The sequence below is a fragment of the Apibacter sp. B3935 genome (assembly GCF_009827705.1).
GTDB lineage: Bacteria > Bacteroidota > Bacteroidia > Flavobacteriales > Weeksellaceae > Apibacter.
In genome coordinates, this window is sequence record NZ_WINL01000002.1 from 115344 (window position 1) to 173014 (window position 57671).

General features: G+C 29.8%; 42 protein-coding genes (2 of these 42 cut by a window edge). 16 read left to right on the top strand and 26 right to left on the bottom strand.

The annotated features are described in order from the left end of the window. A protein-coding gene (locus tag GFV00_RS03415; protein WP_160557213.1) for an NADP-dependent malic enzyme crosses the window boundary here: on the bottom strand, window positions 1-937 show its beginning. Its footprint begins 1343 nt before the window's first position; 937 of the gene's 2280 nt are visible here — the first part of the coding sequence; the start codon lies at window positions 935-937; its stop codon lies beyond the left edge, outside the window. A 359-nt stretch (window positions 938-1296) separates the two neighbouring features. On the opposite strand from GFV00_RS03415, the gene GFV00_RS03420 reads away from it, so the two are divergent. Both GFV00_RS03420 and GFV00_RS03425 read left to right on the top strand, forming a co-directional pair. Next, window positions 1297-2094 carry a hypothetical protein gene (locus GFV00_RS03420; RefSeq protein WP_160557212.1) on the top strand — a complete coding sequence of 266 codons (798 nt, stop codon included), beginning with the start codon at window positions 1297-1299 and terminating at the stop codon, window positions 2092-2094. Further along, window positions 2084-3913, top strand: coding sequence for a chloride channel protein (locus GFV00_RS03425; RefSeq protein WP_160557211.1), 1830 nt, complete (start codon window positions 2084-2086; stop codon window positions 3911-3913). Before GFV00_RS03420 ends, GFV00_RS03425 begins: the two co-directional genes overlap by 11 nt. A gap of 120 nt (window positions 3914-4033) precedes the next feature. Here the strand turns inward: GFV00_RS03425 and GFV00_RS03430 are convergent, their stop codons facing one another. The 4 genes from GFV00_RS03430 to rpsA form a co-directional block, all read right to left on the bottom strand. Next, complete coding sequence (locus GFV00_RS03430) at window positions 4034-5524, bottom strand: NAD(P)H-hydrate dehydratase (RefSeq protein ID WP_160542008.1); 1491 nt, start codon at window positions 5522-5524, stop codon at window positions 4034-4036. Between the two features lie 8 nt (window positions 5525-5532). Further along, a complete protein-coding gene (locus tag GFV00_RS03435; RefSeq protein WP_160557210.1) occupies window positions 5533-6045 on the bottom strand; it encodes a DNA-3-methyladenine glycosylase in 513 nt (170 codons plus the stop codon). Between the two features lie 302 nt (window positions 6046-6347). Beyond that, on the bottom strand, window positions 6348-7349 hold the full coding sequence (locus GFV00_RS03440; protein ID WP_160542006.1) for a 2-hydroxyacid dehydrogenase: 1002 nt from the start codon (window positions 7347-7349) through the stop codon (window positions 6348-6350). Between the two features lie 256 nt (window positions 7350-7605). Continuing rightward, on the bottom strand, window positions 7606-9399 hold the full coding sequence (gene rpsA / locus GFV00_RS03445) for a 30S ribosomal protein S1 (RefSeq protein WP_160557209.1): 1794 nt from the start codon (window positions 9397-9399) through the stop codon (window positions 7606-7608). Window positions 9400-10016: 617 nt separating this feature from the next. Between rpsA and GFV00_RS03450 the strand changes: the two genes are divergently transcribed. Continuing rightward, window positions 10017-10739 (top strand): bifunctional 2-polyprenyl-6-hydroxyphenol methylase/3-demethylubiquinol 3-O-methyltransferase UbiG, encoded by a 723-nt coding sequence (locus GFV00_RS03450; RefSeq protein ID WP_105297959.1) that lies wholly within the window; start codon window positions 10017-10019, stop codon window positions 10737-10739. Beyond that, the gene (locus GFV00_RS03455; protein WP_160557208.1) at window positions 10740-11456 is read left to right on the top strand and encodes a ZIP family metal transporter; all 717 of its coding nucleotides are present in this window, start codon (window positions 10740-10742) and stop codon (window positions 11454-11456) included. 72 nt (window positions 11457-11528) lie between these two features. On the opposite strand, the gene GFV00_RS03460 is transcribed toward GFV00_RS03455, so the two are convergent. From GFV00_RS03460 to GFV00_RS03485, 6 genes are all read right to left on the bottom strand, one after another. Continuing rightward, on the bottom strand, window positions 11529-12806 hold the full coding sequence (locus GFV00_RS03460) for an MFS transporter (RefSeq protein ID WP_160557207.1): 1278 nt from the start codon (window positions 12804-12806) through the stop codon (window positions 11529-11531). A 31-nt stretch (window positions 12807-12837) separates the two neighbouring features. Continuing rightward, window positions 12838-15093 carry a TonB-dependent receptor gene (locus GFV00_RS03465; RefSeq protein WP_221411014.1) on the bottom strand — a complete coding sequence of 752 codons (2256 nt, stop codon included), beginning with the start codon at window positions 15091-15093 and terminating at the stop codon, window positions 12838-12840. Window positions 15094-15359: 266 nt separating this feature from the next. Continuing rightward, window positions 15360-16175, bottom strand: coding sequence for a histidine phosphatase family protein (locus tag GFV00_RS03470; RefSeq protein ID WP_160557206.1), 816 nt, complete (start codon window positions 16173-16175; stop codon window positions 15360-15362). 19 nt (window positions 16176-16194) lie between these two features. Beyond that, complete coding sequence (locus GFV00_RS03475) at window positions 16195-17142, bottom strand: endonuclease/exonuclease/phosphatase family protein (RefSeq protein ID WP_160557205.1); 948 nt, start codon at window positions 17140-17142, stop codon at window positions 16195-16197. A 10-nt stretch (window positions 17143-17152) separates the two neighbouring features. Further along, window positions 17153-19414 (bottom strand): TonB-dependent receptor, encoded by a 2262-nt coding sequence (locus tag GFV00_RS03480; RefSeq protein WP_160557204.1) that lies wholly within the window; start codon window positions 19412-19414, stop codon window positions 17153-17155. A 107-nt stretch (window positions 19415-19521) separates the two neighbouring features. Continuing rightward, window positions 19522-21849 (bottom strand): glycoside hydrolase family 3 N-terminal domain-containing protein, encoded by a 2328-nt coding sequence (locus GFV00_RS03485; RefSeq protein ID WP_160557203.1) that lies wholly within the window; start codon window positions 21847-21849, stop codon window positions 19522-19524. 641 nt (window positions 21850-22490) lie between these two features. Between GFV00_RS03485 and GFV00_RS03490 the strand changes: the two genes are divergently transcribed. Next, window positions 22491-23351, top strand: a complete 861-nt coding sequence (locus tag GFV00_RS03490; RefSeq protein WP_160541998.1) for an N-acetylglucosamine kinase — start codon at window positions 22491-22493, stop codon at window positions 23349-23351. Window positions 23352-23461: 110 nt separating this feature from the next. Continuing rightward, the gene (locus GFV00_RS03495; RefSeq protein ID WP_160557202.1) at window positions 23462-24256 is read left to right on the top strand and encodes an SDR family NAD(P)-dependent oxidoreductase; all 795 of its coding nucleotides are present in this window, start codon (window positions 23462-23464) and stop codon (window positions 24254-24256) included. Between the two features lie 45 nt (window positions 24257-24301). On the opposite strand, the gene GFV00_RS03500 is transcribed toward GFV00_RS03495, so the two are convergent. The 9 genes from GFV00_RS03500 to GFV00_RS09835 form a co-directional block, all read right to left on the bottom strand. Next, entirely contained in the window at window positions 24302-24823 is a 522-nt protein-coding gene (locus GFV00_RS03500; RefSeq protein WP_185149979.1) for a Dps family protein, read from the bottom strand. Between the two features lie 49 nt (window positions 24824-24872). Further along, window positions 24873-25286, bottom strand: coding sequence for a hypothetical protein (locus GFV00_RS03505; protein WP_185149980.1), 414 nt, complete (start codon window positions 25284-25286; stop codon window positions 24873-24875). A gap of 213 nt (window positions 25287-25499) precedes the next feature. After that, on the bottom strand, window positions 25500-27149 hold the full coding sequence (pgi, locus tag GFV00_RS03510; protein ID WP_160557201.1) for a glucose-6-phosphate isomerase: 1650 nt from the start codon (window positions 27147-27149) through the stop codon (window positions 25500-25502). 111 nt (window positions 27150-27260) lie between these two features. After that, a complete protein-coding gene (locus GFV00_RS03515; RefSeq protein WP_160557200.1) occupies window positions 27261-27908 on the bottom strand; it encodes an outer membrane beta-barrel protein in 648 nt (215 codons plus the stop codon). A gap of 59 nt (window positions 27909-27967) precedes the next feature. Further along, a complete protein-coding gene (locus tag GFV00_RS03520) occupies window positions 27968-28579 on the bottom strand; it encodes an outer membrane beta-barrel protein (protein ID WP_160557199.1) in 612 nt (203 codons plus the stop codon). 1321 nt (window positions 28580-29900) lie between these two features. Further along, window positions 29901-31814: a molecular chaperone DnaK gene (gene dnaK / locus GFV00_RS03525; protein ID WP_160557198.1), complete on the bottom strand. Its 1914-nt coding sequence runs from the start codon at window positions 31812-31814 to the stop codon at window positions 29901-29903. 274 nt (window positions 31815-32088) lie between these two features. Further along, entirely contained in the window at window positions 32089-33324 is a 1236-nt protein-coding gene (locus tag GFV00_RS03530) for a M20 family metallo-hydrolase (RefSeq protein WP_160557197.1), read from the bottom strand. Beyond that, complete coding sequence (locus tag GFV00_RS03535) at window positions 33317-33817, bottom strand: L-2-amino-thiazoline-4-carboxylic acid hydrolase (RefSeq protein WP_160557196.1); 501 nt, start codon at window positions 33815-33817, stop codon at window positions 33317-33319. Before GFV00_RS03535 ends, GFV00_RS03530 begins: the two co-directional genes overlap by 8 nt. 23 nt (window positions 33818-33840) lie before the next feature. Beyond that, window positions 33841-36234: an ABC transporter permease subunit gene (locus GFV00_RS09835; protein ID WP_160557195.1), complete on the bottom strand. Its 2394-nt coding sequence runs from the start codon at window positions 36232-36234 to the stop codon at window positions 33841-33843. A 332-nt stretch (window positions 36235-36566) separates the two neighbouring features. Between GFV00_RS09835 and GFV00_RS03545 the strand changes: the two genes are divergently transcribed. Further along, on the top strand, window positions 36567-37379 hold the full coding sequence (locus GFV00_RS03545; RefSeq protein WP_160557194.1) for a M12 family metallopeptidase: 813 nt from the start codon (window positions 36567-36569) through the stop codon (window positions 37377-37379). 96 nt (window positions 37380-37475) lie between these two features. Further along, entirely contained in the window at window positions 37476-38756 is a 1281-nt protein-coding gene (locus GFV00_RS09680; RefSeq protein WP_185149981.1) for a matrixin family metalloprotease, read from the top strand. Between the two features lie 82 nt (window positions 38757-38838). On the opposite strand, the gene GFV00_RS03555 is transcribed toward GFV00_RS09680, so the two are convergent. Further along, on the bottom strand, window positions 38839-40431 hold the full coding sequence (locus GFV00_RS03555; RefSeq protein ID WP_105297977.1) for a peptide chain release factor 3: 1593 nt from the start codon (window positions 40429-40431) through the stop codon (window positions 38839-38841). 376 nt (window positions 40432-40807) lie between these two features. On the opposite strand from GFV00_RS03555, the gene GFV00_RS03560 reads away from it, so the two are divergent. From GFV00_RS03560 to GFV00_RS03575, 4 genes are all read left to right on the top strand, one after another. Next, window positions 40808-41866 (top strand): nucleoid-associated protein, encoded by a 1059-nt coding sequence (locus GFV00_RS03560; protein ID WP_160557193.1) that lies wholly within the window; start codon window positions 40808-40810, stop codon window positions 41864-41866. 54 nt (window positions 41867-41920) lie between these two features. Continuing rightward, window positions 41921-42550 carry a 4'-phosphopantetheinyl transferase superfamily protein gene (locus GFV00_RS03565; RefSeq protein ID WP_160557192.1) on the top strand — a complete coding sequence of 210 codons (630 nt, stop codon included), beginning with the start codon at window positions 41921-41923 and terminating at the stop codon, window positions 42548-42550. Window positions 42551-42599: 49 nt separating this feature from the next. Next, window positions 42600-44474 carry a glycosyltransferase family 9 protein gene (locus GFV00_RS03570; RefSeq protein WP_160557191.1) on the top strand — a complete coding sequence of 625 codons (1875 nt, stop codon included), beginning with the start codon at window positions 42600-42602 and terminating at the stop codon, window positions 44472-44474. 67 nt (window positions 44475-44541) lie between these two features. Next, window positions 44542-45018 carry a CYTH domain-containing protein gene (locus GFV00_RS03575; protein ID WP_160557190.1) on the top strand — a complete coding sequence of 159 codons (477 nt, stop codon included), beginning with the start codon at window positions 44542-44544 and terminating at the stop codon, window positions 45016-45018. A 2273-nt stretch (window positions 45019-47291) separates the two neighbouring features. On the opposite strand, the gene pncA is transcribed toward GFV00_RS03575, so the two are convergent. Then, a complete protein-coding gene (pncA, locus tag GFV00_RS03580; RefSeq protein ID WP_160557189.1) occupies window positions 47292-47891 on the bottom strand; it encodes a bifunctional nicotinamidase/pyrazinamidase in 600 nt (199 codons plus the stop codon). A gap of 162 nt (window positions 47892-48053) precedes the next feature. Between pncA and pncB the strand changes: the two genes are divergently transcribed. Further along, entirely contained in the window at window positions 48054-49223 is a 1170-nt protein-coding gene (gene pncB, locus GFV00_RS03585; protein WP_160557188.1) for a nicotinate phosphoribosyltransferase, read from the top strand. A gap of 135 nt (window positions 49224-49358) precedes the next feature. On the opposite strand, the gene GFV00_RS03590 is transcribed toward pncB, so the two are convergent. The 4 genes from GFV00_RS03590 to tcmP all read right to left on the bottom strand — a co-directional run bounded on the left by GFV00_RS03590 (window position 49359) and on the right by tcmP (window position 53647). Beyond that, window positions 49359-50243: a GRP family sugar transporter gene (locus GFV00_RS03590; RefSeq protein WP_160557187.1), complete on the bottom strand. Its 885-nt coding sequence runs from the start codon at window positions 50241-50243 to the stop codon at window positions 49359-49361. Window positions 50244-50269: 26 nt separating this feature from the next. Further along, window positions 50270-51049, bottom strand: coding sequence for an SDR family NAD(P)-dependent oxidoreductase (locus GFV00_RS03595; protein WP_105297987.1), 780 nt, complete (start codon window positions 51047-51049; stop codon window positions 50270-50272). A gap of 701 nt (window positions 51050-51750) precedes the next feature. Further along, window positions 51751-52506 (bottom strand): DUF5131 family protein, encoded by a 756-nt coding sequence (locus GFV00_RS03600; protein WP_160557186.1) that lies wholly within the window; start codon window positions 52504-52506, stop codon window positions 51751-51753. A 1-nt stretch (window position 52507) separates the two neighbouring features. After that, window positions 52508-53647, bottom strand: a complete 1140-nt coding sequence (gene tcmP, locus GFV00_RS03605; RefSeq protein ID WP_160557185.1) for a three-Cys-motif partner protein TcmP — start codon at window positions 53645-53647, stop codon at window positions 52508-52510. Between the two features lie 391 nt (window positions 53648-54038). On the opposite strand from tcmP, the gene GFV00_RS03610 reads away from it, so the two are divergent. The 3 genes from GFV00_RS03610 to GFV00_RS03620 form a co-directional block, all read left to right on the top strand. Beyond that, window positions 54039-55091, top strand: coding sequence for a lactonase family protein (locus tag GFV00_RS03610; RefSeq protein ID WP_160557184.1), 1053 nt, complete (start codon window positions 54039-54041; stop codon window positions 55089-55091). 117 nt (window positions 55092-55208) lie between these two features. After that, complete coding sequence (gene eno, locus GFV00_RS03615; protein ID WP_160557183.1) at window positions 55209-56501, top strand: phosphopyruvate hydratase; 1293 nt, start codon at window positions 55209-55211, stop codon at window positions 56499-56501. A gap of 334 nt (window positions 56502-56835) precedes the next feature. Further along, window positions 56836-57671, top strand: partial view of a citrate synthase gene (locus GFV00_RS03620; RefSeq protein ID WP_160557182.1) — the 5' portion only. It continues 448 nt past the right edge of the window; only the first 836 of its 1284 coding nucleotides appear in the window; it begins with the start codon at window positions 56836-56838; its stop codon lies beyond the right edge, outside the window.

The window sequence follows — 57671 nt, forward strand, 5'->3', positions numbered from 1 at the left end:
CACTTCTACCGGTAGCCATAATAACATCTTTTCTAGTTTCAACCGCCAAATTATAATCAATTTCGGGGGTTGGATTAGCCATAGCAAAAACAATCGGATTTTCATTCATAGACAAAAGCATTTCAGGAGAAACCAAGTTTCCTTTAGATAATCCAATAAATACATCGCTGTTTTTCATAGCATCTTCCAAAGTTCTATCCGGAGTATCTACAGCAAACTCAAGTTTTTCTTCATTCAATCCGGTTCGACCTTTATATATCACTCCTTTGCTGTCGCACATTAATATATTTTGCGGACTGGCTCCTAATGCTTTATATAATCGGGTACAAGAAATGGCCGCTGCACCCGCGCCACTGACTACAATTTTTACTTCTGCTATATTTTTTGTGGAAATTTCCAATGCATTTAATAAGGCAGCGGCTGATATAATTGCTGTTCCATGCTGGTCATCATGCATTACCGGAATATTTAATTCCGCTTTTAATCGTTTTTCGATTTCAAAAGCTTCAGGAGCTTTTATATCTTCTAAATTAATACCTCCAAAGGTTGGAGCTAACGATTTAACTATTTCAATAAATTTGTCCGGATTTTTTTCATTTACTTCAATATCAAAAACATTGATTCCGGCAAAAATTTTAAATAATAAACCTTTACCTTCCATAACAGGTTTAGAGGCATCTGCACCAATATCTCCCAATCCTAACACGGCGGTTCCGTTGGAAATTACTGCTACCAAATTTCCTTTTGAGGTGTATTTGTAACTTTCTGCACTATTTTTTTGTATTTCTAAACAGGGTTCCGCCACTCCCGGAGAATAGGCTAATGATAAATCTGTTTGGGTTGAATGTGGTTTGGTAGGTATAACTTCTATTTTACCTTCTGGTTTGGAACTATGATATTCTAAAGCAGCTTCTCTTAAATTTTTTTCTCGTGACATTGTTTTAATTATATTTTGACATACAAAAGTAAATATTTTTATTTTATAACATAGATACTATTTTTCACCTATTGTTTATATGATAAAAATATATAGGGTTGATAATTTATAAACTTATAGATAATCACTTAATTAGTATATTTTTAAATTAAATGTTACATATCCATGAATTTATATTTTTTTAAAATATATAATCCTATTAATTATATCTTAATAATATAATTATTTAGCATTTCCAATAGTTTTTATATTTTATTTTTCAGATATTTATTTTTTACAGAGTTATCTTTACGAAATGCGCCTTAATATATATTATTATAGGTAATATTTGTTTAATTTTGTAAGCTAATAAATTATTTATGAATAGTATTTTACAAAATAAATTTGAAAAATTAAAGGAAAACGGTTTTAATTTAACTGTGAATAAAGTAATTAAGGATGGGTTTACTGCTTGGAAAAATATTATTTTTTATGGAGTATTTTGTGTTTTGTTTACCTATCTTTTTACTAGCTTAATTAATAATTTATTGGGCAGTTATTTAGGAACTAATATAATTGATCTTGAATTTATTAAAGCGATTAATAAATTAAATAATTCGCAAGCGTTCAACAAAATTATCCCATTAGTTCAAAACTATTTATCAAATCCTTTAATAATTGTAAAAACTTTATTGTCTTCGGTTATTGGCATTCTTTTATATCCCTTAACTGCTGGCATTGTTTACTGTGCCTATCTAATCGATAGAAACGGTAAAGCAAATTTTAAAGAGCTTATAAGTGGCTATCAAGGCACTAAGTTTCTTAAACTTTATTTATTAGCTTTAATCGTACTAATTTTACATTGCATTAGTTTTTTCCTTTTGTTTATTCCTTCTCTTTATTTTATACCTGCTTTTATTTTAGCCGGAGCTTTTATAATTATTGATGATGCCCCCTTAATTCAAGCTATTACTTATAGTTTTAGAATCGTACATATGAAATTTGGAAAAGTATTTTTATTATTAGTAATTTCTTCATTTATTAGTAAAGTTTTAGGTATCTTTTTGTGTGTTGTAGGTATTTTTTTCACGTATTCTTTTTCTCATGCCATGGTTTATTCTCTGTATAAAAACACTGTTGGCTCAATAGATGTTGACGATGAAATAAATGAAAATTAATCAATCAATTTTAAAAAAATATTTTGAGTCCTATTGGGATTCAATTAAAAAATTACGAGTAAAATATAACATCGTAATACGAAAATTCAGGAATCAAAATCCTCAAGCATTTATTTACTTAGCAAGTACATTAATTGGAATAATTGGAGGAATAAGTGCGGTAATTTTAAAAAATTTAGTTAGTTTAACTGAAGAACTGATTTATCATAATAAAAATTTTAATTTCAATTATTGGACCATTTTTTTCCCTACCATCGGTATTATTTTGACCGTTATTTTTATTAAATATTGGGTTAAGATGGATATAAGTCATGGAGTCGAAAAAGTCTTATTTGCCATTTCCAAGAAACGTAGTATAATAGATAAAAAAAATACATACAGTTCGATTATAGCCAGTTGTTTAACCATCGGTTTTGGAGGATCTGTAGGTACCGAAGCTCCCATTGTATATACAGGAGCAGCCATTGGCTCTAATATAGCCCAGGAATTTAAACTTAACTTAAAATTAAGAACTTTATTCATTGCTTGTGGATGTTCCGCAGCCATTGCTGGTATTTTTAAGGCTCCGATAGCTGCCATTATTTTTTCGCTTGAAGTTATTATGATCGATTTAAGTATGTGGTCATTAATACCTATTTTAATTTCTTCAACTACCGGGGCTTTAATTTCCTATTTTTTATTAGGTGATAATATATCGTTTTATTTTGCGATTTTTGAACCATTCGATAAATCGAAAATTCCTTACTATATAATTTTAGGTGTTATTTGTGGTTTTTTTTCATTATATTTTATAAAAATCGGTCGTTTAATTGAGAAGAAATTTTCTACCAGTAAAAGCATCTATTTAAAAGCTATTTTGGGCGGTTTAGCAGTAGGTATCCTGATCTTTATTTTTCCTCCGCTTTTTGGTGAAGGATATATCGGGCTGCAACATTTAATGAGTTCTCACCCGGAAAGTATAGCAAAAAATTCTTTCTTTTATATATTGAGAGAAAATGATTATTTTCTTATTCTTTTTTTAGTAGGCATTTTGTTTATAAAAGTGGTTGCCAGTAGCTTTACTACTTCGTCTGGGGGTATTGGCGGGGTATTCGCTCCTGCTCTTTTTACCGGAGGAATTTTAGGTTTTGTATTTACAAAAATTATTAATCTTACTAGCTTCACCAAGCTTTCTGAACATAACTTTACTTTAGTGGGAATGGCAGGTGTAATGGCAGGTATCATGCATGCTCCCATGACCTCGATTTTCCTTATTGCTGAAATTACAGGAGGATATAGTTTATTATTTCCTTTAATTATTACTTCTACCATTGCTTATCTTGTGAAATATCATTTTGATAAACATTCTGTGTATACCTATAATTTAAAAAGAAATAATGAGATGATTACTCATAATAAAGACAAAGAGGCTATTCGTAGAATGAATATTAAAAATCTTATAGAAAAGAATTTCGTTAAAATTTCTTTATCTTTATCTTTTTCTGAGTTTATAAATGAGGTAATTCCTTCTTCAAGTAAAAAGTTTTTTATCGTTGAAGATTCGGATCAGAAATTTAAAGGATATATCATTTTGGATGATCTTATTAATATTTTGCTTCATAAGGAACGTTATGAAAGTTTACATATTGTTGATCTTATAACCCAACCATCTGAGTGTATTTCTTTACTTGATGATAATGAAACTATTTTTAGAGTTTTCGATAAATCAAAATCTTTATATCTACCGGTTGTTGAAAATGATCAATTTATTGGAATGCTTTCTAAATCTAAATTATTGGATAAATACCGAAAATTAATCGTAGATTTTTCAGAAGATTAAGTTATTTATTTAATAATACATTACCGGAATTAAAAACTATTGGAATAATAGATTTCTTATGTCGCTAAGTATTAAGTGTAATGCCGGTAATGTTTACTAAAAAATTATGTTTATTTGTGTTTACTTATTTAATTCCAAGAAAACATCGGAAAGACACTGTATTATACTTTGAGCTGTCATAGCTTCTTGAGAAAATTTCTCTGAGGCATAATCCCCTGCTTTACCATGAATGTAAACTCCTAAAATAGCTGCCAATTTCGAGTCATAACCTTGTGCCAATAATCCGGTGATAATACCTGTTAATACGTCTCCACTTCCCCCTTTTGCCATTCCGGCATTACCAGTAGCATTATAATAACAAAGACCATCCGGTAATAAAATTGCTGTGTTATGTCCTTTGATGACTATAACAATTTCATGCTCTTTTGCTTTTTTCCTGGCAAGTTCGCATTGCTCTAAAGTAGAGTTAGTTTTACCAAACAATCGCTCAAATTCTTTAGGGTGTGGAGTGATTATAGAATTTTTAGGAACTAAATTTAATAAATCTTTGCTTTCTGAAATTATATTGAGTGCGTCAGCATCCAAAACCATCGGATTTTTTTCATTTTGCAGCATTTTTTCAAATGCCATTTTTGTTAAAACCTCTGTACCTAGCCCCGGGCCTATACCTATGGTATAATTTTTAAATGGAATTTGTATGTCTTCTATGTATTTATCTCCGCATGAGAAAAACATAGCTTCGGGAGCAACGGTTTGAAGTACTAAACTGCCGTATTCAGGAGCTCCGGTAAATACTAATCCGGTACCCACGCGTAAGGCTGACAATGTAGAAAAGGTAATAGATCCCATTCTTCCGTAGCTTCCCCCTATTATTATGGCTTTTCCGAAAGTTCCTTTATTACTGAACGGACTTCTTCTTTTATAATTTTTTTCAAAAAAATCATTTTCTATAAGGTAATTATCGGTTTGTTCATTTTCAATGAATTTTTTATCCAAACCTATATCCAGTACATGTATTTTACCGGCATATTGTGCTGCTTCAGGATGTAAAAAAGATCTTTTATAAAATTCAAAAGTCAAGGTTTCATCTGCCCTAAACACCGTTTGGTTTTCTTCGGGAAGTGAATCTGTAAATAATCCTGAAGGTATATCAATTGAAATTTTTATAGCATTGATTTCATTTAATTTTGAGACTATTTTTTCAGCTTCTCCTTTCAATTTGTTATTTAATCCTATACCAAATAAAGCATCAATAATAATCGCTTTTTCTTCATTAACTTCGAAGTCATCACCTTCAATAAAATCTACTGATTTTGGAAATTTATCAAAATTGATCTGAGTATCTTCTGTAAAGTCAGAAGAGGATTGTATAATAAAAGCTTCGACATTATAATTTTCATTATTCAACAATCTAGCTAAAGCTAAACCATCTCCTCCATTATTTCCTTTTCCACAAAAAATGTAATAGGTATATTCGTTCGAGTATCTGCTTTTTAGCCATTCAAAACAAGCTAAAGCTGATTTTTCCATTAAATCTAAGGATGTTGTCATTTCACTTTCGATGAATTGACTTGCACATTCTTTTATTTGCGTTGATGTTAATATCTTCATAAGTATTGTTAGTTTCTAGTTATTATAAATCTCCAAAGTTTATTCTTCCAAATTTCTCCTGCATAGTCTATTCCTACTCGTACGGTGGTAATAAAATTTGGTTTAATTTGAGAATCTTCAACCCAAATTTTTTTAGAAGAAGCTAAATCTTCTCCATAAAAATCTTTATTTAACTGTAATAATTTGCCAACTCGTCCCGGACCGGAACAGTCCTCAACGCCTCTTATTAATACTGCTTGAGGTTCATTCTTTTTACCCGTAACAAAGTTTAGCATCCAATATATTCCATATATCAGATAAACATATACTTTTCCTCCTTCATGGTACATAATCTCTGTTCTTTTGGTTCTACCTTTACTTGCATGACAGGCTAAATCTTCTTCTCCTCCGTATGCTTCTGTTTCCGTAATAGTATATTTTACTATTTCTCCGGAATCATAAACTCTTACGATTTTTTTCCCTAATAATTCCTGCGCTACAAAAAATGCTTCTTTTTGAAAAAATTTAGTATCGATTCTCATTTTATCTTCACATCGGTAAAAATAAGTACTTTTTTTGAATTATAAGTTATTAAAATAAAATTTGATTAATAAAAATAACATTTTATTTTATTTATCTAAAATCACCTGATAAAATCACGTTTTTTTTATTTATATATCAAACATTTATCAAATTATTTATAATTTTAAAAAAAATACTTAAAATATATTTTATTTTATAAAGAAATATAATATATATTGAATTTATTTTTTACTCTTTAGGAAGTTGAAATTCGATTTTATTTTCTTTTAAGCTTTCAAAAATGAAAATAAAGTTTCGCTACCTATACTAATTCTGCCGCTTTATTTTCAATACTGTTGTTATTGCTTAACTGTCTTAAGTTATCTAATGTTACTAATGCTATTTGTGTTAATGCTTCTTCTGTGAAAAATGCCTGATGCGCCGTTACTAAAACGTTAGGGAACGAAAGTAATAATTGTATTTTGTCATCTTCAATGATGGTTTCAGATAAATCCCTAAAGAATAATTTATCTTCTTGTTCATAAACATCAATCCCTAATGCACCAATTTTTTTAGATTTTAATCCGTCAATAATATCTTGTGTATTAATTAAACCTCCTCTACTGGTATTAATTAAATACACGCCGTTTTTCATTAAGCTTATCGTATGTTTGTTTATTATGTGATGTGTTTCAGGGGTTAAAGGGCAATGTAAAGAAATTATATCGGATTGTTTTAGTAACTCTTCTAAGGTAACGTATTGAAATCCTTCTTTTTTTAGTTCTTCATTGGGATAGACATCGTAAGCTAATACGTTTGTCCCTAAGGCTTTTATTGTTTTACAAAATACTTTACCAATATTACCTGTTCCTATAACACCCACCGTTTTTTTATAGATGTTGGTACCCAATAATCCATTAAGGGAAAAATTTTGCTCTCTAACTCTATTGTATGCCTTATGTGTTTTTCTGTTTAAGGTTAAAAGCATCGCCAATGTATGCTCTGCTACTGCTTGAGGAGAATATGCAGGAACTCTGCATACTTTTATTTCATATTTTTTAGCAGCTTCTAAATCTACATTGTTGAATCCTGCATTTCTTAATGCTATATATTTAATTCCTCTTTTTTTTAGTTTTTTAATTACCCCTTCGTTTAATTTATCATTAACAAAAACGCAAATGGCATCGGTGCCTTCTTCAATTATATTGACTGTATGTTCATCCAAATTGGGTTCAAAATATTCTAAATCAAAATTAAAATTTTTGTTACATTCATTAAAGAATTTTATATCATAGGGCTGTGTTGAAAAAAATGATACCTTCATATTTAAACTTTTATCATTAAACTTAATTTTTATATAATTACAAATATTGTACAAAATTATATATAAATTATTTCCGGTATAAAGTTTATTTTTTTAAAGATAAAATATAAAGAGGCGGTATAATAGGTAATAAATTTATATTCAATAAGTTAATCTAAATAACAAATTTACATGTTGGTTATATTAAATAAAAAAAGAACCGTAAATAAATACGGTTCTTTATGAATTATTTTAGGAAATGGTTATATTATAAGGATTATTGTCCTTCTTCCATTTTTCTTTTTAATTCTTGTAATTCGTCTAAATCACCTAAAGTAGATTTTTCAACAGTTTGATTTTGTGATTTAACTTGTTTTTCAGTTTCTTCTCTATTTTCTTCTTCACGGAAAGTTCCGGTATGAGAAACTACAATTCTTTTGAATTCTTTATTAAATTCAATTACTTTGAATTCAGTTTCATCACCTTTTTTAATTTTTGAACCGTCTTCTTTTTCTAATAATCTAGATGGACAGAAACCTTCTACTTCAGCGTCTTCAAATTGAACAGTAGCTCCTTTGTCGAATAGCTGAACTACTTTACCTGTGTGTACAGTTCCTTCAGCGTATTTAACTTCGTATTTTTCCCAAGGGTTTTCTGTTAATTGTTTGTGACCTAAGCTCAATCTTCTAGCATCAGTATCTAATTCTAATACTACTACATCTAGTACGTCACCAACTGAACAGAATTCGGAAGGATGTTTAATTTTCTTAGTCCAAGATAGATCTGAAATGTAAATTAAACCGTCTACTCCCGCTTCTAATTCAACAAATACTCCAAAATTGGTAAAGTTTCTTACTGTTCCTTTGTGTTTAGAACCAATTGGATATTTTGCTGTTATATCAGTCCATGGATCCGGAGTTAATTGTTTCATACCTAAAGACATTTTTCTTTCTTCTTTATCTAAGGTAAGAATCACACATTCTACTTCATCCCCGATTTTAACAAAATCTTGAGCTGATCTTAAATGAGTAGACCAAGACATTTCAGAAACATGTATTAATCCTTCTACTCCCGGTGCAACTTCTACAAAAGCTCCATAGTCTGCTAAAACAACTACTTTACCTTTGATTTTATCTCCAACTTGTAAGTTTGGATCTAATGCATCCCAAGGGTGTGGTTCTAATTGTTTCATTCCTAATTGGATTCTAGATTTTTGATCATCAAAATCAAGAATTACCACATTAACTTTTTGATCTAATTGAACTACTTCAGATGGATGATTTATTCTGCTCCAAGATAGGTCTGTAATGTGGATTAATCCGTCTACACCTCCTAAATCAATAAATACTCCGTAAGAAGTTATATTTTTAACAACTCCTTCTAATACCTGACCTTTTTCAAGTTGTCCAATAATTTCTTTTTTCTGATCTTCAATATCTGCTTCTATCAATGCTTTGTGAGAAACAACTACATTTTTAAATTCGTGGTTAATTTTAACGATTTTAAATTCCATAGTTTTTCCTACGTATTGATCGTAATCGCGGATTGGTTTTACATCAATTTGTGAACCCGGTAAGAAAGCTTCGATGCCAAATACATCTACAATCATACCTCCTTTAGTTCTTGATTTTACATAACCTTCAACGATTTCGCCGGTCTCATGAAGCTCATTAACTCTATCCCATGCTTTAAGCATTCTTGCTTTTCTATGAGAAAGTTGTAATTGACCGGTTTTATCTTCTCTTTGAGCAACCATAACTTCAACCTCATCTCCAACTTTAAGATTCGGATTGTAACGAAACTCATTCAAAGAGATAACTCCTTCTGATTTAAAGTTTATATCAACGATTGCTTCTTTGTCAGTAATACGAACAACTTTACCTTTGAAAACTTGATTTTCGTCAAGTTCTCTCAAAGAAGTATCATACATTTTTTCTAACTCAGACTTTTCTTTTCTATCCTCAGCATTTAATCCGGATTCAAAAGAATCCCAGTCAAATTGCTCAGGAGCAACATTTGCATTTTTAAGAGTTTCTTGCTCTTCTAGTAAATTTTTAGTCTCTTCGGACATATTTTTATAAACATTGTATTCCTTTGCTTTTCAATGTAAGATAAAGGCGAAATTGATGCTTAGGAAGTGGTTATACTTGATGTTATTACGATTTTCTTACTTTCGCCAAATCGAGGCGCAAATATACTAAAAAAATTTTAATTAAACTTAATTTTTATCTTCTTTTTTGCTGATTTACTTTTAGTTAATCAATATTTAATAAAAATTACATCCTTTTAGCTCTTAGAAATATAAATAATTAAAAAATAGTCTATTATAGCTTTTTTTTAATTTATTAACCAACTATATTTCAATAGACTACTATCTAAAAAACTAATTTTCTTTTCAAATATCCTAAGTAAAAAATACTAACCATTAAAATAAAACCAAATGATAAATCCCAATAAGTTTTTGTAAACTCTTGAATGCGAGTATCCTTAACACAAAGCCATATAAATTTATATTCCCGGTTTAATAATTAAATTATAATACAATATGTACTAGATATACTATAATGATCTTTCAGTTTTTAAAATTAAAATAAGTTAAAATAAGACTTATCTATTATAAATAAAAAATCTTACTAATTCTAGGGATAATGTTATTAATAGGTAAAAAAATTGTATTAAATTTGAGGTATGGATTGGTTTGCAGAATGGTTTAATACTCCTTATTATCATATATTATATAAAAATCGTGATGATCAGGAAGCTCAAGAGTTTATAACAAATTTATTAAAATACCTTGCCTTACGTAAGGAGAGTAAAATTTTAGATTTGGCTTGTGGTAAAGGTAGACATAGTATTTTTTTAAATAAATTGGGATACGATGTTATAGGCGTTGACCTTGCACCGGAAAGCATTGCTTATGCAAAGCGTTTTGAAAATGAACATCTTAAATTCTTTGTTGCAGATATGAGAAGAAGCAATTTTCCGAACCATTTTAATGCCATTTTCAATTTATTTACTAGTTTTGGCTATTTTAGTGATGATGAAGACAATTTAAAAGTTTTTCAATCTGTTTTTGAACAATTGTTAAGTAAAGGAATATTTGTGATGGATTTTATGAATGTTTCCTTAGCAATGGATACGCTTGTTAAACATGAGGACAAAGAAGTAGACGGTATTTTATTTCATCTGCAAAGGAAAATTGAAGATGGTTTTATTATAAAAGATATTACATTTCAAGACAAAGGTAAAAATTTTCATTTTCAAGAAAGAGTAAGAACTTTTAAACTGAATTATTTTGAAAGTCTGGCGAAAAAAGTAGGATTTACTTTAAAAAATGTATTCGGTGATTATCAACTCCTCCCATTTGATGAAAAAAATTCCCCCCGTCTAATTTTAATTTTTGAAAAATAAATGGATTATGTCGTATTGATTTCTGCTGTAATCATTGGAGCAGGAATAGCTTATTTTTTCCAAAATAATTCAAAATTTAATAAACAACTTTTAATGTTTAGTGCTGGATTGCTTTTAGCAATAACTGTATTAGACATGTTTCCTTCCTTGTATATAGATGGAGGAATAAATGCAGGAATATGGATTATTATCGGGGTTTCCATACAATTAATCTTAGAAGGATTATCTAAGGGAATCGAACACGGTCACTTACACAGCTCAGAACATCATACGGACAGCGTTATTCCGATTAGTGTAATGCTGGGTTTGTTTATTCATTCATTTTTAGAAGGAACTCCATTGGAAGTTCATCATATACATAATCATGGTGCTCATGATCATTCCATGCATTCTTCAAATATTTTATGGGCGCTAAGCATCCATAAAGTTTCGGAATCCATTGTTTTATCTACTTTTTTATTTTCTTTACCTATTAAAAGGATATATTCTTTCTCTATTCTCGTTTTGTTTGCCGTTTCAGCTCCTACTGGAGCTTTCTTTGGTTCATTCTTAGATCCTCATATTTATCCTAAATTGTTGGGTATCGTAGCCGGAATTTTTTTACATATTTCTTCTGTGATTATATTTGAAAGTAATGAGAAGCATTCCTTAAATTGGCAAAAATTACTTTTAGTATTTAGTGGAATGTTCGTAGGTTTTTTAATTTCTGTAGTTTAAAATATGCGGTTTTTACCTATAAAAAAATTCCCCTAAAATGTTAGGGGAATAGATCTTTATATAAAAATATGATTAGTTGACGGGTATATCTTTATTTACATTTTTACTTCCGATTAATGCATAATAAAGGATATAAGCAAATTCTATGATAATTAACCAATAACTGGATAAAAAGCCAAATATATCAGCAAAATAATTTTGTATGAGGGGCAAAATTCCTCCTCCACATACCATCATCATAAAAATTCCGGATGCTGCTGATGTGTATTTTCCTAATCCTTCTACCGCTAAATTAAATATACCTCCCCACATTACGGAAGTACACAATCCACACAATATAAAAAATACAATGGTAATAGGTAATTCTGCAAAACCTATAGATATATCCGATTTAAATACAGGCATACTGACCGTTGACGAAATAGGACTAATAATTGCTAAAATTATGAATATTAAACCGAGAAGTGAGGTAAAGGCCAACATAGCCTTACTGGATATACGAGCCCCAAGTGATGCTCCTATTAATCGACCAATGAGCATTAAAAACCAATAGGTTCCTACTACCGTTCCAGCAACAGTTGTATCAATACCTAAACCTCCTTTGTCTGGTGCAGAAGTCATAAATAAATTGGCGGTATTGGGAATTCCTACTTCAATACCTACATATATAAATATGGCTACTACTCCTAAACAAAAATGTCTAAATGAAAATGCGCTATATTTTCCTTCAATTTTTTCTTTTTTATCTAAAAAAGGTTCCGGTATATTCACCAACAACAACACGATAAAGGCAAGGACAAATATCCCCATAGCCAAGAAAAGAGCGGGATTTGCTTCTTTTATGGTTGCTCGTGATGCATTTCCGATTAAATACCCTACCAACACAGGTACAATAGTTGCTCCCATTGAATTTATTGAACCGCCTAATTGTAGCAAAATATTCCCTTTTTTACCTCCTCCTCCTAATGTATTTAACATAGGATTTACAACGGTATTTAGCATACACATAGAGAAACCGGAAACAAAAGCTCCTATTAAATAGGCAACAAAACTTTCCATTCCTCCGGATAAGTATTGAATTCCAACGCCTAAAAATCCAACCACAATGGCTACTAAGGCTGTTTTTTTATATCCTATTTTTTGTAAAAGCATACCCGCCGGAATACCCATAAATGCATAGGCTATAAAGTTTGCAGCATTACCTAGTTGAGACATAAAGTTGGATGCCCCAAATTGATTTTTGACAATTATTCCCATAGGATTCTGTAAGCCTGTTACAAATGAAATCATAAAAAACAGGGCAAACATCATTGCTATAGGTAATGCGTAATTTTTTTCTTTATTAGTCATATTTAGTATTATTTTTAATTATTATTATAGGTTAAAAAGAGTATTTAAGACCAAACTCCACTGTAAAAGGACGGATGTATGTTCCTGAAAGAATAGTTCCTTCTTTCTTTTTAGCTTCTTCGGAAGTTAAGATCAAATCAGAATCCCCCATATCTCCTTTAGCTCCCCTTTGATTGAATAAATTTATCACAGTTGAAGAGAAACTTAAGTTTTTGGTAATAGCATATTGTAAACCGGCAAAAGTTTCCCAACGACTTGCAAAATATATTGTATTCGGTCTGTTGGCATATTGTTTACTGAAATATCTTGCACTCGCCCAAATCCTTAAATCTTTCCAAATATAACTCGGATCAATCTCTAATAAAACTTTAGAAATACCCGTTACATATTTATCTGTGAAATCATATTTAGCTGCTGCACCGTCTTTAAATTTAACTTCTCCGACAAAATTTTTATATTTTGGACTTTGTAAAGTGATCAAAAAGTGTAATTCAAAGTTTTTTATGGGTTTTGATATGATATCTGTAGTCCATCCTATGGTTTCAATATCATAATTAGTAGTTTCTCTTTTCACTTCTCCCGGATTATTGGGATTGGAAAAATTTACTGTTGAACGATATTCATTACGGGTGATATAGGTTGCCTTAGAAACTATACTTGCTAACGGATGATTGAAATATACTCCAAACCCTGCAGTAGGTATTTTAGATTTTTTAATTTTAGGATCAACTCCAATGTTATAGTATTCTAAGTGTCCGGCTTGTTCATTGTAATTAACCTCACCTAGTAAACCAAATTTAGGGGTCATTTTATATACCGCATTTAACATGTAGGATTGATTAACCCAATCTTTATTTATATCAGTTTTAGGTCCTGTTAATGTTTGCAATCCTAAATTTCTGTCCTGGTAATCTCCCCGTAAGGCTTGATACTCAATACGTCCACCCAAATTTAATTCTAATTTATCGTCCAATAACCATTTATCTAATATATATAATGCTAATTTATTTTCATTCCCATTATGATATTCAAGTCCTTGATTTAAATTAAAATCTCCATTGGCATTTGCCGTACCTCCTACTTGAATTAATTTTCTTGGATTCGGTGCCACCTCTTGAAAATACATAGCAGATTCTGTAGCATATTTATCCACTTTATAATGCCATTCGTTTAAACCAACTTTCAAATCGTGGTTTCCTATCTTTTTACCTAATTCAACGGTACCAGTTATAGATTTAACAGGAGTTTTTCTTGTTGCTAATATTAATACCCCTTGTGCGTTATTTCCCATATAAGCTTCTCCCGTATCAGCATATACATACTCTCCCGGTTTTGCTTCGGAAACTCCTGCCATAATAGGTATGTAAATTCCCACTTTGGATGAATGGTAACGAACCATGTAATTTAAATAAAATCCATTATCAAATTTGTTATTACCTAGTAAATCAACTGTATGGGATTCTGTTCCGAAATCGTCTAATATATCTTTTTCTACCAAATTTCCGGTAAAAGCATCCATTAATGTTATTTTTCCGGATCTTTCATGATACGATTTCCGCCCAATTTTAAATCCCGATATTTCACTTACATCCCCATCTTTTCCATACATAAAAGGGCTGTAATTATACGTTAGATTTTTAACATTAACATATTTATATAATACTGAAACAGAGCCTTCTCCTCCTCTGTATTTATAGTCTTGAGTTAAGGCCATTTTAAACATTTGAGTTTTATCGGCATAATATTTATCTATAATTGATGGTTTAAAAGTTCCCGGGTCAAAGCTCAGATAAGCACCGGCTGAATATTTAAGTCCCTTAGTATTTACAGGTCCGCTCACATTTGCACTTCCTCTCATTAATCCAAAATGATTGGATTCCAGGTTAATTATACCTTGAAGCTTATCTGTGCCTAGATTATCAAACGTATTTAAGGAAAAACCTACATCTCCAATATTGATAAAGGTTTGTCCTAAGTCAAATAACCCCGTACGATTAAGGGTAACATCGGATCTCCATGCTTTAGTAGGTAGTTCCGGCCAATAGTGGAATACTACCGGCAAACCATTCTCAAGAATAGTAGTACCTCCTACTGAAGCGGGTAGACCGATATTTACATCTCTGGGACCGGTACTATTTGCTGCATTTAACATGACATTCCTATCATTTTTCTGTTCTATGTCTACTTTTATCGTATCATTTTTCGTTTGATTTTGACTATATATTTCATTGGTACTAATCAGTAATAAAAGTACTGACAATGAATATATACTATTTTTATTTCTCATCTTTTATAAATTTTATTTCAGTGGTTACGTGCTCTGTTCTTTTTTATATACACAGAGTTTTATGTTCTTTGAAATTGATGAATTATAACAGTATCAAACACTAAAAATTTTTTAAGCCGACTTAATGATAGTTTTTCATGAAAACCATATATTACAAATAAATTAAAGTATTTATACTATTATGTAAATGCGTATAAAACATCTTATTCAATTATTTAGAATGCAGTAAATTTTAGTTGTTCTTTAACTTCTTACTTGATTTATTTTTATTTGCCTAATACCTTTTTTCCTTTTTCCACATAACTCATATCTCCAAAAGATTCAATCGTAAATTTTCCGTCTTTATAGATTACTTTGGAAACTGCTGCATTTCCCATGTGTGTTCCTGCTATTTTTTTACCGCTACTGTCTATATCTGAAAGAAAAACGCTAATTGCCATACCATGAGCGACTAATAATATATTTCCTCCTCCTGATAAAGCCTCTTTTTCTGCTATTTCACGAATGGCTTTCTGGCCTCTCGCTTTAACATCTTCATAATTTTCTCCTATTCCTAAGGTTTCCAATGTTTTAAATGTGTTCATGGCTCTTTTTAATATTTCAGGATTTTTTGCCATATCGGCAAAAAGTTCTTTTGATGATTTATAGTGTAAATAGAGAGCCGCATCCCCCCACATTTTCGAGTTTAAATCACCTTCGTAGCTGCCAAAATTGGTTTCCCTTAGTTGAGGTACTTCTGTTATTGCTAATTTTTCTTGACCTTTAGTATCTAAGACTATACGAGCTGTTTGTCTGGCCCGTCCTAAGTCACTGGAATAAGCTGCTTTAAAATTTACATCTTTAATTCCTTCCCCTAGAAACTTAGCCACTTCCACTCCTTCGGGTGTTAAAGGGGTATCTGCCCAACCTTGCACTCTATCCATGGTATTCAATATAGTCTTACCATGGCGGGTAACATATAAGATTACCGTCTTATCTTGTTTCGTTGATTTTTTATTTTGCCCATAAACTTGTGGGTTAATTGATACGGTCAATAGCATGAAAACTATCAACTTAACGTTTAGTAGTACAGAGTTTTTCATTTATTTACATTTTATTTATTTAATTATTAAAATACAACACCACCGGATAATGATCTGAATAGAGATCAGTAAATTCATCTTTAATTACATCACATTTTATAATATCTTTTTTCATATTTCCGCTAACATAGAGATAATCATATCTTACCGGAGATTTAGATTGATCATAAAATAATTTAGTTGGCGCGGTCGCTTCAAATTCAGGATGAAATAAACGAAGTGCATCTATAAATCCAAAATCAAGTATTTTTTGCTGGATAGTATAATCTAACTCGTTGTCTTTACCCAAGTTCAAATTATATGGTCTTTTCTTTCTGTCTTCCCGTATAAAATTTCTGAGTTTATTATCTTTATATGCACTTTTATCCAATGGAGAAACTGAATTTAAATCCCCCATAAACAACCATTTATCATTAGATGGTTTGGATTGGATGGTAGCTAAAATTTGATCCACTTCATAACCTCTTTTCTCAGATGAAAATGGGTGAAAATGAGTAACTATAAAATGATATCCTTCAATTTCAGCTTCTATATATCCATGAATATTATTATCTAATACCCGATGAACATTTACAATCGGATATTTTGAAGTTATAGCCACCGGAAAAGTTACAGAGCCATCGGTAGAAGGTTCTCTGACAATAACACAATAAGGGTGACCATAACTTTCAGCTAATTTTCTTAAATTTTTTGGATTCGCTCCTTCAGGGGCAAACTCATAAATTCCTGCAGTAAATCCATTCATTTCCTGCAAGGCCAAAATATCCGGATCTTGTTTACGAATCCATTCAGAAAATTTGGATTTATCTTTGGTTGAGTCCTGTTTCATTCCCCAGTATACATTATAGCTAATCAACTTTATTATTTTCTTTTTGGTAATGCCTTGTGCATGAATATGGCCTAAAGGAATTATAAGGAATAAAAAGAAAACCAACCTATATTTAAAATAAATCCAATACTTGCTCATTTTTTATTTTTTAAAATTTAAACTTAGTTTTAAATTCCAGGGTAAAAGGTCGGATGTAAGTTCCTGCTACCGGTTTATTATAGTAAGGAGTTGGATCTATAGCTGTATTAGTTCCAGATATAGAGCCTTGTGCTCCACTTTGGTTTAACAAGTTAACCGCACTTACTCCAAAACTTAGGTTACTGTTATATTTAAAATCTATACCCGCAAATGTTTCCCATCTTCCTGCAAAAAACAATGAATTGGTATAATTTGCATATTCTTTACTGAAATATCGTGCACTTCCCCAAAATTTAAATTTCTTCCAATTATAGCTTGGATCTAATTCTATTATGGTTTTTGATACGCTTCTTGCTATATTCCCATCGTAATCATATTTTACATCATACGCTTCAAATTTGTAATTTTTGTATTCGGGATTTTGTAGGGTAAGTAACATATGAAATTGAAAATTTTTAAATGGTGTAACCAAAGCATCGGTTGTCCATCCTATGGTTTTAACATCATAGCTAATAGTTTTTTTCATGTAATCGGTAGGATCTTTTGGATTGGTAAAAGTGGAATTATTTGTAAAATTACTTCTCTGAATGTAAGTAACTTTAGATACTACTCTTACCAAAGCATGGTTAAAGTATACTCCGAAAGAAGCTCCTGGTATTTTTGACTTTTTAATTCCCGGATCATCTGCACCTGCATAACTACTTAACTTTCCACCTAATTCACCATAGGTTGCTTCTCCTTGAAGTCCAAATGAAGGCATGATTTTCCATAGTGCATTGACTGTAAAAGTTTTATTAATCCAATCTTTTTTAACTTTTGTTTTATTTCCGGATACCCAATTAGTCCCTGCTAATTTTCTATCTTCCCCTTTATACCATTCTCCGTTAATATTTTGCCATTCTAATCTAACACCTCCTCCCACTTGTATTTTATCGGAAGGCGTCCATTTTTCAGTACCATACACAGCCATTTTGTTTTCTCCACCGGTATAGTATTGCATAGCGCCGTTATGATTATATCCTCCGAATTCGTCTGAACCTTTTCTTGGCGTCCAAGTGCCGGTAAGTGGATCGTAATTTTCTTGAATTAACAGTGACGGATTTGGAGTCACTTCATAGTAATAGGAATAAGAAGCCGTATTATAATTATTTATGTGGTAATACCATTCATTAAATCCGATATTCCAATTGTGTTTAGACGTTTTTTTGCTTAATTCCACGCGGCTCATATAAGTATTGAATGGAGCTCGGGGAGTGAAAAGCATTAAAACCGATTGTACTTTTCCATTATAAATGTTATCGGAACCTACATAACGGAAACGTGTCTTACCTTCAACCGGATTACTTATGGATGAATAGTACGGATTAAAATATCCGGATTCAGCATATTGATATCTAAAAATGTAATCCAGCTTCATCCCATTTGTAAGGCTATTTTTTCCGATGATATCGAAAATATGATTTTCTCCTCCACTACCTTTCATTATATCTCTAGTAGTATATTCTCCGGAAAGTGGATCTATATAATGCACCAATCCGGATTTTTCCAGATAGGAATCTCTGCCTAATTTGAATCCCTCTACAGCATCTACTTTTCCGTTGGAACGATAGTAATAAGGATTTTGTTTAGTTGTTATCGCTTGTGAGCTGATAAATTTATATTGTACTCCAATTTCTCCTTTTCCGTCATTATATTTTTTATTTATAAATACTTTATAAATTTGAGTTTTATCTAAAAATTGAGAAAAGGCTGATGTAAATGTTCCGGGATCCATGTTAGCATAAGCACTAACCGAATAATAAAATCCGTTTTTCATCGGTCCGCTTACATTAAAGCTTCCTCTTAATAATCCGTAAGAATTGGTGACAAATTCACCTTTACCTTGCAATTTATCTGTTCCTTTATTGGTATAAGTATTTACTGATACTCCCACATCCCCTACGCTTATAGCGGTCTTTGCAACATCTAATACGTCCATCTTTTCAAAACTGGAATCTGACCTCCAGGCCCTCACGGGCATTTGTACGACGTAGTCCATCACAACCGGTAACCCATTTTCTAAAATAGTAGTTCCTCCCACACTTGCCGGTAAACCAATGTTTACATTTCTTGGTCCGTTATCGGCTGAGGCATTTAACATCACGGATGTGTTCTGATCTTTTTTCAAATCTGTTTTAGTTTTTAAACTATCAGATTTATTCTCTTGTGCCTGTATCAAATTCATAGTAGAAACAATCATAAAAGCACTAAGAGACTTAACTGCTCTTCTCATACTTAATTAATCTTTTTGTGGTTTTAGTTTAATTATGACTTTATATTTTATATCATTATAATTTTGTTTTTTTTTATTTATAGCATATCATTAATCAAAACTTATATTTATTTTTTTATTCCGTATTTTGCGGTCCTAGAATCTTTGATAACACCTTTCCAATTTAAACCAAAACCAAAATTATAGACATTCCCTTCGCTGTCTTGATGACATTCCATATCAAAAGGAATATCTTCTTTCTGTTTTTCAACCGTGTTCATATTTGCAGGCATTTGAAGGGGTAATAATCCGGAGGGTTCGTATTTCCCGGAAATAATATCCATTATGGCTTGTTCTCCAATTCCAAATCTTGCTATTATTCCATCCACTCTAGATTCAAATTCATTAAAAATCATAGGACGACTGATATTTACTACTACTATGACCGGTTTATTTCCCATTTGACTTTTAGTAGTTAATATGGTAGATAGATCGGATGAATTGGAAACGGTCACTGTTTTATCTTTATAACTTCGATCTTTAATTGAAGGGTCTATTACGGGGTCTCCTGCTGCTATACTGTGCTCACGAGCATTTGTAGCCGTATAGCTGTTATATTGTAAGGAGATGGGAACGTATCCATTCCCTCCATTATTTCTATCGGCCATATCATATCCCCCGCCATCGTTGTTAGTTTGAGGACTTGAAACAAAGACTATGGAAAAATCTGCTTTTTCTGGATCTTCTGTAACATGATAATATTTCTTAACTAATTCGATATTAACCGAATAATCTAATTTTGGTTCAGACCATTTTCCCCACCAATCTTTTATGGAAGGTTGATAATTTTTTGGTATATATACCGTTTTTTTATCTTTTATTGGTAGTATACGTTTTTTATTTTTAAGCAATACCACTGATTTTATTTGTGCTTCATAACCCGCTTGCATAAATTCAGGATTTCCAACTGTTTTAACACTTTGCTCAACGTTTAAATACGGATTTTCAAACAATCCCAGCCTGAAAATATTTTTTAATAATCGTATTCCTGATTGCTCAAAACGATTTCTCATATATTTATTTCCGTATTCCTTTACTCCCATTTTGTAGGCTTCTAATATGGGTTGCATAACATTGTTGCCTCCAAATTGATCCATTCCGGCCATTAAGGCAATATAATGTCTTTGAGCTATCGTTTTATTTTCCACTCCCCAAGGCTTACCTTTAAATTCATCCGGAGTTTTACCCTCATTGGCTGTTATCAGCCAATCTGTACATAATACCCCATCATACCCAAATTTATCTCTAAGTAAATCGGTAATGATATATTTATTGAAGCCATTTGCATAATTACTTCCGTCTTTTGATTGATTATATGAAATGGTGTAATAAGGCATAACTGCTGAAGCTTTGGAAGTTTTTCCATTGAGATTAAAAGCTCCGTTAACAAAAGGGCTCATGTGTGTATCAAAATTATTTCCTGGATATACCGCATATTTTCCAAACGCCCAATGTGCATCTCTACCGCCCTCTTCCGGTCCTCCACCCGGCCAATGTTTAACCATTGTATTAACACTTTTATATCCCCATCCGTCTGCAATTTCATCTTTACCAAAAGAAGTTTGGAAACCATCTATATAGGCCCTGGCCATATCTGTAGTTAGTTCCGGGCTTTCTCCAAATGTCATGTAGATTCTATACCATCGGGGTTCTGTTCCTAAATCTATTTGAGGAGATAAAGCTGTAGTTATTCCTAAAGCTCTATATTCTTGTGCTGCTATATTACCAAATTTTTGTACAAGTGACGGATCAAATGTTGCTCCTAAGCCTAACCCATCCGGCCAAAGAGATATGGCGCCTCCTGCTCCTGCATTAAATTCAGATTTTATATTTCCGGTAACTTGGTCAGAATGTCGGGGATCTGAACTTGTATTTCCCGGAATTCCTAATCCCAAACCCTCCACGTATGCTTGCATTTGATTATTCCATCGTGCTGCAACTTCAGGGCTTTGAACCGAAGTTATTAATATATGTCTTAAATTATCCTTTTGCAGAAATTTTTTCTGTGCGTCTGATAGTTCCCAAGGTTGTGCTCCACTGGCAGAAAAGATTTTACCATTATAGGTTCCAGATGCAAATCCACTATCGTTTGAAGGTATAGCTTGATGATTACTATAAAGCATTAATCCTGCGATCTGTTCCAAGGACATTTTTTGAACTAAATCTTTAGCCCTTTCATCTGCGGATAATCTCCAATCTTCATATTTATCAAGTTTTCCGTTTCTATTAAGGTCTTTGAATTTCAAACCGTCAACAGTTATAATTTTTACACCTGATAATGGGGAATATCCTAAATTGACTCCATTTCCATTATCGATTAAAATAAATTCTTTTTGCTGCGCTTTTGAAAAAAAAAGAGACAAGATTGTTAAAGTAGTAAAAATCTTTCTTCTCATATATGTAGTTTTTAATTTATTTTTTATAAAAATTACTATAAACATGTAAGTTTAACGTGTTTATACAAATATAAATTAAATATCCTATTATAGTATAAATTATCAAAGAGACGTAATCTAACCTTAAATAATTATACATTTAAATATATCATTATCATATAATTAACAATATTGTAATTGATTAATATCATATTTAGAAATGACTAATTTTATCTAATATTAAGGTTAAAATGGTGTTTTTGATGCTTGGAAACCTTACCATTTCATTTACTTATTTGAAGTAAATGTTAATTTTTTAACAAAATTTTAATTTCTCTTTATTATAATGTCTGAACAGGGTATCCATAAATTTAATACATATAAAATTAAATTTATTTTATTTTTTATACCTAATCGTATGATTTAAATCAACTATTGATAAATATTTACTGTTTCAATGATATCTTTTATTAATTTTAGTCTGTAAAGAGATAGTTAAACTATTTCAAACATTAGTATATATATTTATCAGTTGTAATAAATTGAACACTTTAACCATTACTAATAAGATAATTTGACCAACATTTATTGAATATTTATTTTTATTATAAATATTTTTATTTTGTACTTTTGAAACATAACTAAAATTAAAAACAAAAAATATGATTCTTCTAGCAGATTCAGGTGCTACTAAAGCCGATTGGATAGCCATTGATAATAATGGCAATCGTATATTCTCAACACAAACTAAAGGTTTAAGTCCCGAAGCCATAAATAAAGAGGAAATGATCAAAAGATTAAATGAACGTTTTGACATTTACCAAAATAAACCCGCTGTAAAAAAAATATTTTTTTATGGGGCAGGATGTGGAACTGATAATATGAAAGATATTGTAAGAAATGCTTTAACAGAATCTTTTCCTAATGCTGAAGAAATTGTGGTTGAAGAAGATACCTATGGAGCCGTTTATGCAACCACACCTCCGGGAACTCAAGCCATAGTATGTATCTTAGGTACCGGATCCAATTGCAGTTATTATGACGGTGAACTTTTACATCAAAAAGTTTTATCTCTAGGATATCTTTTAATGGATGATTGCAGCGGTAATAAATTAGGAGCAGATTTGATTCGTGCCTATAATTTCAAAACTCTTCCTCATGAATTATCAATAAAATTGTCGAAAGAATATAATATGGATATAGATTTTATAAAAGAAAATCTATACAAAAAACCTAATCCCAATGCTTATCTAGCCACATTTGCTAAATTTATTATTCAAAACAAAGATCATGAATTTATTCAGCAAATCATTGATAAACAAATTCAAACCTTTATCGATTTATATATAAAACAATACGATAATTGTACTCAAGTCCCAATCAATTTTAATGGTTCTATCGGTTTTTATTTAAAAGATGAATTAGAGAAAAAATTATCTGAAAATGGAATGAAATTAGGTATAGCTTTACGAAGACCTATTGATGGTCTGATTGACTATATCTGTACTCATAGACTTACTTAAAATTTGAATTTTAATTGGTTTAAAAGGAATGAGTATGTCATTCCTTTTTTCTTTTTGGGTAGCTAGATTTTAAAATTAATTTTATTTTTGTTTAGTATTAAACTATAAAAATGTCTAAAACAATTATAATTACAGGAACCTCATCCGGCGTGGGATTGGCATTGGGAAATTATTTATTTCAGAAGGGTTACAATGTATACGGTTTGAGTCGTTCAGTACCTAAAAATGCTAAATTTACTACTATTCCAACTGATATAACTAATGAAAAAGAAGTTGATGATGCATTAGATCAAATTCTTGCTAAAAATTCAACCATTGATCTGTTAATCAATAATGCAGGTAAAGGGATGGTTGGGCCTGTTGAAAACGCTAAAAAAAATGAAATTATAGATTTATTTACTCTAAATATTGTAGCACCCTCTTATCTTATTTCAAAGGTTTTACCAATTATGCGTACAAGTAATAAAGGTAAAATTTTTAATATATCATCGATTGGAAGTGAAATGGGTCTACCATTCAGAGGTTTTTATTCCGGTTCAAAATCTGCTTTAGACATGATTACAGAATCGTTGCGTTATGAATTAAAAAATTCGGGTATTGAAGTATGTACAGTAAATTTAGGGGACATACGAACAGATATAGCAGATCATAGGATTAAAAGTGATATTTCGGATGATTATACTAAAGTTTTTGATAAAGTATACGATCATATAAATACGGACGTTACAAATGGTTTAGCCCCCGAAACTCTTGCTCCCTTTATTGAAAAATTATTTACTCAAAAAAATAAATTAAAACCCCATTATTATTTTGGTACAACCATCCAAAAATTATCTCTTTGGGTTAAAACCATAATTCCACAATTGTGGTTTGAAAAAATTATAGCTAAATATTCGGGTTTGTAACAAAAAAAACCTCTTTTAAAGAGGTTTTTTGTACTCAATTTATAATTATTTAGCTGAGGCACGTAGCATCCATGCCATAGATTCGTGCTGTTCCATAACACCGGTTAAAAAATCACTGGTTCCATCATCTTTATTTTTGTCAGCAGTTGGTATAAATTCTGCTCGGATCAAACGGATGATCGTTTCATGATCCTGACATAATTCTACCAATATTGTCTTTTCATCATCTACTTCTTCTCCGTCATGTTCCAATAAGTCAACTACTGCACTGAATTGTTTAAATGATCCCAGCGCATAATGACCTAATTTCCTTATCCTTTCTGCCACTTCGTCAATAATTTCCGCAATTTCTTTATATTGCTCTTCTAATAATAAATGTATAGATCTGAAATGTGGACCTTCTACATTCCAATGAAATTTTCTGGTTTTCGTATAAAGAAAATATTCATTTGCTAACAATCTATTTAGTGCATCGGACACTAATTGTTTATTTTCTTCACTAAGCCCTATGTTGGCTTCTATGTGCCTTACTTTTTCAGACACAGGTTTTTTGGTTTTTGTTTTCAAAATAAATTTATGTTATATAGGTTTTTCGTACTCTATAATAAATAATTGATTATTGTAACCTTTTCAATCTAAACAATAATTGTTGAACGGCTTCTTGATAATCATCAAAAATGGACAATGCATAGTCATCAACAAATAATTCTCTACCGTCTTGAAGTAACAGGTAAAAATTCTCACAATGTTTAATAATATCTTTAGGCGTAGGAGTTTCTTTGATAGTTACTTCAATATCTCCAAATTGAGCATAGGCTGTTTCAACTAAGCGGTCAATTACATCTAATACTGAATCAATAGCCTGATCTAAAGCAATATGTGTTGCATAACTTCCTTTGCCGGTTACTTGCCAATGATATAGTTTTAAACTGCTGTTATATGAAAAAATTTCACCAAAAAATTTACCTAATTTTTTGTTTTTTGAAGAGTCGTTGTAAGTGCTTTTCACTACGTTTTGTTCTTTGATCATAATTTTAAATTTTTAGTCTTCTATTTATTAATATTTGATTTGTACTTATAAAATGCAAATATCAGACCTAAAGCGTTTAACTCTCTATTATTTTAAAAACCTATAATAAAGCTTTAATATGTTTTTTATAGTGAACTGTAAACTTTTGAATTTTATGAATAAAAAAAGATCGTCTGATGAGACGATCTTTTTTTTATTAAATCAGATATAAAATTATCTCATTTTTTTATAGGCATTTATCAGCCCATTAGTTGATGAATCATGTGTGGTTATTTCTTGATCTCCTGATAATTCAGGCAGCACTTTGTTAGCCAATTGTTTGCCTAATTCTACGCCCCATTGATCGAAACTGAAAATATTCCAGATAACTCCTTGTACAAATATTTTTTGCTCATATATAGCAATTAATTTTCCTAATAATTTAGGTGTTAGAATTTTATACAAAAAGGAATTGGTTGGACGATTTCCTTCAAATATTTTATATGGTTTTAATTTATTAATTTCCTCTTCATTTTTCCCCTGATCTTTTAATTCTTTATAAACTACTTCTTCTGTTTTACCAAAAGCTAAAGCTTCTGTTTGTGCGAAAAAGTTGGATATAAGTTTTTCATGATGATCTGAGACTTTATTTAGTGTTTGGGCACCTGCAAAAAAATCACAAGGAATAAGTTTTGTTCCTTGATGTATTAATTGATAAAATGCATGTTGTCCATTAGTTCCCGGTTCTCCGAAAATTATTGGTCCGGTTTGATAATCAACTTTTTTACCGCTTCGGTCTATATATTTTCCATTGGATTCCATATCTCCTTGTTGAAAATAGGCTGCAAAACGATGTAAATATTGTTCATAGGGAAGTAAAGCAACATCTTCCGCGCCAAAAAAGTTATTATACCAAATACCTAATAGGGCTAAAATTATCGGTATGTTTTTATTTAGTTCCGTATTTCTAAAATGTAAATCAACTTCATTTGCTCCTTCTAATAATTCGGTAAAATTGTCATATCCGACAGCTAAACATATGCTCAATCCAATAGCTGACCAAATAGAATATCTTCCACCTACCCAATCCCAAAATTCAAACATATTTTCTTGACTAATTCCAAATTTTGTTACGGCTTCTTGATTGGTTGATAGGGCAACAAAATGTTTAGCTACTTCAGATTCTAATTTTGCTGATTTTAAGAACCAATCTTTTGCTGTTTGAGCATTGGTCATAGTTTCTTGAGTAGTAAATGTTTTAGATGCCACAATAAACATTGTTGTTTCCGGATTTAACGGTTTTAATGTTTCTACTATGTGAGTTCCATCAATATTGGATACAAAATGTAAATTCAGCCTGGTTTTGTAATATTTTAGCCCTTCTACAACCATTAAAGGACCTAAGTCAGAACCGCCGATACCAATATTAACCACGTCAGTAATTGCTTTTCCTGTATACCCTTTCCATTCGCCTGAAATTACTGATTCAGAAAATCTTTGCATTTGCGAAAGGACTTTGTTTATCTTAGGCATTACATCTTCCCCGTCAACTATAACCGGTGTATTTTTTCGATTTCTTAATGCTGTGTGTAAAACTGCTCTATTTTCTGTTTCATTAATTTTATCGCCACTAAATTGTTTTTCAATTGCTTCTTTAACTTGGGTTTCCTCAGCCAGTTGAATTAATAATTTCAATGTTTTTTCTTCTATTCTGTTCTTAGAATAATCAAAAAGAATATCATTAAATTGTATTGAAAATTTATCAAATCTTTGAGGATCTTCTTTAAACCATTGACGAAGGTGTTTATCTTTTATTTGGTCGTAATGTTCTTTTAATAATTGCCAAGCGCGGGTTTCTGTTGGATTAATCTTAGATAATGCCATAATACATTTATTTATAATACTAGCAAATTTACTTATTTATCACTTTTAATCCACAAAAAAACCTCTGAAATAAATCAGAGGTTTTTATATTATTTTTTTTAATTTATAAAATTAAAAACTGAATTTTTTAGTAACTCCTACGTGAATAGATTTTCCAAACGTTAGGTCAAAATCTTTGCTCTTGTTATAATTTTTATAATCCAAGGCTACGTTTTCTTTTGTGTCGCTCCATTCAACTCCTCCAAAAGAAACATTTAACCCAAAATTATTTTTAAAGTTTATAAATAAAGCAGGGGCAAAATCGATGTAATATCCATATCCTCTAACTCTATTACCTTCGATCATATCAGCCTCATTATAAATTGGACTACCTGAATCTATTTTGCTATCAGAGCGATACTGTTGATATCCGGCCCCTAGATCTGCATATATACCAAAAGTTTCATTAAAAGGTTTATAGTAACGAACAAAACCACCAATTCTACTTTCGTAAGCTTTATCTTGTATTTTTGTATCTAGAAGTTGATCACTTGAATAAGTATGTTTATCAAAAGATAGGCTGGTTTTAGCTCCTACAAACCAATTATCTGCTACTTCATAAGCTATTACGGGTGTAAATGTAACATTATTGGTCTTTTCATCATTATAACCATTAACTCTTTTAAGGCTAAAATCTGTACCCAAAAGGATAGAATTCTTTTGAGCTTGGGCAGACAACACACTAAAAAGGGTAAGGGTTGCTATTATAATTTTTTTCATGCTTTTTCTTTTTAATTAGTTATATAACTTGCGTTAAATAATTTTATACTATAATTAAATTATAGTGAAAAGTTTTTAGAAATACCGATATTGAAAGCATTTCCAAACGTTACATCAACCCCGTTAGATTTATTTTTTGTTCCTTTTTCTTTTAAGTGGTTGTATTCAACTCCACCAATGCTAAAATTTAATCCAAAATTATTTTTGAAGTTAATGAATAATGCCGGGTTGAATCCGATGTAAAATCCATCTGCTTTATTTTCATATTTTGCTAAAGCATCGTGTCCTTTGGTTTTTTGCTCTTGCCAACCTGCACCCAAATCAGCATATACTGCAAAAGTTTCACTTAATGGTTGTGAATAACGTATAAAACCTCCAATTTTTGAAGTTTTAGTATCTCCATCAAGTAAATTTGATTCTTGAAGTGCTTTACTATCTAAATCCGCTTTTGTAAAAGCTACTTTTGCACCAATAGTTAAATGATCAGTAAATTGATATCCTAAATAAGGAGCCCATTCGTAAGTGTCCAATTTTTGTTTTCCTGAATTTCCTCCAAATTTGTTTTCGGTGTGGTTGTAACCTACATTACCTCCTAATAAAATACTGTTTTTTTGTGCATTCATAGTTGATAATCCAAAAACTACTGCTGCAAACAACACTAACTTTTTCATAATTTTCTTTTTTGTAAAATAATTTAATTCAAAATTTATTTAATTCTAATTCTACCACTTAAAACGTAGTAGAACCTAAATTTAGCTAATTTCGTGTTAAAACTATACTAAATACCGTGCCAAAGTTAACATTATGTTAAAAAAACATTATATTTACTATTAATTTATATTGGATCAATATACAAATAAATTAACTTTGTATAATTATTCAGTTATATTTTTATAAACAATATCTAAATTTAGCATGCAAATATAAATAAATACTCACTTATAAAGTAATTTGATATTAATTTATTTTTTTTACATGCAAATTTTGCGTTTTCTATTAAATTAATATTAATTTTTTAAGTAAAAATATTAGTAAATAAAAATTTAAATTGATTTTTTTTAACAAATATTACCACCTAATTAATTGATTATATACCAAATTCAATTTTTAACATTTTTTTTATTTGTTTTAATTTATAATTGGAAAAAACAAATTGTACATAAAAACACAAAAAAAGCCTAAAAAATAAAAGGCTTTATTTGTATAATATATTTTGCTTTATATAGCAATAATGAGATGAGAATTTGTTCTTGTTTACTAGTTTAAATAAGGATTGCATCTGCTTTTTTTCATCAAAAGTAACATATGCTAAAAAGTCTTCGCAGTGAATATAGCCTGATATCTTTTTAGTATTATATATAAAATTGAATCCAAATTAGTTAATAACCCCACTTAACTATGCAGATCATATCTATCAATTATCTCATATAATAAAATTTACTTTAATATACACATTTAACTTTAATACAATTAAAACAAATAACTGATTATTAATTACTTAAATCTATAGTCAGTTATTTTTTTGGAAATATATTATGACTTTGAATAATTTATTATTCTGCTTTTTTTACCATTTTAAAGTAATATTTATACATTAATATACTGTTTTTTCATGTTTTACTAATTAATAGACTAACCAACTTTTCTTTATCATATAAAACAAATAAAAAAAGAGTTATGATAAAACATACTCTTTTTTAGTTTTAAATATTAAATAAACCCTTTTAAATTATGCCTCTATAGGATTCAAGGATTTTTAGAATGTTTATTAATAAAGATGAGGTATTAAGCATTTTTAATGGTAGTAAGTAGAAATTTTATTTTTCTAGCCAATATTTTCAAAATCATTTAAACCCTTTACTAGATTGAATTTTCCTAATTTTTTAATTTATCAAAAATGTACAATTTGTTTTTTCCTCTTATATATACATTAAAAAACCTCAGAATTTTAATTCTGAGGTTTTCCAATTATACTGTGTATTATTTCTATTTTTATTTCACTTCTTCGAAATCTACATCTTCAACATTATCTCCCCCTTGATTAGGATTACTTGATGATCCTTCTCCTCCGCCTTGAGCTCCCGGATTTGCTCCTTCAGCTGCTTGACCGGATTTATATAAATCTTCTGAAGCGGAAGCCCATACAGCATTAATTTTTTCCATTGCTGTTTCAATTGCCGGAATGTCTTTGCTTTCATATGCTTTTTTCAAGTCTGCCAACGCATCTTCAATCGGTTGTTTTTTCTCTGCCGGTAATTTTTCTCCAAATTCTTTTAATTGTTTTTCTGTTTGGAAAATCATCGCATCAGCAGAATTTAATTTCTCAACTTCTTCTTTTCTCTTTTTATCTGCTTCAGCGTTAGCTTCTGCTTCTTTCTTCATTTTTTCAATTTCTGCTTCACTTAATCCGGAAGATGCTTGAATTTTTATGGATTGTTCTTTTCCGGTTCCTTTATCTTTAGCCGATACGCTTAAAATACCGTTAGCATCAATATCGAAGGTTACTTCAATTTGTGGAACTCCTCTTGGTGCCGGTGGTATATCCACTAAATCGAATTTTCCGATTTCTTTATTATCGTTGAACATAGGTCTTTCTCCTTGTCCTACTCTAATAGTAACTGCCGGTTGATTATCTGCTGCAGTTGAAAACGTTTCAGATTTTTTAGTTGGAATGGTGGTATTAGCATCAATTAATTTAGTAAATACACCTCCGTAAGTTTCAATTCCTAAGGAAAGTGGAGTAACATCTAATAATAAAACATCTTTTACATCTCCTGTTAATACACCTCCTTGAATTGCAGCTCCAATAGCAACCACTTCATCAGGATTCACTCCTTTGGAAGGTTTTTTACCGAAAAATTTTTCAACTTCTTCTTGGATCACCGGTATACGTGTTGAACCTCCGACTAATAATACTTCATCAATGTCTGAAGTTTTTAATCCTGCATCTTCTAACGCTTTTTTACAAGGTTCCATAGATCTTTTAACAAGATCGGCTGCTAATTGTTCAAATTTTGCTCTGGTTAACGTTTTTACCAAGTGTTTTGGACCGGAAGCTGTAGCGGTTATATAAGGTAAATTAATCTCTGTTTGAGTAGATGAAGATAATTCTACTTTCGCTTTTTCAGCGGCTTCTTTCAATCTTTGTAATGCAATTGGATCTGCTTTTAAATCAACACCTTCTGCAGATTTGAATTCTTCTGCTAACCAATTAATTATTACATCATCAAAATCATCTCCTCCTAAGTGTGTATCTCCATTAGTTGATAATACTTCAAATACTCCGTCTCCTAAGTCAAGAATAGAAATATCAAAAGTACCTCCTCCTAGGTCATATACTGCTACTTTTTGGTCTTTATGAGCTTTATCTAATCCATAAGCCAAGGCTGCCGCGGTAGGTTCATTTATAATTCTTTCTACTTTTAAACCGGCAATTTCACCTGCTTCTTTCGTTGCTTGTCTTTGCGCATCATTAAAATAAGCAGGAACTGTAATTACTGCTCGATCTACAGTTTCTCCTAAGAAATCTTCTGCTGTTTTCTTCATTTTTTGAAGAATCATAGCTGAAATTTCTTGCGGAGTATATAATCTTCCGTTAATATCTACTCTTGGAGTATCGGAATCACCTTTTACTACTTTATAAGGAACTCTTGAAATTTCACCTGCATCTGATGAAAATCTAGTACCCATAAATCTTTTTATGGAATATACGGTATTGTGTGGATTGGTTACCGCTTGTCTTTTAGCAGGGTCCCCCACTTTAATTTCTCCATCTTCCATAAAAGCAACTACGGATGGAGTAGTTCTTTTTCCTTCAGCATTAGTAATAACGGTAGGATCGCTACCTTCCATTACGGCTACACAAGAATTCGTTGTTCCTAAATCAATTCCTATAATTTTACTCATGTTTATATTTTTTCTTTAATTACTTATGGTTATTAATTATACTAAATACTACTATTACATATATAATTGCTTATGCAATTTCAATGATTATGCCATGAAGCATTATATAAACATTTGTCATAATTAATTTTTTGCAAGCTGACATATTGTCTAAGCATTTTTATTTCACCTTAGGATCTCATCTAATTTCATCTATAATGATAATTAAAAAGGTAGAACTTTAATGCTCTACCTTACCCACTTAATCTATTTAATCTATAAATTGGTTTATTCTTTATCTTTTAGATAAATGTTTTACTGCATTTAATAAAACATTAGCACCGGCACTCATCCATTCCGGTTTAATTTCTTCCTTTTCATTATGACTTATTCCTTTAATACAAGGTATAAAAATCATGGAAGTCGGGGCTATTTTAGAAATATTACACGAGTCATGTCCGGCTCCTGAAACCATTGTTCTATGGGGATAATTTAAATTCTGAGCTACTCGGCGTACCACTTCAATGCAGTTATCATCAAAGGGTAAGGGAGGAAAGGATAATATAGGACGGATGCTATAAGTTAGATTTAATTTCTCAGCTATTTGATGTACTTTTTCAGACAATTGTTGATCCATCCTTTGTAGTCCTTTTTCTGAAGGATGTCTAAATTCAACTGAAAACCAAGCTTTATCAGAAATTACATTTCTTGAATTGGGGGTAATTTTTACCATTCCAACAGTTGCCCTGCCCTCCGGTTTTTCATTTTTTCCTATTGAGTTGACTTCAAGCACTGCCTCGGCGAGACCTAGTAAGGCATCTTGGCGTACTTCCATAGGGGTTGTTCCGGCATGAGAGGCCATCCCGGTGAATTCAACATCGTACCATTTTTGACCTAAAGCGCCGGTCACGATTCCAATTAATTCATTATGGTTTTCTAATATCGGACCTTGCTCAATATGCAGTTCCAGTGAAGCATGGATTTTATAATTTGAAAAATTATCATTTCCAGCATATCCAATTCTTTCTAATTCTTGTTTAATAGTATTACCTTCACTATCTCTACACGACCAACCATCTTGTAAAGTAGTTAACCCTGAAAAAACGGCCGAACCTATCATGGCAGGAGCGAAACGTGAACCTTCTTCATTGGTCCAGCTTACAACATCTATGGGGCGATCAGTCTTTATATCATGGTCATTCAATGAGTAAACAACTTCCAGGGCTGCTAAAACCCCATAGATCCCGTCGTACTTACCTCCTAAGGGCTGACTATCTATATGAGAACCTATAAGTACAGGACTCAAACGGTTATCTTCACCGGATCGTCTGGCGAAAATGTTTCCCATTGCATCTATTTTTATTGAACACCCAGCTTTCTTTGCCAGAGATACAAACAAATCACGAGCTTGTTTATCTAAATCTGTGAGCGTTAAACGATGTACCCCTCCATTTGGTGTAGCTCCTATGGTAGCGAAATCGGCTAACCACGTTTGTAGTCTCTTTGAATTTATATGTAAATTATCATTCATTGGAAATATCTGTTTTCCCTTTTTCTAGTTTATAATGAAAATCACAAAAACCGTCTCCATTCATTATAGTATGGGGACGGGTTAATTTTACGTTTGGAGCATATCCTTCGATAAATTTAGCATCTCTGTTGCAGGATAGTAAAAATCCAATTTCGCCCAATCCCATTTCATGATACATTTCTGCATATCGACATCTTTTCACGTTATAATCATATTGGTTCTCATTATTAACAACCACTTCTGTTTCAAGTGCATCATCTTTTTCCCATAAATATTGGAGAGCTACAAAACTTTGTACTGAGGTTGGCTCATCTTCTTTTTGGGCAAAATCTTTTCCGGCCTGAATGGCTGCATTAGCTACGGCTTCTTCAATAATCGATTTTGCCTGTTCAAGTCCATACTCTCTCTTTAAAATATCGTATATAGGTTTTATTATTTCTGCTTCAATTTTTCGTCTTTGTAAAATACCTATTTCTTCTTTTTGATTCTTCATATTTGTATTTACTTATGTTTATTTTAAATAGTATAATCGATGGGAGCAACATTTCCAATGAATTTTAGTAATCTTTCATCCTTGGATTTTTTCATTTGTTGAGGTTCTTCATTGTATAAAATTTTTCCTGATACCATAAAAACAATTCTATCTGATACTTCAAATGCGAATTTCATTTCATGAGTAACAATTATCATAGTCATGCCTTCATTAGATAATTCTTTAATAACTTTCAATACTTCTTGAACTAATTCGGGATCTAAAGCGGAAGTAGGTTCATCAAATAACATAATGTCGGGCTGTATAGCCAATGCTCTTGCTATGGCTACCCGCTGTTGCTGCCCTCCTGATAATTGGTGAGGGTATTTATTGGCATGAACCAACATACCTACTTTATCTAACATTGCCAATGCATACATACGCAGCAGCTGTTTATCTTTGTTTTTTTTATGATATAAAGGAGCCAACATAACATTTTCTAATACCGTTTTGTGTGGAAAAAGATTATACGATTGAAAAACCATACCTATCCTCATTTCCTGAAGTTTCTTTTTTGATTTATGAAATTTACTTTTATTTTTAAGTATAAGAGAAACTTCTCCCATTTCAATATCTCCTTCATCTATTGTTTCTAAACCGTTTATGGTTCTTATTAAGGTACTTTTCCCGGATCCTGATGGACCTATAATACTGATTACTTTTCCCCAAGGAACGCTTAAACATATATTATTTAATACCAATGTTGTTCCAAATGTTTTTGTTATATTTTTTAATTCTAAAGCGGTTGAACCTTTATTCGTATTTTTTATGTTCGAATATTCTCTTAATTTTTCAAAATCAACTTGTATTGAACTATCAATGTCTGTGCTTTTTTTATGGACATCAAATTTTGCTTCAAATTTGTTAATAATCCATGTTACCAAAGTAACTATTAGTATATAATAGATAGCAACTGCTAACAGGGTTTCCATAACCAGAAAGTTACGTGTATACAATTGCTGTCCAACCATCAATATTTCGGTCAAGGAAATCACCGATACCAGTGAGGTTAACTTAATTATGGTTACGTATTGATTAGCGAGTGACGGTAAGGCTATCCTAAATGTTTGAGGGGCAACAATCAATCTCATGATTCCCCAGTAGGATAACCCCAGTGCTTTTCCCGCCTCATATTGTCCTTTGGGTATCGCTTGTAACGCTCCTCTATGTATTTCCGCTATATAGGCTGTTTCACTTAAAACTAAGGCTATTAAACCGGATATGAATGGATTAGATAGTATTATCGAGCTTTTAGGCCAAATTTGAGGTAGATTATATATAAATATTAATAATACCAATAAAGGTAAACTCCTGAAAAACCAAATATAACCCTTGGAAATAGATCTTAAAAAAGAATGAGAACTCTGTCCCATTAATGCTACCAAAAAGCCTAAAACTACTCCTATACACCAAGTTAATGTACTTAACTCGATTACAGTTAAACAAGCTTTCCAAAAATCTGTGTTAATAAATTGATTTTTAAAATATTTCCAATCGAAAATGGTATTCTTTTCTTGAGATGAAATCGATTCTTCATCTATCTTATATTTAAGTAGTAATTCTTGACTTGGATAAGCCAAATTATATTTGTCCAATAGCTGCTGATATTCTCCCGATTTCCTTAGTTCTTGTATAACTTGTGCGATTTTATTTTTTAAGGTTATGTTTTCATTTTTAAATGCTAAACCTATTAATACGGGATCTATCATTTCATGTGTAGAAATTACCAATTTATCTCCTAATCTGTCAATTAACATTTTAGCTACTGCCGCATCTTCATATTGTACGTCCACGCCTTTGGATAATAAAGCATGTGAAGCCTCGGGAGCGCTGGGGTATTCTTTAACTTCAATTGCTTGTTTATTATTCTTAAAACAGAAATTCTTGGTAACATCATTCAATTTAGGAATCCATGCCGCCCCTTTCATGGAAGAAATTTTCTTTCCGCATAAGTCTTGTAAGGATAACGGACGATAGGATTCGTCTTTTCTAACAACCAATACACCTCCGGTTTGTAGATAGGGTAAAAATGAAACTTGTTGAGCTCGTTGCGGATTAATATACAATGCAGATGCTATGAGATCATAATGTCCTGCATTTAAGCCCATAATTATATTTTCTATTCTGGTATCTTTAAAGACTACTTTAAGATTTAATTTTTCTCCTATTAATCTCATTAAGTCAGGGTCAAACCCTCTGGGAATTCCTTCTAAATAGGCATAAGGAGCATAAGTTAGGTCAATACCAACCGCTAATTCCCCTTTTTTTAGAGTTTGTGATTGATAAATCGTTGTACTAAATAGAAAGATTAGCACGTATACATATTTAGAAAGCAAAGTGTAAAATCGAAGATCTATTTTAAATAATTGGTTATTCACAAGCAATATTAATTTATTCAATATAAAAAACAACAAAGTTTAATTCCTATTAAACTGATAGGCAAACTTACTTATTATTTGAATTATAATAAACTTATTTTTTTATCTTTTTTATAAAATATAAATAATTAAATTTTTATTAAACTTCTGCTTTTTGCAGTATTTAAAATTTTATAAAAGACAATTGGTTAATCAAATATAATTACCATATAATAATTTAAAAATACAATTATATCACATAATCATAATATTATATACACTTTGAATTATAATTCAGAATATAAAATTAAATATTTTTTCCTATATTTGATAAATTTATAAATGTTATGATTATGAAAAATTTTACTTTTTTTTTACTATTATTTTCATCTGCTTTTCTGGTTTCTTGTAATGAGGAATCATTAACTTCAGACATTTATCCTGAAAACAAATCTTCAGAAAATGAAAAATTTTGTGTAGATGCCTTTCTACCCGGAGATAATTTTCAGACCTCAGAATTGGATAAAGAAGTTTCCGGTTATGGTGTAACCACCATTATAAAAAAATGGAATCCCGGAGATACCATTAAAATCAAATTTTTAAATGGTTCATCGTATTTGCAAGATAAAGTCAGAAAATATGCAAGTGAATGGCTTCAGTTCGCTAATTTAACATTCAAATATGTTACTGCGGATCAATATGCCGATATTAAAATCAATTTTGATAACAGCGGAAAATCATGGTCTTATGTGGGCACCGATTCAAAATACATTTCTCAACAAAGTCCTTCTTTGAACTTTGGTTGGTTTACGGATTTTACTCCTGAAAATGAATTATCTAAAACAATTCTTCATGAATTTGGTCATGTTCTTGGATTACATCATGAACATCAAAACCCTAATTCGAATATAAAATGGAATAAACCGGTAGTATATGCTTATTTTGAAGGTGCACCTAATTATTGGAATAAGGACAAAGTGGATTTTGAAATTTTTTATAAATACAGCAAGGCATTAACTAATTATTCGGCTTTTGATAAACATTCTATCATGCTTATTTCATTTCCTGCTTCATTCACTTTAAATCATTGGCATAGTCAACCCAATTATAAATTATCTTCTACTGACAAGAAATTTATTGCTAAGCAATATCCAAAAAGTAAATAAATGTTAAAATCACTTTATATATCTCTAATTATTTTATATAAAGTAATATTATTAAACATTTATTCTGGATTTATAAAACCTTAAAAAATCTTAAATATGAAAAAATTTTCCTACATATTTTTATTAAACGTAAGCCTATTGGTATATATGGTTTCCTGTACTGAAGATTCATTAAATTCTGATATTGTACCGGACAAAAGTACAGCTCAAAAAGAACAATTTTGTTTAGATGCTTACTTACCTGATGACATTATTCAACCCCAAGATTCAACTCAAGAAGTTATTGCTAATGGAGTAATTAATAAATTTAATAAATGGAATACAGGGCAAACTATAAAAATTAAATTTTTAAACGGAAACTCTTATTTACAGAATAAAGTAAAACAATTTGCCGGTGAATGGTTGAAATATGCTAATTTAAACTTTGAATATGTTCCTGCTTATCAATATGCTGATATAAAAATAAATTTTGATAATAGTGGTCAGTCTTGGTCTTATATTGGAACTGATGCTAGATCTATTACTCAACGTATTCCTACCATGAATTTCGGGTGGTTTACAGATTCAACTCCTGATTATGAATTTTCAAGGACAATAATTCACGAATTCGGACATGCACTTGGTTTACAACATGAGCATCAAAGCCCCGCTGCTAATATTCAGTGGAATAGACAAAAAGTATATGAATATTATGCCGGAGAACCTAATTATTGGAACCAAGCGTATGTTGATAGTAATGTTTTAAATAAATATAACTCAACCACAACTAATTATTCTTCTTTTGACAGTCAATCAATCATGCTTTATTCTATTCCTGCATCTTTAACTTTAAATGGGTGGTCAAGCGGTTGGAATACCGTACTTTCCGAAATGGATAAAAGATTTATATCTGAACAATATCCCGGCAGGTATGCATATGTGGAAACAAAAAATTTCTACAGATATAATATAAACGGACAGCATTTTTATACATCAAATTATAATGAATTAGGAAATAAACATTTTGAGGGGATATTAGGAAAAATTTATGCTAATCAAGTGGAAGGATCTTATCCTATATACAGATATTATAATTTTTTAAACGGTGATCGTTTATCTACACTTGATTGGAACGAATTAAAAAACGGTGGACAAGGAGGATGGATTTTTGAAGGCATATCCGGTTATGCATTCAATACTCATAAACCTAATACAATTCCGGTTTATCGTTTTTACAAATCATATAAAAAGAAATCGGATCATTTGCTCACCACCAACAAAAATGAACTTAAAATCTGGATATCCGAAGACGGTTCGTTAGTTTTAGGTAAAGGTAAAAGTTATATTCCCATTAATATATATAGATATGAAGGCATAGCATTTTATATTTTAAGATAATAGTAACAGATACTATTGTTCGTTAAAAAAAGAGAGCTAAATTTTTTTAGCTCTCTTTTACAATGCTTTTTATATATTTTACCTAAAATTCATTCGTAAAATGAAGTTTTACCGATGGAAATTTTTCTTGAGTCATGGTTATACTAAATGCAGAATCAGCTAAGAAGACTAATTGCCCAAACTTATCTTTAGCTAAGAATTTTTGTTTCACCCGCTTAAATTCTAAAAATTCGGATGATTTTTCATCCTCTGTTTCCACCCAACATGCTTTATGTATATGAATTGGTTCATAACTGCATTTTGCTGAATACTCATGTTCTAAACGATATTGTATTACTTCAAATTGCAGCGCACCCACTGTTCCTATGATTTTCCTGTTATTCATTTCCAATGTGAATAATTGCGCAACTCCTTCATCCATTAATTGATCAATACCTTTTGCCAACTGCTTGGTTTTCATAGGGTCTTCATTATTTATATAACGGAAATGTTCCGGTGAAAACGATGGAATTCCTTTGAAATTTAATTTTTCTCCTTCTGTTAAGGTGTCCCCGATCCTGAAATTACCGGTATCGTGCAAACCAACAATATCTCCGGGAAAACTTTCTTCCACAACCTCTTTTTTATCTGCAAAAAAGGCTGCAGGGCTGCTAAATTTCATGGTTTTATTTTGACGTACATGCAGATAATTGGTATTTCGTTTAAAAGTTCCGGATACAATTTTTACAAAAGCTAAACGATCCCGATGTTTAGGATCCATATTGGCATGAATTTTAAATACAAATCCCGTAAAACTCGTTTCTTCCGGTTTAACTAATCGTATATCGCTCATTTTAGGTAGCGGATTGGGTGCAATTTCAACGAATGCATCTAATAATTCCTGAACTCCAAAATTATTTAATGCGGAACCGAAAAATACCGGCTGTAAGGTTCCGTTCAAATATTCTTCTTTTGAAAATTTTGGGTAAACCGAGTGTATTAATTCTTGTTCATTCCTTAGATTTTCTGCTGCTTGGTCGCCAATAAGTTCATTTACTATTGGATCATTTATATCTTTAATCTCAATACTCTCTCCTACTTTTTGTTTTTTTTCTTCGGTGAAGAATTTAAAATTATTCTCCCACATATTAAAGATTCCTTGAAAATCTAATCCCATACCGATGGGCCAAGATAATGGTGTAACCCTTAATTGTAACTTTTGTTCAACTTCATCTAATAAATCAAAGGCATCTTTACCCTCGCGATCGAGTTTATTGATAAATACCAACATAGGAATATTCCTCATTCTACAAACTTGAACCAATTTTTCGGTTTGTTCTTCAACTCCTTTGGCTACATCTATAACTACAATTACTGAATCTACGGCAGTTAGTGTTCTATAGGTATCTTCGGCAAAATCTTTATGCCCGGGTGTATCTAATATGTTTATTTTTTTTCCTTTATATTCAAAGGCTAATACAGAAGTAGCAACCGAAATACCTCTTTGTCTTTCAATCTCCATAAAATCTGAGGTTGCTCCTTTTTTGATTTTATTGCTTTTTACAGCTCCTGCTTCTTGAATCGCTCCACCAAATAAAAGTAATTTTTCTGTTAAGGTTGTTTTACCAGCATCCGGATGGGATATAATTCCAAAAGTTTTCCTTCTTTTAATTTCTTTTTCTAGAGTGGTTCCCATATATTATTAAATGATTGCAAATATAAACTATTTAAAATTTCTAATTTTAATGTAACTGATTAGTTTTTCGTAGAATTTCTGTTATAATTAAGATAAAAAATTAATAATAACCCAATTCAAATTTTTTAGAAGAATATTAAAGTTAATTCATAAATATTTTTATTTAAAATAGTTTTAACTGAATTCTAAAAAATATTGATATCGTTTTAAATGAAAATAAGATTTTTTGATTTTGGATTTCACTAATTTATTTTAGAACAAGGAGTTTGTTTTGAGTAAATTACATTATTTCAATAATCAAAATAAATTAGTTATGAATAATATTTACTGATATTTTTAAATGAATTACTTTTGTAATTCTTTATCAGGCAAATTTATGACGATTAATTTAAAACATGCTGTAATTTCCAAATTAACTTTACAATTTTCCGGTAATAAACTACGTGAAGAAAAAAACATTTATGCCGGTGATTTATTTCATTTAAATGAAAAAGAGGAAGAGGCTATGCAACCCTATTTTCTTTCTCCTTTTAAAAAAAATTTGGAATACTATGAATTTACTCATTATACCCAAGACATAAATTTTAATATTTTATATTCTTTATGTAAAGATGTTTTTGAAGATTCCATAGATTTTGTAAGTTTTTCAGACAAAGTTTTGGATCATCTTTATGAAAGATCCAATCACCCACAAATTAAAAAAGGCGAAATTTTTATCGCTTTATTCAATGATATTGATATAGGACAGGAATCTAAAATTTCCGGCATCGGAATATTCAAGCTAGAAAATAAGAACAAATTTCTTCGATTTAAGCATTCTGACATTGTTGAATGCGCCATACAGAAAGGTTTTCGATTAGATTCATCCATTGATAAGAGTTGTTTAATACTCAATACACATAAAGAAAGTGGTTATAAAATATTGGTACATGATGATGCTCATGTTGAATCCGAATATTGGAAAAAGTCATTTCTGGAAGTAGATTATATTAAAGATGATTCGTATCAAACAAAAAATTATATTAATTTATTATCTGATTTTTCACAACAAGTAATTTTCGAGGAAAAAGGAAAAAAAATTCAAACTGAATTTATCAGTAATTGTCTTCAAGTATTCAATGAAAACGAAACGATAACTGAAGAAATTTTAGAAAAGGAATTATTGGAAAATTATGATATGGTTGATGAATTCAAATTATATAAAAAAGATTATTCAGAAAACTCGGGGGTTCAATTTTCGGAAATTTTTGATGTGTCAACCAATGCATTAGCTAGGGAAAAAAGAAAAATTAAAACTGATATCAAATTAGATACGTATATTCAAATTAAATTAGACATTAACAGACCCGAAGCTTCTGAAGATTTTCTAGAGCAAGGGTATGATGAAGAAAAGAAAATGTTTTATTACAAAGTATTTTATAATTCAGAGTTATAAGAGAATTATTATAATTTTATATATTTACTTACTAATCTATTTAAATAATCTTAAATGCCTATTGTAGATTTTATTATACCTGATTATTTTACGAGAATAGTTACTTGGAAAGTCAGTGAAACTAATGAGGAATTGTTACGGATATTAAAATTAGATAACATAAGACAAGGTAAATATGATTCTTTAACACCTAAAAGAAAACGTGAATATTTAGGATTACGAGCTTGTTTAATGGCTTTAGGTTTAGATAGTGCCGTGAAATACACTAAAGAAGGAAAACCCTATGTTGAAGGAACTTACAATATTTCCGTATCTCATTCACATGGAGTAGTCTGTGTTGGTGCCTCATCTTTCAACATTGGCGTAGATATTGAATTAGAAAGAGATGAAAAAATTAACACTATAAAATATAAGTTTATTCGAAAGGATGAATTTGAATTCATACCTAAAGGTGAGGAAAAGGACTATTATCATATTCTATGGGGATTAAAAGAAGCCCTGTATAAAATACACCATGGAAACTTATGGTCTTTCTTAAATCACTATAGAGTAGAACCCTTTCAATTGAAAAGTGATAAACCTATTGTATGTTGGATTATTGATGAAAAAGCGAGTGTTAAATATTATGCCTACTATAAGAAAATAAATAATTATTACATGACTTATGTTCTAAATTATGAATAATTTTTTTTTCTACTTTTGCCGAACTATTTTATAATTAAATATTACATTTTTGAAAAAAGCATTAATTATACAAAATAAATTTATCGGGGATGTTTTAGTAGCCAGTGTACTTGCTAAAAATTTAAAAAAAATATTTTCTAATATTGAAGTTCATTTTTTTTGCTATAATAATGCTATTCATATCCTTCAGAACAATCCCTATATAGATAAAATTATTGGGTTTGAAGATTCTGAATTAAAAAAATTACCTGTTTTATGGAAGTATACAAAATACATACAAAAAGAAAGATATGATCTACTATTCGATCCTTATGCTAAATTGCAAAGTCGTTTTATAACGTTGTTTTCTAAAGCTCAAAGGAAAGTTAGTTTTGATAAACCTTTTTTTAAATATTTTTATACGGATGTTTTTGTTGAGGAAAAGTTTCCTAAGTTTATACATTGTACATCTATCGAAAATAGATGCCTTTTACTTTCTCCTTTTGTAGAGGATTTTTCTAAAATTGACTTTCAAACCGAAATATTTTTAACCGAGCAAGAAATTAATAATGCTAAAAAATTAATGATCGATTCCGGAGTCAGTTTTACTAAACCTATCATTATTATTGGCATATTGGGAAGCAGTTTAAAAAAATCTTGGCCTTTATCTTATATGGCTGAATTAATTAATTACTTATTAAAGCATTATGATATAGATATTTTATTTAATTATATTCCTAAGCAACAAAAAGAGGCGGATGATCTTTTAAAAGAAATTGAACATAAAGATAAAATATTTACTTCCATTCTTGGAAATAATATTCGAGAATTTGCTGCCATATTATCTAATTGCAATGCATTGATAGCCAATGAAGGGGGAGCTGTTAATATTGCTAAGGCCATTCAAAAGCCAACATTTTCTATATTCTCACCTCATAAATTTAGAAAAGATTGGGGATGTTATGAAAATTTACTTATTCATAAAAGTTTTCATCTAATGGACATTTTCCCTGAAATATATACAGAATATTCACTTAAAGAAATTTTACGTAAGCCAGAACCTTTTTATAAACTAATGAACCCGAAAATGTTACTTGGTAAAATTGATAATTTTTTATTAAATATTCTAGGAATCAATAAAATGAAATCCAATTTACCACAAGAAATTGAAATTAAAAAACCAAAAATAACTGCTTTATGTATCACCTATAACGAGGAAGAAAATGTTGATCGATTTATGAAAGATATTTCTTTTGCCGATGAGATAATCGTAGTGGATTCATTTAGTACAGATAGAACGAAGGAACGTTTTAAAAAATATCCTAATGTAATTTTTATAGAAAGAATATTTGATAATTTCACAAATCAAAAGAATTTTGCTATTGAACGCGCGACTCATGAATGGATAGTATTTTTTGATTTAGATGAACATATACCGATTGCTCTTAAAAATGAAATATTAATAACTGTAAATTCTCCATTTCCTAGAGATGCTTATTGGATAAAAAGAAATTTTTATTTTAAAGACAAACTCCTGAAACACAGCGGATGGAAGAATGATAAAGTAATACGTTTATTTAAAAAAGATAAATCCTTATATAAAAGCAGTAAACTTGTTCATGAAGAAATAGAATGTAAAACCGAACCGGGATATTTAAAAAATAGATTAGATCATTATTCTTTTAACTCTGAAGAAAAATATTTAGATAAATTAGATAAATATTCCCGACTTAAAGCAAAAGAATTATTTGAAAAGGGTAAAAAATCTAATTTTCTACATCACCATATTAAACCTATATATCGTTTTCTCCATCATTATATTATTCAATTTGGTTTTTTAGATGGAAAAGAGGGATATATTATTTCTAAAATGTATTCACAATATGTTTCCGACAGATATAAATATTTAGATAAACTTTGGAAATCTAAAAAGAACCAAAACTAACTTTAAATATTCGTATTTATTTATAATTTACAAATGAAATATTCAATAAAATTGTTTATTACATCATATGGGACAAGAAATTGAAAGGAAATATTTAATTACAGGAGAATTTAAATCGAAGGCTATTAAAAGTTTACAAATTAAACAAGGATATCTATCTTCAATCCCTGAAAGAACTGTACGTGTTAGAATCCAAGACAATCAAGGTTTTTTAACCATTAAAGGTTCAAATAAAAAAAATAGTATAAGCAGATTTGAATGGGAAAAGGAAATCACAAAAGAAGAGGCTAATGAACTTATACAATTATGTGAAGTGGGTATTATCGATAAGAAAAGATATATTGTTCCCTTTAGAGATAAAATAATTGAAGTAGATGAGTTTTACGGGGAAAACGAAGGACTAATCCTTGCAGAAATTGAATTAGATGATGAAAATGAAAATATTGAGAAACCGAATTGGTTAGGAAAAGAAGTCACTGACGATCCAAGATATTACAATTCAATGCTTATGAAAAATCCTTATAAAAATTGGGATAACAAATAATTTTATTTTAAAGTAATCTTATTATTAAATTTATATTACTTAAATTTTAGATTATTAAAAACTTACCTGCCATCATAAAAGTAGCTAATAATACAAGAATACTTCAAACGCCTTTAACTAATTTTAAATACTATTCTTAACTCTATTATTTTTAACGAATATTTAATTGAAAAATATATTATATTTTTATATTGATCTATATAACTGTATTTATTATTTATATTAAAAACTTTATAATTATAAATAATATCTATCTTTTATAATCTTAAGTTACTTATATTTATATAATTGATTTTTTAAAAAAAATATAATGGCATAGATTTTGTCTTATATAAAATGTTCATAAGGCAGTGAATTTTCGTAGTAGTTAGTTTTAAACCCCATTAATTATGGGGTTTTTTTTATATATAAATTTTAAAACATTGATAGTAAATATTTTGCAAAACACCTTATGATATAATTATTACTATTTTAGTAGTAAACATTAAATTTTAAAATTTATAAATTACTTGCACAACCCAATGGCACAGATATTGCCTTACTTAAAATGTTCATAAGGCAGTGAATTTTCGTAGTAGTTAGTTTTAAGCCCTATTAATAATAATAGGGCTTTTTTATTATATTAATTGTAATTTTATCTTATATAATTGTATCATTTCCAATTTTTATAACATTTAATTGCCCTAAAACAAACATTTTACACAAATAATAATTTTATATAATTATGGCATGAATTTTGTTTTAAAATAATTGTTCATAAGGCAGTGAATTTTCATAGTAGTTAGTTTTAAGTCCCGCATTCATTTGCGGGACTTTTTTTTTATTTAATGCATTTTATCAATATATTATTTTAATTATATAATAATATTAGTAAAATTATAATATATTACTACCATATGATTTTATATTATGGCATGAAATTTGTTTTTAAATAATTATTCATAAGGCAGTGAATTTTCATAGTAGTTAGTTTTAAGTCTCACTTTTATTAGTGAGACTTTTTTATTTAAAGCAATCAATAAGATATATTATTTCATAACGTATAAAATATTACCATATTTATAATATATAAATAAATTAAATATAGCAATTATGGCATAGAATTTGCCTTTAAACAATTGTTCATAAGGCAGTGAATTTTCATAGTAGTTAGTTTTAAGTCTCACTTTTATTAGTGAGACTTTTTTTATTTAATATAATTTAAACAATTATTATTTCATATAATATATAATATTAAGTATATTATCGTATTTAATTAAATTAAAATTATTTTTTATGGCATGGAATTTGCTTTTAAACAATTGTTCATAAGGCAGTGAATTTTCATAGTAGTTAGTTTTAAGTCTCACTTTTATTAGTGAGACTTTTTTATTTAATATAATTTAAAAGATTATTATTTCATATAACATATAACATTAAGCATATTATTGTATTTAATTAAATTAAATATATTTTTTATGGCATAGATTTTGTCTTATATAAAATGTTCATAAGGCAGTGAATTTTCATAGTAGTTAGTTTTAAGTCTCACTTTTATTAGTGAGACTTTTTTTTTATTTAATACTTTATTTAAACTATATTATTTCAATTACAAATTTATTATCAATAAATTATTACAATTAAATAAACAAAACACATATATTATGGCATAGAATTTGCCTTTAAACAATTGTTCATAAGGCAGTGAATTTTCATAGTAGTTAGTTTTAAGCCCCGTATTTCGGGGCTTTTTTATTAACAAAAAAATTATTTTCAAATAAATCCTTCATCGAATTAGTCAGCTAAAAAAAATACATTTGAGCAATAAGTTTGATTTGAGATAAGTTTCTTTTTTAATCCCATTCTTTTTAAATTGATAAGAACTTTATTAATAAATTAAATACAGAATATTACTATTTTTCCAATATATGCTTCATATTATTCTTTTAAATAATTATTTGTTGAAATAATTTAAAATGGAAGATTTTATAACATATTAGATCAAAAAAACGTTAATTCATATTCATTTTAAAAATAAAAATAATTTATTCACTAAAAATTATCTTAAAAATTATATAAACACATATAATTTATAATAATTTAACTAGTTGAAATTTTATGGCATGGAATTTGTCTTACTATAAATGTTCATAAGGCAGTGAATTTTCATAGTAGTTAGTTTTAACCCCGTTCTATAACGGGGTTTTTTATTATGATTAAATAAAACTATAAAATCAATAGTATATATACTTATACTAGTTTTTAATTTAAAAATAACTCTAAAAATATTATTGTTATATTTTTTCTATAATACTACCTCCAATTTGTATAAAATTTCTTTTAATATTTTCAAAATTTGATACATCAATGGCTTTTGTAGCATTTTCAATAATAGTAGATGTAAATCCTAATTCCAGAGCGTCTATGGCTGTAAAATATACACAATAATCTGCTGCCAATCCACAAATAAAAATTTCCTTCATTCCTCTCCCCTTTAAAAAATCCCCCAAACCTGTACATTTTAATTTTCCATTATCATAAAAACCACTATAACTGTCAATAGTAGTATTCATTCCTTTTCTAAAAATCGCTTCTATTTTATTTTGATTCAGTTCCGAAGATATTTCGGCTCCAAAAGTGCCTTGAACGCAATGATTCGGCCATAGAACCTGTTCTATACCATTTAAATCTATTTTGTCATACACGCTTTTATTACTATGTTGCGAAGCAAAACTTTCATGTCCTTTGGGATGCCAATCTTGAGTGGCAACAACCAAATCAAATTTTCCCTGAATGGAATTAATAACGGGGATTATTTCATTCCCCCCTTGTACGGCTAAGCTTCCTCCTTGAAGAAAATCGTTTTGAATATCAACTACTATTAATGCTTTCATTTTAACCCTATATTGTTTTGATCCGATAAATATAATCTTTTTATTTTTATCTTATATTCGATAAAAACAAAAGGTTTTATTAATTAAAAGCTTATTAATAATAGTTTTAATCATAAAAATTGTAACTTTGACAAATACCTTTTTAGAAAACATATTTTAATTATGATAATAAAGCATTTTACAGACAACGATTTATATAAATTTTCAGTAATGCATGCCATTCAAAAATTATATCCATGGGCATATGTTAGATATGACTTTATAAATCGAGGAAAAGATGATTTTCCAAAAGGTTTTGCAGAAAGACTGAAAGAAGAAATAAATAAAATGATTAGTTTGAAATTAACTAATGATGAAAAAAATTTTATTTTAAAAAGATGCTATTTTTTAGATCCGTTTTTTGTAGATTTTTTAGAAGGGTACAGATACAATCCAGATGAAGTTCATATTTCCCAAGAAGGCGGAAAATTAAACTTGTATGTTGAAGGATATTGGTATAGAACTGTCTTATGGGAAGTTCCGCTTATGGCTATGATATCGGAATTGTATTTTGAAATGATCGGCACCAATCCAAAAAATATTGAAATAAAAGCTAAAGAAAAAGCGATTGGACTTAAAAATTTAAAAGCCGATTATTCTGAGTTTGGTACTCGTAGAAGGTATTCTTTCGACGTTCAAGATAAAGTTGTAGGAGTATTAAAGGAAAATTCAGATAAATATTTTAAAGGGACCAGCAATGTATATCTTGCCATGAAATATAATACAACTCCAATCGGCACTATGCCTCATGAATGGTTTATGTACCATGGAGCTTTATTCGGTTATCGCTCAGCTAACATTAAAGCTCTGGAAGCTTGGGTGGATGTTTTCCAGGGAAGTCTGGGTATTACTTTAACGGATACCTATACAACACAATCATTTTTTAAATCTTTTAATTTAAAATTGGCAAAATTATTTGACGGAGTGCGTTGTGACAGTGGAGATCCACTAGAGTTTACAGAAAAAACTATTGATTTTTATAAGAAAAATAGAATCGATCCTTCTTCAAAAACTATAGTATTTAGTGATTCATTAAATTTAAATGAGGTTAAAAAAATAAAAGAACATGTCAAAGACAGAATCCATGACACTTATGGCATCGGGACATACTTATCTAATGATGTGGGTGTTAAGCCTCTTAATATGGTAATTAAATTAACTCATGTAAAAGAAAAACCTTCTGATGATTATTTAAATGCTGTAAAGTTATCTGATGTTTTAGGTAAAAATACAGGAGATGAAAATGAAATCAATTTCAGCAAATTGTCATTAGGTTTAAATGAAAATATTTGATTGTAATTTCTATCTAATTACAACTCATATATTATTCAATTATATTTTTTATAGCGTATAAATATTATCACTAGTTTACATATGAGAAATTGTTTCTCATATGCCTCAATAAAGACTAATGTATCTATTCCTAACTTAGGATTTATCGAATACGCCCGACAAATAAATAAAAAATAATCCTACCACGATCACAGTCATACCAATTATAGATGATATCCACTCTTTTTTGGTTTTTCTTTCTTCGTTAAAATAAACTCCCGCAATTACCGAAACAATTATGGATGCTTGACCAACCGGATAGGCTACTGATAAGCCTAATTTCATTTGAGAAATCAATATAGCTAAATTACCTATGGCCCACACCACCCCTACAACACTATTTTTCAAAGAATTAAGATTATAGGGATTTACTTTGAAATATAAAAATGCTATAATATTAATACCTAGTAGTTGGCCAACAGATTGAGGTAAAAGACTCGACCAACTATCAATATTATAGTATTTTAAAATACCAACATATAATGTAAAACCTAAGGATGATAATAAATTAACTGAAATTCCTTTACTCCAATTTATTTTTTTAGCATCATCATTTTCAATTACTTCCTTATATGACGTAAAAATAATTCCTACAACAATTAACGCCAATGCGGTAAAACCAAATATTTTTGAAGTAAGAGTAGACCAATCTCCTAAAAATACTCCTAAAATAGAAGTTCCTACGATCTGAGTCCCATTGGATATAGGCATTGATTTTGAAACTCCCAAATATTTCAATCCCATAAATTGTCCAACCGATCCGATTGTCCAAAATAATCCGGATACGATTCCAATTACTATAATATGAGGATTTAAAGCAGGATGTTTAATGGCATATATAATGCAAGCAAATATAAAACTCCCTACTGCAATACCAAATGATTGTTCTATAACCTTTCCACCTATAAGGGTAGCAATAACGGGAACAAAACCCCAAGATAAAATAGGAATACAGGCTATTAAAAAGTCTGTAATATTCATATTTTAAAGATATAGTGTGAAATCACTTAGGCATTTTGCCCTAATATTGACAATGCTCCATCTACTGTATAAGTTGAACCCGTAACGTAAGAACTGGCATCGGAAGCTAAAAATAAGGCTACATTAGCAACTTCTTCCGGTGTACCGCCTCTTTTCATAGGGATAATATCTTCTTTTTCTTTTAATAATTTCGCTTCATCCGTAAATTGTTTGTTGATAGGAGTAAGAATCATTCCCGGAGCAATATTATTAACCGTTAATTCTCTTGATGCTAATTCAATAGCCAAAGTTCTTGCCAAATTCCTCATTCCGGCTTTAGCTGTATTATAATCAGCATCTCCCGGTCTGCAAATATATTCATGTATAGAAGTCACATTAATAATTCTTGATCCTTTATATGAATTATTTTTTTTCTTAAGTTTTAAAAATTCTTTAATACAATAGAAAGGTCCATATAAATTGGTTTTTATAGTTCTATCCCAATCTTCCAAGTTCATATCCTCCACATATGTATTTTTACCATTTATTCCAGCATTGTTAACTAAAATGTCTATATCGTTAAAATCTTGATTAACCAAATTGAAAAAACTTTGCGTTTCATTATAGTCTGAAACATTCACCTGATATGCTTTAACTTTTACGTTCAATCCTGATAATTCTTGCACCAAATTTTCCGCTCTTTCCTTTCCCGAATGGTAAGTTATAATAACATTAGCGCCTTCATGCGCAAATTTTTCCGCAATCGATTTACCAATACCTGAACTTGAACCTGTAACTAATGCTGTTTTATTTTGTAAAATTCCCATGTCTTATTGTTTAAATTATTTTATTTATAAATTGATGACTTTATTTGTTTTATTATATGATTCATTTATCACATTACTATTTTATATTATTAACTAAGTAAAGTATTAAATGAAATCTTTAAATTCCTTAATTACCCTTTTTGTTCCTTAAATAATTTCTATTTATTTATAATTTAAATAGCACTTATTTAGATTTCTTTGCCAAAAATTATGTAGTAGTAAGTAATTGTTGTAGAGTAGTTAAGTTATAAGATATAAAAACAACATTTTTACGTCTTAATTTCGAAAAAACTCAAAAAAAGAAGCTATAAAATATATGTTTTTTAATGTTATATCAAATATTGTACTTAACTGAAAAAAACAGGAATAAATATTCATTATTTAAAACAGGATATTATGTTATAAATACTAAAACTTAAATTTTTTGTTATATTTTGTTTCATGAAAATCATAAAGTAAAACGCTCATTACTTTTTATTTATCCAAATATCATACCTCATCATTAAAATTAATATTTCAGTACATAAGGTTTCCCACTAATTTGAAAAAGGTTCTATATTTTTATATCAAAAAGAATAAAGGATACAATGTCTTTCATTTTCATTAAATAACCTCTCAAATATTTTTTAATATTCAATTTTATATAATAATTCTTAAATATGTGATAGTTGGAATAGTATGACTTATATCAGGCTATTTGCCTATGTGATTGGAGTTATTTCCACTTTTTTGGAAATTTCAGGCATTTCTTTCCACTCTTTTCCAGAGAGTAAACTGCCATTAATCTTTTTATTTCTCTTTATTCCATCCTCTCCCCAAGTTCCCCATTGTTTAAAAAAGAATGCTACACCCTGTTCTTTACATTGTGTTTGGATTTTTTCTGCCCATTCAGGATTCATCGGTCTTGCTTTGTTTCCACTTTCGCCACCAACAATAACCCAATCAATATTTGTTAAATCTAATTTACCAACAGAACCTATAAGAGGCTCTATAGATAAAAATCTAATTTTAGCAGGAATTTTTCTTAAAATATCAATCCTATATTTAGTTTTTGCGTGTTCTACTGTTACTCCAAGCCAAACATTATCAGGAATTATTCTATTTTCAAAATATTGTTTTAATATATTTTCTCTTTTAGTTAAAATTTGGTATTGGTGCTGTGGTGTTTCTCTTATAGTATTAAAAATTTTATCTAAAAAATGAAATGGCATTTTTTCATGGAAAAGGTCACTCATAGAGTTCACAAAAAATTTTGTTGGTTTCTTTATTTTTTTTGGTAATTCTAACCGTTCAGGCATTAAAGTAAATTCAAATCCATTTTCATATCCCGGAGTTCCCATAGCCTGTAAACGTTTTGCCAATACTTCCGCATAACAAAATTTACATCCAGATGTAACTTTATTACAACCTGTTGAAGGATTCCATGTTGCCTCAGTCCATTCTATTTTTGTTTTCATCTTAAGTAAGTTTAAAATAAACTTTTTTATTTTCTGATTCTTCTTTATAATACTTCAAGTAAAAAGCATTTTTTTTAATCTTGTGTGTACTGGTTTCTATTACTTCCAGTCTATTTGTTTTTTTCCAGTTTTTTAGTATTTCAACAGCGTGTTTAGCAAGATAACCATTTTTTAAAACAAATTCAAATACTTCTCCATTATATCTATTATTATTTGACAAAAACTTTTTCAATTTTTCTTCTAACTCATTTTTTTCTACTAAACCTGAAAACAATCCTATCTGATTAGAATTAGTTTCATATGACCATCCTTTACCATTTTCTGCATCCAATTTCCATTTAGCTTCTAACATTTTTTCAAATCCTCTTATATGAGAGGTAAAAAAGAATAGGCAAAAAACTGTATTCGCTTCTTTTTTAATGGTAAATGTATCAACATAATAATTCTCTAATTTATTTCGAAGTCCATCTTTAAATCTATCTATAAATGTATAGATATTATCAGTATGTTTCAAGTTACTAAAATTTGTTGTTTCTTCTAATATTTTAGTTAATACTTCTGGTGTACCTTTATCTGAAAATCGATACATAAATTGTGTTGGAAGCCATAATAACACTTCAGCATGTCCATTACAATCCATTAACTTTTTAATATCATAAACTGAAAAATCTTTATATCCGCATGGATCTATAAATATAAATCCTTTATTGTTCCGTTGTGATATTATAGTTTTTATATTATCTAATTTATTTTTATAATCAGAAACACTATAATTTATATTTCCTATTTGAGTATCGTGTAATTGTTCGGAATCTATTGTCTTCTTTAGATTATCTACAGATTCAGAATTTATATCATTAAAGTAACAATCTATCTTCGCCTGTTTATGTAGAGGTTTATCTTTTATAATCTTTTCATAAACTGACTTTACTATACTTAGAATAACCAAAGGACTCCCTTTTCCTCCATTTTTGTATAAACCTGCACCACAGAACATATCAAATAAATTAATTTTTTGTGTATATCCATCATTTGCAATAATACTCAAATATAAATTCAAGTATATACCTAATAAATTAACTTTTGCTTTGGAATGATTTTCTAAATTAGAATCTTTTTTAAAGGCGACACGCTCTGCCATAATCATAAGGTTTTAGTTTCTACAAATATAAGATAAACAAGTTAATAATTCCATAATCTCTTGATTAACAATTCGAGATATAGGGTTTCTGTTAACCTGATAAAGCATTCCTTTTCTATATACAATTTATCAATAAATTGAAAAGGATTAGAAATAACTTATCTCTATTTTTTTAGAAAATTACCTTATTTTTTATTCTAATATTTATTTACTTTATATACCACTGTTATTTATCTCATAAATTTATCAATGAATAATATAAATAAATGTTAAACTATATATTATAAAGTATTTTTACTTTATTTATATTTCAAAATTTTAAAAATAAAAATAATTTTATATAAATATTTTTTAATAATTTTAAATAATTATTTTAATACTAAAAAACAAAATGAAATTTTATTTAGTTATAGGTACTTATACTGATGGAGAAAGCAACGGTATCTATATATATGATTTTGATTCAGAAACCGGAAGTACTTCATTTATTGATAATGTTTCGGTTAACAATCCATCCTATTTGGTTATAAACCATAAAAAAAATCATATATATTCAGTTAGTGAAAATGATGATAAAGAAAGTTCCATAGTAAATTCCTTTTTATTTGATAAAGCTTCCGGAAAAATTTCCTTTCAGAACTCACAGGCAGCCTATGGCGCTGCACCTTGTTATATTACTATTGAATATCAAGATAAATACATAGTTACGGCTAATTATATGGGAGGAAGTATTTCTGTTTTTAAAACAAAACCTGACGGAAGTTTAAGTCCCATGATTCAACAGGTTAATTTTTCGGGGAGCAGCGTACACGATGTACGGCAAAATCAATCGCACCTTCATTGCGTGGTGTTCTCTCCCGATTATAAATATCTTTTTGCTACGGATTTAGGAAGTGATAGAATTTATAAGTTCAATGTAAATTATTCCACAGAAAAGAATTTTCTTACGTTTTTTGATCCGGCTTATATTAATGTTGCACCCGGTTCAGGTCCTCGACACCTCGTATTTCATCAAAATAAAAAATTTGCTTATCTAATTAATGAATTGGGTGGAACAGTAGTTGTTTTTAAATATGAGGATGGAAATTTAGAAGAAATACAGACGACTGTTTCTGATGAATATAAGGCCGAGGGAAGTGCAGATATTCATATACATCCTAATGGCAAGTTTTTATATTCTTCCAATAGATTAAAAAAAGATGGAATATCAATTTTCAGTATCGATCAGAATACAGGTAAATTAACTCCCATTGATTATGAAAGAACTAATATCAATCCCAGAAATTTCGTTATATCTCCTAATGGTAAATTTTTGATAGTAGCTAATCAAGATAGTGATACCATTCAAATATTTTCCATTGATCAAAATACAGGATTTTTACAAGATACCAATCAAAATATAAAAATTGATATGCCGGTCTGTTTAAAATTTATTTCTCCATAAATAATTTTATATTTTATAGCATCAACAATACAATAAAAAATAAACTTTTCATAACCTCTATATATTAATAAATGAGTATTTTTGTATAAAATTTTAACAAACAAATTTTATAATATTATGAGTCTAATAGCACAAATTCATGCAAGACAAATCTTGGATTCCAGAGGAAATCCAACAGTTGAAGTTGATGTAATCACCGAATACGGTACTTTGGGTAGAGCAGCTGTTCCATCTGGAGCATCAACCGGTGAATATGAAGCTGTTGAATTAAGAGATGGAGGAAAAGAATATTTAGGTAAAGGAGTTTTAAAAGCTGTTGAAAATGTAAATGATGTTATTGCACCTGAATTAGTTGGAGTTGATGTCTTTGAACAAGCTTTAATAGATAAAACAATGATTGACCTGGATGGTACACCTAATAAAGGTAAATTAGGTGCTAATGCTATTTTAGGCGTATCTTTAGCTGTTGCTCAAGCTGCTGCCAAAGAATTAGGATTACCATTATATCGATACGTTGGAGGTGTAAACGGTAAAGTTCTACCTGTTCCAATGATGAATATTATCAACGCAGGTGCGCATTCTGATGCTCCTATTGCGTTTCAGGAATTTATGATTATGCCGGTTGCTGCAGATTGTTATTCTACTGCTATTCGTATGGGAACTGAAATTTTCCACTCTCTTAAAAAAGTTTTACATGACAGAGGTTTAAGTACTGCTGTAGGTGATGAAGGTGGTTTTGCTCCTAACTTTAAAAATATTGAAGATGCATTAGATACCATTTTAGATGCTACCCAAAAAGCAGGATACACTCCGGGTCAAGATGTTATGCTAGCTCTAGATTGTGCTTCATCTGAATTCTTCAAAGACAATAAATATGATTATTCTATTTTTGAAGGTCAAGGAGGTAAAGTAAGAACCAGTGAAGAACAGGCTTCTTATTTAGCTGAATTAACTGAAAAATATCCAATTATTTCAATTGAAGACGGAATGGATCAAAACGATTGGGAAGGTTGGAAAATACTTACTGATAAAATCGGTAAAAGAGTTCAATTAGTAGGTGATGATTTATTTGTTACCAATGTTAAAAGACTTGAAGACGGTATTAAACAAGGAGTGGGTAACTCAATCTTAATCAAAGTTAATCAAATCGGAACTCTTACAGAAACTATTGATGCTGTACAAATGGCTCAAAATGCCGGATATACTGCAGTAATGTCTCACCGTTCCGGTGAAACAGAAGATAATACGATTGCAGATCTTGCTGTTGCATTGAACTGTGGTCAAATTAAAACAGGTTCTGCTTCTAGATCAGATCGTATGGCTAAATACAACCAATTACTAAGAATTGAAGAAAACTTAGGAGAAGTTGCTGTTTATCCTCAATTCAAAGCTTTTAAAGTTAAAAGATAATTTATTTTATAAATAAAGATAAACGGAAAGATTAGTTAACTCTTTCCGTTTTTTTATTGCATAAATTCTCGACTGCATTATCTCCATTAAAAATTATTAACTTATATGGGAAGAATAAGAATTTTTTGGGATTTCCTCCCATATTTGATAAGTACACTTATCCATACATCCAAAAAATTATAAAAATAGACGATATTTATTTTAACTTTTTCTTCTAATTTACTGTTTTTGAACGTTTTTTTTCAATATTTCTTTTATAATTTTTTTTCTACTAATTTTAATTTCATATATTCAAAGCATAAAACAACTAATAAAATAAGAAAGAACATAAAATATGTCAGACACAGTAAAATTATCCTATGAAGGCAAAGAATATGAATATCCCATTGTTGAAAGTGTTATTGGCGACAGAGGCATAAATATATCCAAATTACGAGATGAAACCGGACTGATTACTTTAGATGTCGGCTTCAAGAATACAGGTTCTACTAAGAGTAAAATTACATATCTTGATGGAGATTTAGGTCAATTATATTATCGAGGATATCCCATTGAACAAATTGCTAAAAAATCAACCTTCACCGAGGTTATGTATTTATTGTTAGAAGGGGAACTACCTACTCTGGAACAATTAAACAGATTTGAGGCGGATATAAAAAAGAATAGTTTGGTAAGTGAAGAAATGAAACAAATTTTAAAAGCATTTCCTCGTTCTGCTCATCCAATGGGTGTTTTGTCTACCCTTACCAGTTCCTTAACAGCTTTCAATCCTCACGCTGTTAATGTTAAATCTGAAAGAGATCTATATAACGCATATACCTTATTATTGGGTAAATTTCCTGTTTTATGCGCTTGGACATACCGTTTAAAATTGGGGTTACCTTTGAACTATTCTAACAACAGACTGGATTATCCTCACAACTTTTATCAAATGATGTTCAGAATGCCGACTGAGGATCTAGAAATTGATGAAGTAGTTGTTGATGCCATCAACAAATTGCTTATACTTCATGCTGATCATGAGCAAAATTGCTCTGCGTCGACTGTCCGAATGGTAGGTTCAGCTCAGACCGGATTATTTGCCTCAATATCTGCAGGAGTTTCAGCCCTTTGGGGACCTTTGCACGGAGGAGCTAATCAAGCAGTAATCGAAATGCTCGAAATGATTAA

What these genes read in the sequence shown, in the direction of transcription:
- GFV00_RS03595 (WP_105297987.1), bottom strand. Translation starts at nt 51,049, where the DNA reads ATGGGAATTTTACAAAATAAAACAGCATTAGTTACAGGTTCAAGTTCA.
- GFV00_RS03475 (WP_160557205.1), bottom strand. Translation starts at nt 17,142, where the DNA reads ATGAGCAAGTATTGGATTTATTTTAAATATAGGTTGGTTTTCTTTTTA.
- GFV00_RS03495 (WP_160557202.1), top strand. Translation starts at nt 23,462, where the DNA reads ATGTCTAAAACAATTATAATTACAGGAACCTCATCCGGCGTGGGATTG.
- GFV00_RS03455 (WP_160557208.1), top strand. Translation starts at nt 10,740, where the DNA reads ATGGATTATGTCGTATTGATTTCTGCTGTAATCATTGGAGCAGGAATA.
- GFV00_RS03450 (WP_105297959.1), top strand. Translation starts at nt 10,017, where the DNA reads ATGGATTGGTTTGCAGAATGGTTTAATACTCCTTATTATCATATATTA.
- eno (WP_160557183.1), top strand. Translation starts at nt 55,209, where the DNA reads ATGAGTCTAATAGCACAAATTCATGCAAGACAAATCTTGGATTCCAGA.
- GFV00_RS03520 (WP_160557199.1), bottom strand. Translation starts at nt 28,579, where the DNA reads ATGAAAAAGTTAGTGTTGTTTGCAGCAGTAGTTTTTGGATTATCAACT.
- GFV00_RS03430 (WP_160542008.1), bottom strand. Translation starts at nt 5,524, where the DNA reads ATGAAGATATTAACATCAACGCAAATAAAAGAATGTGCAAGTCAATTC.
- pgi (WP_160557201.1), bottom strand. Translation starts at nt 27,149, where the DNA reads ATGGCATTATCTAAGATTAATCCAACAGAAACCCGCGCTTGGCAATTA.
- GFV00_RS03460 (WP_160557207.1), bottom strand. Translation starts at nt 12,806, where the DNA reads ATGACTAATAAAGAAAAAAATTACGCATTACCTATAGCAATGATGTTT.
- GFV00_RS03560 (WP_160557193.1), top strand. Translation starts at nt 40,808, where the DNA reads ATGACGATTAATTTAAAACATGCTGTAATTTCCAAATTAACTTTACAA.
- GFV00_RS03515 (WP_160557200.1), bottom strand. Translation starts at nt 27,908, where the DNA reads ATGAAAAAAATTATAATAGCAACCCTTACCCTTTTTAGTGTGTTGTCT.
- GFV00_RS03600 (WP_160557186.1), bottom strand. Translation starts at nt 52,506, where the DNA reads ATGAAAACAAAAATAGAATGGACTGAGGCAACATGGAATCCTTCAACA.
- tcmP (WP_160557185.1), bottom strand. Translation starts at nt 53,647, where the DNA reads ATGGCAGAGCGTGTCGCCTTTAAAAAAGATTCTAATTTAGAAAATCAT.
- GFV00_RS03470 (WP_160557206.1), bottom strand. Translation starts at nt 16,175, where the DNA reads ATGAAAAACTCTGTACTACTAAACGTTAAGTTGATAGTTTTCATGCTA.
- GFV00_RS03565 (WP_160557192.1), top strand. Translation starts at nt 41,921, where the DNA reads ATGCCTATTGTAGATTTTATTATACCTGATTATTTTACGAGAATAGTT.
- GFV00_RS03490 (WP_160541998.1), top strand. Translation starts at nt 22,491, where the DNA reads ATGATTCTTCTAGCAGATTCAGGTGCTACTAAAGCCGATTGGATAGCC.
- GFV00_RS03440 (WP_160542006.1), bottom strand. Translation starts at nt 7,349, where the DNA reads ATGAAGGTATCATTTTTTTCAACACAGCCCTATGATATAAAATTCTTT.
- pncB (WP_160557188.1), top strand. Translation starts at nt 48,054, where the DNA reads ATGATAATAAAGCATTTTACAGACAACGATTTATATAAATTTTCAGTA.
- dnaK (WP_160557198.1), bottom strand. Translation starts at nt 31,814, where the DNA reads ATGAGTAAAATTATAGGAATTGATTTAGGAACAACGAATTCTTGTGTA.
- GFV00_RS03485 (WP_160557203.1), bottom strand. Translation starts at nt 21,849, where the DNA reads ATGAGAAGAAAGATTTTTACTACTTTAACAATCTTGTCTCTTTTTTTT.
- GFV00_RS03465 (WP_221411014.1), bottom strand. Translation starts at nt 15,093, where the DNA reads ATGAGAAATAAAAATAGTATATATTCATTGTCAGTACTTTTATTACTG.
- GFV00_RS03545 (WP_160557194.1), top strand. Translation starts at nt 36,567, where the DNA reads ATGAAAAATTTTACTTTTTTTTTACTATTATTTTCATCTGCTTTTCTG.
- GFV00_RS03575 (WP_160557190.1), top strand. Translation starts at nt 44,542, where the DNA reads ATGGGACAAGAAATTGAAAGGAAATATTTAATTACAGGAGAATTTAAA.
- GFV00_RS03425 (WP_160557211.1), top strand. Translation starts at nt 2,084, where the DNA reads ATGAAAATTAATCAATCAATTTTAAAAAAATATTTTGAGTCCTATTGG.
- rpsA (WP_160557209.1), bottom strand. Translation starts at nt 9,399, where the DNA reads ATGTCCGAAGAGACTAAAAATTTACTAGAAGAGCAAGAAACTCTTAAA.
- GFV00_RS03505 (WP_185149980.1), bottom strand. Translation starts at nt 25,286, where the DNA reads ATGATCAAAGAACAAAACGTAGTGAAAAGCACTTACAACGACTCTTCA.
- GFV00_RS03590 (WP_160557187.1), bottom strand. Translation starts at nt 50,243, where the DNA reads ATGAATATTACAGACTTTTTAATAGCCTGTATTCCTATTTTATCTTGG.
- GFV00_RS03435 (WP_160557210.1), bottom strand. Translation starts at nt 6,045, where the DNA reads ATGAGAATCGATACTAAATTTTTTCAAAAAGAAGCATTTTTTGTAGCG.
- GFV00_RS09680 (WP_185149981.1), top strand. Translation starts at nt 37,476, where the DNA reads ATGAAAAAATTTTCCTACATATTTTTATTAAACGTAAGCCTATTGGTA.
- pncA (WP_160557189.1), bottom strand. Translation starts at nt 47,891, where the DNA reads ATGAAAGCATTAATAGTAGTTGATATTCAAAACGATTTTCTTCAAGGA.
- GFV00_RS03480 (WP_160557204.1), bottom strand. Translation starts at nt 19,414, where the DNA reads ATGAGAAGAGCAGTTAAGTCTCTTAGTGCTTTTATGATTGTTTCTACT.
- GFV00_RS03420 (WP_160557212.1), top strand. Translation starts at nt 1,297, where the DNA reads ATGAATAGTATTTTACAAAATAAATTTGAAAAATTAAAGGAAAACGGT.
- GFV00_RS03535 (WP_160557196.1), bottom strand. Translation starts at nt 33,817, where the DNA reads ATGAAGAATCAAAAAGAAGAAATAGGTATTTTACAAAGACGAAAAATT.
- GFV00_RS03610 (WP_160557184.1), top strand. Translation starts at nt 54,039, where the DNA reads ATGAAATTTTATTTAGTTATAGGTACTTATACTGATGGAGAAAGCAAC.
- GFV00_RS03530 (WP_160557197.1), bottom strand. Translation starts at nt 33,324, where the DNA reads ATGAATGATAATTTACATATAAATTCAAAGAGACTACAAACGTGGTTA.
- GFV00_RS03555 (WP_105297977.1), bottom strand. Translation starts at nt 40,431, where the DNA reads ATGGGAACCACTCTAGAAAAAGAAATTAAAAGAAGGAAAACTTTTGGA.